The 57,671-nt window shown below is 60.4% G+C and carries 45 protein-coding genes and 2 riboswitches (2 of these 47 only partly in view); of the genes, 24 read left to right on the top strand and 21 right to left on the bottom strand.

All coding sequences use genetic code 11. The features are described from left to right. Together cobN and cobW are read right to left on the bottom strand one after the other, a co-directional pair. On the bottom strand, positions 1–3,701 hold the 5' portion of the coding sequence (cobN, locus tag ACYZTX_RS14820) for a cobaltochelatase subunit CobN (RefSeq protein WP_462034680.1). The gene continues 166 nt to the left of window position 1, outside the view; only the first 3,701 of its 3,867 coding nucleotides appear in the window; the start codon lies at positions 3,699–3,701; its stop codon lies beyond the left edge, outside the window. A 3-nt stretch (positions 3,702–3,704) separates the two neighbouring features. Further along, positions 3,705–4,766 carry a cobalamin biosynthesis protein CobW gene (gene cobW / locus ACYZTX_RS14815; protein ID WP_462034679.1) on the bottom strand — a complete coding sequence of 354 codons (1,062 nt, stop codon included), beginning with the start codon at positions 4,764–4,766 and terminating at the stop codon, positions 3,705–3,707. A gap of 102 nt (positions 4,767–4,868) precedes the next feature. After that, positions 4,869–5,081, bottom strand: a riboswitch (cobalamin riboswitch). A gap of 175 nt (positions 5,082–5,256) precedes the next feature. Next, a riboswitch (cobalamin riboswitch) is annotated at positions 5,257–5,485 on the top strand. A gap of 120 nt (positions 5,486–5,605) precedes the next feature. Here cobW and ACYZTX_RS14810 point away from each other — a divergent pair. From ACYZTX_RS14810 to cobM, 4 genes are all read left to right on the top strand, one after another. Continuing rightward, the gene (locus tag ACYZTX_RS14810; protein WP_462034678.1) at positions 5,606–5,809 is read left to right on the top strand and encodes a CbtB domain-containing protein; all 204 of its coding nucleotides are present in this window, start codon (positions 5,606–5,608) and stop codon (positions 5,807–5,809) included. An 11-nt stretch (positions 5,810–5,820) separates the two neighbouring features. Beyond that, on the top strand, positions 5,821–6,528 hold the full coding sequence (locus ACYZTX_RS14805; protein WP_462034677.1) for a CbtA family protein: 708 nt from the start codon (positions 5,821–5,823) through the stop codon (positions 6,526–6,528). Then, positions 6,525–6,938 (top strand): cobalamin biosynthesis protein, encoded by a 414-nt coding sequence (locus ACYZTX_RS14800; RefSeq protein WP_462034676.1) that lies wholly within the window; start codon positions 6,525–6,527, stop codon positions 6,936–6,938. The genes ACYZTX_RS14805 and ACYZTX_RS14800 overlap by 4 nt, the downstream gene beginning before the upstream one ends. 83 nt (positions 6,939–7,021) lie before the next feature. Beyond that, complete coding sequence (gene cobM, locus ACYZTX_RS14795) at positions 7,022–7,768, top strand: precorrin-4 C(11)-methyltransferase (protein WP_462034675.1); 747 nt, start codon at positions 7,022–7,024, stop codon at positions 7,766–7,768. Positions 7,769–7,915: 147 nt separating this feature from the next. Here the strand turns inward: cobM and nfuA are convergent, their stop codons facing one another. Together nfuA and ACYZTX_RS14785 are read right to left on the bottom strand one after the other, a co-directional pair. Then, positions 7,916–8,500, bottom strand: coding sequence for a Fe-S biogenesis protein NfuA (gene nfuA, locus ACYZTX_RS14790; RefSeq protein WP_046048486.1), 585 nt, complete (start codon positions 8,498–8,500; stop codon positions 7,916–7,918). 108 nt (positions 8,501–8,608) lie between these two features. After that, positions 8,609–10,906, bottom strand: coding sequence for a fatty acid cis/trans isomerase (locus ACYZTX_RS14785; RefSeq protein WP_462034674.1), 2,298 nt, complete (start codon positions 10,904–10,906; stop codon positions 8,609–8,611). A gap of 153 nt (positions 10,907–11,059) precedes the next feature. Here ACYZTX_RS14785 and metH point away from each other — a divergent pair, with 153 nt between their 5' ends. Together metH and ACYZTX_RS14775 are read left to right on the top strand one after the other, a co-directional pair. After that, entirely contained in the window at positions 11,060–14,770 is a 3,711-nt protein-coding gene (metH, locus tag ACYZTX_RS14780) for a methionine synthase (protein ID WP_462034673.1), read from the top strand. A gap of 128 nt (positions 14,771–14,898) precedes the next feature. Further along, entirely contained in the window at positions 14,899–15,117 is a 219-nt protein-coding gene (locus ACYZTX_RS14775) for a DUF2970 domain-containing protein (protein ID WP_462034672.1), read from the top strand. Here the strand turns inward: ACYZTX_RS14775 and ACYZTX_RS14770 are convergent. Continuing rightward, complete coding sequence (locus tag ACYZTX_RS14770) at positions 15,114–16,187, bottom strand: ABC transporter substrate-binding protein (RefSeq protein WP_462034671.1); 1,074 nt, start codon at positions 16,185–16,187, stop codon at positions 15,114–15,116. The two genes, ACYZTX_RS14775 and ACYZTX_RS14770, sit on opposite strands and share 4 nt — an antisense overlap. 523 nt (positions 16,188–16,710) lie before the next feature. On the opposite strand from ACYZTX_RS14770, the gene ACYZTX_RS14765 reads away from it, so the two are divergent. Together ACYZTX_RS14765 and ACYZTX_RS14760 are read left to right on the top strand one after the other, a co-directional pair. Continuing rightward, complete coding sequence (locus tag ACYZTX_RS14765) at positions 16,711–18,369, top strand: nitrite/sulfite reductase (RefSeq protein WP_462034670.1); 1,659 nt, start codon at positions 16,711–16,713, stop codon at positions 18,367–18,369. Then, on the top strand, positions 18,353–18,847 hold the full coding sequence (locus tag ACYZTX_RS14760; protein WP_462034669.1) for a DUF934 domain-containing protein: 495 nt from the start codon (positions 18,353–18,355) through the stop codon (positions 18,845–18,847). Before ACYZTX_RS14765 ends, ACYZTX_RS14760 begins: the two co-directional genes overlap by 17 nt. Before the next feature lie 51 nt (positions 18,848–18,898). Here ACYZTX_RS14760 and ACYZTX_RS14755 read toward each other — a convergent pair whose 3' ends face one another. Continuing rightward, positions 18,899–22,822: a leucine-rich repeat domain-containing protein gene (locus tag ACYZTX_RS14755; protein ID WP_462034668.1), complete on the bottom strand. Its 3,924-nt coding sequence runs from the start codon at positions 22,820–22,822 to the stop codon at positions 18,899–18,901. Positions 22,823–23,011: 189 nt separating this feature from the next. Continuing rightward, positions 23,012–24,034 (bottom strand): protease SohB, encoded by a 1,023-nt coding sequence (gene sohB, locus ACYZTX_RS14750; RefSeq protein WP_462034667.1) that lies wholly within the window; start codon positions 24,032–24,034, stop codon positions 23,012–23,014. A 203-nt stretch (positions 24,035–24,237) separates the two neighbouring features. On the opposite strand from sohB, the gene ACYZTX_RS14745 reads away from it, so the two are divergent. From ACYZTX_RS14745 to ACYZTX_RS14720, 6 genes are all read left to right on the top strand, one after another. Next, positions 24,238–24,948: a histidine phosphatase family protein gene (locus tag ACYZTX_RS14745; RefSeq protein ID WP_462034666.1), complete on the top strand. Its 711-nt coding sequence runs from the start codon at positions 24,238–24,240 to the stop codon at positions 24,946–24,948. 64 nt (positions 24,949–25,012) lie between these two features. After that, positions 25,013–25,327, top strand: a complete 315-nt coding sequence (locus ACYZTX_RS14740) for an SCP2 sterol-binding domain-containing protein (RefSeq protein WP_223545087.1) — start codon at positions 25,013–25,015, stop codon at positions 25,325–25,327. Between the two features lie 308 nt (positions 25,328–25,635). After that, positions 25,636–27,483: an amidohydrolase gene (locus tag ACYZTX_RS14735; RefSeq protein ID WP_462034665.1), complete on the top strand. Its 1,848-nt coding sequence runs from the start codon at positions 25,636–25,638 to the stop codon at positions 27,481–27,483. Positions 27,484–27,656: 173 nt separating this feature from the next. After that, positions 27,657–28,520: a LysR family transcriptional regulator gene (locus tag ACYZTX_RS14730; RefSeq protein ID WP_462034664.1), complete on the top strand. Its 864-nt coding sequence runs from the start codon at positions 27,657–27,659 to the stop codon at positions 28,518–28,520. Between the two features lie 107 nt (positions 28,521–28,627). After that, complete coding sequence (locus tag ACYZTX_RS14725; RefSeq protein ID WP_462034663.1) at positions 28,628–29,773, top strand: SRPBCC family protein; 1,146 nt, start codon at positions 28,628–28,630, stop codon at positions 29,771–29,773. Further along, the gene (locus ACYZTX_RS14720; protein WP_462034662.1) at positions 29,770–30,858 is read left to right on the top strand and encodes an SMP-30/gluconolactonase/LRE family protein; all 1,089 of its coding nucleotides are present in this window, start codon (positions 29,770–29,772) and stop codon (positions 30,856–30,858) included. The genes ACYZTX_RS14725 and ACYZTX_RS14720 overlap by 4 nt, the downstream gene beginning before the upstream one ends. A gap of 18 nt (positions 30,859–30,876) precedes the next feature. On the opposite strand, the gene ACYZTX_RS14715 is transcribed toward ACYZTX_RS14720, so the two are convergent. Together ACYZTX_RS14715 and ACYZTX_RS14710 are read right to left on the bottom strand one after the other, a co-directional pair. Further along, positions 30,877–31,047, bottom strand: a complete 171-nt coding sequence (locus ACYZTX_RS14715; protein WP_462034661.1) for a hypothetical protein — start codon at positions 31,045–31,047, stop codon at positions 30,877–30,879. 110 nt (positions 31,048–31,157) lie between these two features. Then, complete coding sequence (locus tag ACYZTX_RS14710; protein ID WP_076030754.1) at positions 31,158–31,400, bottom strand: DUF465 domain-containing protein; 243 nt, start codon at positions 31,398–31,400, stop codon at positions 31,158–31,160. Between the two features lie 216 nt (positions 31,401–31,616). Between ACYZTX_RS14710 and ACYZTX_RS14705 the strand changes: the two genes are divergently transcribed. Continuing rightward, the gene (locus tag ACYZTX_RS14705) at positions 31,617–32,138 is read left to right on the top strand and encodes a DUF4142 domain-containing protein (protein WP_462034660.1); all 522 of its coding nucleotides are present in this window, start codon (positions 31,617–31,619) and stop codon (positions 32,136–32,138) included. Between the two features lie 52 nt (positions 32,139–32,190). On the opposite strand, the gene ACYZTX_RS14700 is transcribed toward ACYZTX_RS14705, so the two are convergent. Further along, positions 32,191–32,379, bottom strand: a complete 189-nt coding sequence (locus ACYZTX_RS14700) for a hypothetical protein (RefSeq protein WP_462037135.1) — start codon at positions 32,377–32,379, stop codon at positions 32,191–32,193. A gap of 174 nt (positions 32,380–32,553) precedes the next feature. Here ACYZTX_RS14700 and ACYZTX_RS14695 point away from each other — a divergent pair, with 174 nt between their 5' ends. Then, positions 32,554–34,497: a response regulator gene (locus ACYZTX_RS14695; protein WP_462034659.1), complete on the top strand. Its 1,944-nt coding sequence runs from the start codon at positions 32,554–32,556 to the stop codon at positions 34,495–34,497. Positions 34,498–34,606: 109 nt separating this feature from the next. Here ACYZTX_RS14695 and ACYZTX_RS14690 read toward each other — a convergent pair whose 3' ends face one another. The 3 genes from ACYZTX_RS14690 to ACYZTX_RS14680 form a co-directional block, all read right to left on the bottom strand. Continuing rightward, positions 34,607–37,243 carry an excinuclease ABC subunit UvrA gene (locus ACYZTX_RS14690; protein ID WP_462034658.1) on the bottom strand — a complete coding sequence of 879 codons (2,637 nt, stop codon included), beginning with the start codon at positions 37,241–37,243 and terminating at the stop codon, positions 34,607–34,609. Between the two features lie 66 nt (positions 37,244–37,309). Then, positions 37,310–39,421 (bottom strand): hybrid sensor histidine kinase/response regulator, encoded by a 2,112-nt coding sequence (locus tag ACYZTX_RS14685; protein ID WP_462034657.1) that lies wholly within the window; start codon positions 39,419–39,421, stop codon positions 37,310–37,312. A 287-nt stretch (positions 39,422–39,708) separates the two neighbouring features. Beyond that, entirely contained in the window at positions 39,709–40,398 is a 690-nt protein-coding gene (locus ACYZTX_RS14680) for a GntR family transcriptional regulator (RefSeq protein WP_462034656.1), read from the bottom strand. A gap of 140 nt (positions 40,399–40,538) precedes the next feature. Between ACYZTX_RS14680 and ACYZTX_RS14675 the strand changes: the two genes are divergently transcribed. The 7 genes from ACYZTX_RS14675 (at position 40,539) to ACYZTX_RS14645 (ending at position 47,886) form a co-directional block, all read left to right on the top strand. Continuing rightward, on the top strand, positions 40,539–41,624 hold the full coding sequence (locus ACYZTX_RS14675; RefSeq protein WP_462034655.1) for an ABC transporter ATP-binding protein: 1,086 nt from the start codon (positions 40,539–40,541) through the stop codon (positions 41,622–41,624). A gap of 1 nt (position 41,625) precedes the next feature. Then, on the top strand, positions 41,626–42,543 hold the full coding sequence (locus ACYZTX_RS14670) for an ABC transporter permease (protein ID WP_462034654.1): 918 nt from the start codon (positions 41,626–41,628) through the stop codon (positions 42,541–42,543). After that, on the top strand, positions 42,540–43,328 hold the full coding sequence (locus tag ACYZTX_RS14665; RefSeq protein ID WP_046048507.1) for an ABC transporter permease: 789 nt from the start codon (positions 42,540–42,542) through the stop codon (positions 43,326–43,328). Before ACYZTX_RS14670 ends, ACYZTX_RS14665 begins: the two co-directional genes overlap by 4 nt. 19 nt (positions 43,329–43,347) lie before the next feature. Beyond that, positions 43,348–44,400, top strand: coding sequence for an extracellular solute-binding protein (locus ACYZTX_RS14660; protein WP_462034653.1), 1,053 nt, complete (start codon positions 43,348–43,350; stop codon positions 44,398–44,400). A gap of 130 nt (positions 44,401–44,530) precedes the next feature. Continuing rightward, entirely contained in the window at positions 44,531–45,727 is a 1,197-nt protein-coding gene (locus tag ACYZTX_RS14655) for an amidohydrolase family protein (protein ID WP_462034652.1), read from the top strand. After that, on the top strand, positions 45,724–47,211 hold the full coding sequence (locus tag ACYZTX_RS14650) for an amidohydrolase family protein (protein ID WP_462034651.1): 1,488 nt from the start codon (positions 45,724–45,726) through the stop codon (positions 47,209–47,211). The genes ACYZTX_RS14655 and ACYZTX_RS14650 overlap by 4 nt, the downstream gene beginning before the upstream one ends. Before the next feature lie 12 nt (positions 47,212–47,223). Then, positions 47,224–47,886 (top strand): flavin reductase family protein, encoded by a 663-nt coding sequence (locus ACYZTX_RS14645; protein WP_462034650.1) that lies wholly within the window; start codon positions 47,224–47,226, stop codon positions 47,884–47,886. A 137-nt stretch (positions 47,887–48,023) separates the two neighbouring features. On the opposite strand, the gene ACYZTX_RS14640 is transcribed toward ACYZTX_RS14645, so the two are convergent. The 8 genes from ACYZTX_RS14640 to ACYZTX_RS14605 all read right to left on the bottom strand — a co-directional run bounded on the left by ACYZTX_RS14640 (position 48,024) and on the right by ACYZTX_RS14605 (position 56,774). Then, positions 48,024–48,683, bottom strand: a complete 660-nt coding sequence (locus tag ACYZTX_RS14640; protein WP_462034649.1) for a DUF799 domain-containing protein — start codon at positions 48,681–48,683, stop codon at positions 48,024–48,026. Continuing rightward, positions 48,680–49,024 (bottom strand): DUF4810 domain-containing protein, encoded by a 345-nt coding sequence (locus tag ACYZTX_RS14635; RefSeq protein WP_462037046.1) that lies wholly within the window; start codon positions 49,022–49,024, stop codon positions 48,680–48,682. The genes ACYZTX_RS14640 and ACYZTX_RS14635 overlap by 4 nt, the downstream gene beginning before the upstream one ends. A gap of 60 nt (positions 49,025–49,084) precedes the next feature. Then, complete coding sequence (locus ACYZTX_RS14630; protein WP_462034648.1) at positions 49,085–49,759, bottom strand: CsgG/HfaB family protein; 675 nt, start codon at positions 49,757–49,759, stop codon at positions 49,085–49,087. 191 nt (positions 49,760–49,950) lie between these two features. Next, positions 49,951–53,049 carry an error-prone DNA polymerase gene (locus tag ACYZTX_RS14625; RefSeq protein ID WP_462034647.1) on the bottom strand — a complete coding sequence of 1,033 codons (3,099 nt, stop codon included), beginning with the start codon at positions 53,047–53,049 and terminating at the stop codon, positions 49,951–49,953. Then, on the bottom strand, positions 53,025–54,437 hold the full coding sequence (locus ACYZTX_RS14620) for a Y-family DNA polymerase (RefSeq protein ID WP_462034646.1): 1,413 nt from the start codon (positions 54,435–54,437) through the stop codon (positions 53,025–53,027). Before ACYZTX_RS14620 ends, ACYZTX_RS14625 begins: the two co-directional genes overlap by 25 nt. A 7-nt stretch (positions 54,438–54,444) precedes the next feature. Continuing rightward, positions 54,445–55,062, bottom strand: a complete 618-nt coding sequence (gene imuA / locus ACYZTX_RS14615) for a translesion DNA synthesis-associated protein ImuA (protein ID WP_462034645.1) — start codon at positions 55,060–55,062, stop codon at positions 54,445–54,447. Further along, the gene (gene lexA, locus ACYZTX_RS14610; RefSeq protein ID WP_462034644.1) at positions 55,062–55,679 is read right to left on the bottom strand and encodes a transcriptional repressor LexA; all 618 of its coding nucleotides are present in this window, start codon (positions 55,677–55,679) and stop codon (positions 55,062–55,064) included. The genes imuA and lexA overlap by 1 nt, the downstream gene beginning before the upstream one ends. Positions 55,680–55,841: 162 nt before the next feature. Further along, positions 55,842–56,774 (bottom strand): LysR family transcriptional regulator, encoded by a 933-nt coding sequence (locus tag ACYZTX_RS14605; RefSeq protein ID WP_462034643.1) that lies wholly within the window; start codon positions 56,772–56,774, stop codon positions 55,842–55,844. A gap of 103 nt (positions 56,775–56,877) precedes the next feature. Here ACYZTX_RS14605 and ACYZTX_RS14600 point away from each other — a divergent pair, with 103 nt between their 5' ends. Beyond that, a protein-coding gene (locus ACYZTX_RS14600; RefSeq protein ID WP_462034642.1) for an amidohydrolase crosses the window boundary here: on the top strand, positions 56,878–57,671 show its beginning. 949 nt of this gene lie beyond the right edge of the window; the window shows 794 of its 1,743 coding nt (coding positions 1–794); it begins with the start codon at positions 56,878–56,880; its stop codon lies beyond the right edge, outside the window.

The raw sequence follows: 57,671 nt of genomic DNA, 5'->3' as shown, positions 1-57,671 counted from the left end.
AAATACGCATCCGCCAGCAATGCATATTGGTGATCGTCGATCAACTGCGTGGTGGCGTCGAACGCAAACACATTATCAACCGTCGCCGCCAGTTCAAACGCACCTTTATAGCCGTGGCGCTTCACGCCGTCGATCCACTTGGGATTGGCTGCCCGCGAGCGAATCACCCGGTTCAGCTCTTCCTTCAACGTGCGGATCTTCGGCAAGTCCGGCTGACTGTGATCGCCATGGTAACTGGCCGCTGCTTCACCACTGAGGCTTTCCACGGCCGCGAGCATGCCGCCCTGGAACTGGTAATAGTCGTTGGAGTCGAGCAAATCGTGTTCACGGTTGTCCTGGTTTTGCAGCACCGCTTGCACTTGGCTCAGGCGCTGAGCGAACTGCTCTCGCGCCGCGGTGCCTTCGTCAGAACCGCCGTAAGCGTAGCCACCCCAGTTCAGATAAACCTCGGCCAGGTCATCGCGGCTTTGCCACAGACGACCATCGATGGCGCCCTGCACGCCCGCGCCGTAAGCGCCCGGTTTGGCGCCAAAGATGCGCCAACCGGCCTGACGCCTGGCCGCATCTTCATCAAGCCCCGATTGCATCAACGCTTCGCGCTCCGCCCGCACCTTGGCAGCCAGGGGGTTGAGGTCGTCCGGCTCGTCAAGGGCGGCGACCGCTTGCACGGCGGCGTCGAACAGACGGATCAAGTTGGCAAAGGCATCGCGAAAGAATCCGGACACGCGCAAGGTCACGTCCACGCGCGGACGGTCCAGCAGACTCAGCGGCAGAATTTCGAAATCGTCGACCCGATGACTGCCCGTCGCCCAGACCGGGCGCACGCCCATCAACGCCATGGCCTGGGCGATGTCGTCGCCGCCGGTGCGCATGGTCGCGGTGCCCCACACCGACAAGCCGAGTTGGCGCAGATGATCGCCATGGTCTTGCAGGTGTCGTTCAAGAATCAGGTTGGCCGACTGGAAACCGATACGCCACGCGGTGGTGGTCGGCAGGTTACGCACGTCCACCGAGTAGAAATTGCGCCCGGTCGGCAGCACGTCGAGTCGACCGCGACTCGGCGCACCGCTGGGGCCGGCCGGCACGAAGCGACCGCTGAGGGCGTCGAGCAGACCGCGCAGTTCCGCCGGACCGCAAGCATCCAGCCGTGGCGCGACGACGTCACGCAGGCTGTCGATGATCGCGCTTACCTCGGACCAATCCGCCTTTTGTGGGAGCGAGCCTGCTCGCGAAAGCGGTGGGTCAATCGACATCAATGTTGAATGTTCAATCGCTTCGCGAGCAGGCTCGCTACCACAGGGTCCGGGTTTGGCTTGAGGCTGGTTCAAAGCCTGCTCGATCAGTTGAGCGGCGAACAGTTCGAGGCGTTCGCGGGTATCACCGGCAGTGCGCCAGACTTCATCGTTAAGTGATTGCAGCTCAACGGGACGCGGTCCGGCCCACGGCTCGGCCAGCGCGCAATCCAGCGGATCAAACCCCAGCTCAAACGCCTTGGCCAGCGCCCGCAACAGACTCGATTGCGCCCCACGACCATCGCCACGGGGGATCCGCAACAGGGCCAACAACGTATCAATGCGCAAACGCCCGGTCGGCGACTCGCCGAACACATGCAAACCATCGCGGATCTGCGACTCTTTCAAGTCGCACAAATACGTGTCCAGACGCGGCAACCAGATCGCCGCATCGGCATCACTGTCGAGTTTTTCGTCCAGCTGCAGTTCGCGGTCGATGTGCGTCTCGCGCACTAGCTGCAGGATGTCGCGCTGCAATTCCCGGGCACGGCGCGGATCGAGCAATTGTGCTTCGTAATATTCGTCGGCGAGTAATTCGAGGTTGCGCAACGGGCCGTAGGTTTCGGCGCGCGTCAGCGGCGGCATCAGGTGATCGATGATCACGGCCTGGGTGCGGCGCTTGGCCTGGGCACCCTCGCCCGGGTCGTTGACGATAAACGGATAGATGTTCGGCAGCGGCCCGAGCAGCGCATCCGGCCAGCAGCTCTGCGACAGCCCGACGCCCTTGCCCGGCAGCCATTCGAGATTGCCGTGCTTGCCGACATGAATCACGCCGTGGGCGCCGTAGGTGTTACGCAACCAGAAGTAGAACGCCAGATAACCGTGCGGCGGCACCAGGTCCGGGTCGTGATACACCGCGCTCGGATCCACCTGATAACCGCGCGCCGGTTGAATGCCGACGAAGGTCAGGCCAAAGCGCAGCCCGGCGATCATCATTCGCCCGCCCCGGCACATCGGATCGCTTTCGGGCGTGCCCCAACGTTCCAGCACAGCCTGACGGTTGGATTCGGGCAAGGCGTCGAACATCAGCAGGTAGTCATCCATCGCCAGGCTTTGCTGACAGGGACGCTGGTCAAGGGTGTCGAGGTCGTTGCTGACGCCACCGAGCAATTGCTGGATCAACGCGGTGCCCGTGTCCGGCAATTCGGCGGGCAGCGGATAACCTTCTTTATGCAGCGCGCGCAGGATATTCAGCGCGGCGGCCGGGGTATCGAGGCCCACCCCGTTACCGATACGCCCATTACGGGTCGGGTAGTTGGCGAGGATCAGGGCGATGCGCTTCTCGCCATTGGGCACACGCGCCAGATCAATCCAGCGCCGCGCCAGTTCGGCGACAAAATCCATGCGTTCAGGTTGCGGTCGGTAGCAGACCACATCCGACTGGCTGCGCTCGCTGCGCCAGGCCAGGTCCTTGAAGCTGATCGGCCGGCTGATGATCCGCCCGTCCAGTTCCGGCAGCGCGATGTGCATCGCCAAATCACGTGGACCGAGGCCTTGTTCGCTGGCGCGCCAAGCAGGCTCGTTGTCCTGGGCGCAAATCGCCTGGATCACCGGGATGTTGCGGCGAAACGGTCGCAGGTGCGGCGCTTCGGGGCTGGATTGCGCGAAACCGGTGGTGTTGAGAATCACCCCCGCCTCAACTTCGTCCAGCAGGTCCTCGACCACCGTCAGGCAGCCGGGTTCTTTCAAACTGGCCAGCGCAATCGGCAATGGGTTCAGCCCCGCCGCCTGCAAGCGCTGACAGAAAATATCGATGAAACCGGTGTTCGCCGCCTGCAAATGCGAACGGTAAAACAACACCGCCGCCACCGGTTGATCGGCCTGCCAGTCGGCTTGCCAATCGTGAAGGTCTGCGGGGCTTTTTTGCGGATGGTAGATCGCCGTGCGCGGCAGGGTTTGCGGCTCGGCCCAGGCGTAGTCGCGTTCCAGCCAACGATCGGCAAGGCAGCGGAAAAAATCCAGGGCATTGCTCATGCCGCCCTGACGCAAAAACTGCCAAAGCCGATCGCGGTCGCAGGCAGCCACGGTGCTCAGGTCGCTGAGTTCCGGGTCCGGACGGTCATCGCCGGGCACCAGAATCAGCTGCACGCCGCGCTGCGACAACTCCACCAAGCGCTCCACGCCATAACGCCAATAAGCGATGCCGCCATGGAGCGAGATCAGAATCACCTTGGCGTGGCGCAACACTTCGTCGACATACAGATCGACTGAGGCGTGGTTCTGCACCTGCATCGGGTTGGCCAGACGCACGCTCGGGTAATCGTCGGGCAACTGCTGCGCCGCTTCGGCGAGTAGCGCGAGGCTGGAGTCGCCGCTGCACAGGATCACCAGCTCGGCGGGGGTTTGTCCAAGGTCGGCAATGTTGTCATCCGACACGAAACCGCCGGGCTGGGTCCTGAGCAGGTGCATGGCTTAAACGCTGAGCGCAGCGCGCAATTGCGTTTCGATTAGCATTCCGTCCAGCTCCTGGCCGATCAATACCAGGCGCGTGGTGCGCGCTTCATCGGCGCCCCACTGACGGTCGAAATGCTTGTCGAAACGTGTGCCCACGCCCTGGATCAACAGGCGCATCGGTTTGTTCGGAATCGCCGCAAAACCTTTGACGCGCAAGATGCCGTGTTGGACCACCAGTTGAGTCAGCGCGTCCAGCAGCAGGCTTTCGTCTGCCTGAGGCAGTTCGATGGAGATCGAATCGAAAGCATCGTGGTCGTGATCGTCTTCACCTTCATGGTGGTGATCGTGATGGCTGTGACGGCTGTCGATGTGTTCTTCGGAACCGGCGCCGAGGCCGATCAGCACGTCCAGAGGCACGCGACCGCTGCTGGCTTCGATGACTTTTACGGCGGGCGGCAATTCTTCCGCGACTTCCAGGCGTACACGGGCCAGGTCTTCAGGGCTGATCAGGTCGGCCTTGTTGAGGATCACCAGGTCGGCGCTGGCCAGTTGGTCGGCGAACAGTTCGTGCAGCGGCGATTCGTGGTCCAGGTTCGGATCGAGTTTGCGCTGGGCATCGACCTGATCCGGGAAAGCCGCGAAGGTGCCGGCGGCGACCGCTGGGCTGTCGACCACGGTGATGACCGCGTCAACGGTGCAGGCGCTGCGGATTTCTGGCCACTGGAAGGCTTGCACCAACGGTTTTGGCAGGGCCAGACCCGAAGTTTCGATGAGGATGTGGTCGAGGTCGCCGCGACGGGCGACCAATTCGCGCATCACTGGGAAGAACTCTTCCTGGACGGTGCAGCACAGGCAGCCGTTGGCCAGTTCATAGACGCGGCCGTTGGCTTCTTCTTCAGTGCAACCGATGGAGCACTGCTTGAGGATTTCGCCGTCGATGCCCAGCTCGCCGAACTCGTTGACGATCACCGCGATACGGCGGCCCTGAGCATTGTCGAGCATGTGCCGCAGCAACGTGGTTTTGCCCGAGCCGAGGAAGCCGGTAACGATGGTGACGGGGAGTTTGGCCAGTGTTTTCATCGGATGCCCTTTGGCAAGGTGGCGGGCATACGGGACGACGACCGGCAACGCGGACGCGCGTGCCTGAAGAGTTCGCCACCGGATCACCCCGCCCGGTTGAAAGTGAGAATCTGTGTCGAGGCAGGTCTCCTGGCTGACGGCTTGCCAGTCGTTCGACTGACGTTGGCTGCGCCTTCCCGCGGGCCCGATAGACAGGGCTTGCAGTGGCGTGGCAGCCAACAGAACCGTTCACAGTTGCGGGGGCAGCCGCGGCATCGACCGCGTTCCCTTCTTAGCTTCGGCAGACGCCGAAGAACCTCGAAAGCGCAAGGCTACGCATCGTCTTGGAGCGGGTCAATGTCTGTAGGAGCTGCCGAAGGCTGCGATCTTTTGATTTTAAAAAACAAGATCAAAAGATCGCAGCCTTCGGCAGCTCCTACAAAGAGCCAATCATCTTTCGGTTCCAAGTGAGAACCCTTGCCAATTGACGCCCAACCCCCGCCCATGCTCTCCTACGCACTTTGTTACGGGTGCCCTTCACAGGGTGAAACGGGAAACCGGTGAATCATGTGCTTTACTCTAAAGCCATGTCAGTCCGGTGCTGCCCCCGCAACGGTAAGCGAGCGAAGCGTCAGATCCACTGTGCCAGTCGTTCGGCATGGGAAGGTGATGCTTGCAGGTCAAGGCGAAAGCCAGCGCCCCTCGTGAGCCCGGAGACCGGCCCGCAACACAAAGTGACCATTACGATCACTGAATAACAAACCCGCGGTGGGCGGGCGCTGTTTGAACCTCTGCGCGCCCGACTCGCAGGGTCTCCCATGCGCTCTAATTCACCCACTGACAGACCAGAGGGAAGCGCCATGTCGATCATCAGCAGCACCGGCAGCAACACCGATAAGAGCTCCGCCAGCACCACCACGACCCTGACTCAGCGCCTGACCGCCGCTGTGTGTGCGTCGATCCTTGGTGCGTGCCTGGTGTATTTCGCCGGTTTCTCGCACATCGAAGCGGTGCACAATGCCGCGCACGATACCCGCCACAGCTCTGCATTCCCGTGCCATTGAGACCTGTCGACATGATCAAGCGTATTGCGCAAACCGCAGGGTTCACCGGGCTGCTGGCCGCCCTGTTGCTGACCCTGCTGCAAAGTTTCTGGGTGGCGCCGCTGATTCTGCAGGCCGAGACTTACGAAAAATCCGAGCCCGCCGCTGTTGAACTTCACGAACACGCCTCGGGTGCTGTCGCCGCTCACACTCACGATGCCCAAGCCTGGGAGCCGGAAGACGGTTGGCAGCGCGTGCTGTCGACCACGGGTGGCAACCTGGTGGTAGCGGTCGGTTTCGCCCTGATGCTCGCCGGTCTTTACACCTTGCGCGCACCGACTCGCACGTCCCAAGGCCTGCTCTGGGGCCTGGCCGGTTATGCGACGTTCGTGCTGGCACCTACCCTCGGTCTGCCGCCTGAGCTACCAGGCACTGCCGCTGCTGATTTGGCGCAACGGCAGATCTGGTGGATCAGCACTGCCGCCTCCACTGCAGTCGGCATCGCATTGATCGTGTTCAGCCGCCACTGGTTGATGAAAGTGCTCGGCGTGGCCATTCTGGCCGTTCCTCACGTGATCGGCGCACCACAACCGGAAGTCCACTCGATGCTGGCTCCAGAAGCCTTGGAAGCTCAGTTCGAAATCGCTTCGCAGCTGACCAACGTCGCGTTCTGGCTGGCCCTGGGCCTGATCAGTGCCTGGTTGTTCCGCCGCAAAAGCGATGGCCAATACCACGCATGACTGACACCAGCACAGCGCCGACCCTGGTGGTCGGTCTGGGCTGCCAGCGCGGCTGCCCCGTCAGCACGTTGCGGGCGCTGCTCGATCAGGCGTTACAGGCTCATAAAATCGAACTTCACCAGATCAAGGCGCTGGCCAGCATCGACCTGAAGCGCGAAGAACCTGGTTTGATCGAATTGGCCGCACAACTCGCACTGCCACTGAAGTACTTCAGCAGCGAACAACTGGCCGGCTATCAACCGCAGCTCAGCCACCGCTCGGACATCGCGTTCGAACGCACCGGCTGCTACGGCGTCGCGGAAAGTGCCGCCCTGGCCTTGGCCGAACAGTTGGCCCAGGCGCCGGCAAAATTGCTGATCTCACGACAAAAATATGCCCAGGCCACCTTGGCATTGGCCTGCGTCGCCTAAAATCCCCGATAATCCCCGCTTTCGATCATGAGCAATCTTCATCTGAAGCCTTGCCCTGCCCCTTTTTTTCACAGGAACCGACGATGACCGTTTACTTCATTGGCGCAGGTCCCGGCGACCCGGAACTGATCACCGTAAAAGGCCAACGGCTGATTCGCAGCTGCCCGGTGATCATCTACGCCGGCTCCCTGGTGCCTGCCGCCGTGTTGGAAGGCCATCGCGCCGAACACGTGGTCAACAGCGCCGAACTGCATCTGGAACAGATCATCGAGCTGATCAAGACCGCCCATGCCAATGGCCAGGACGTGGCCCGGGTGCATTCCGGCGATCCGAGTCTTTACGGTGCCATTGGCGAGCAGATTCGCTACCTGCGCGAACTCGACATCCCGTTTGAAATCATTCCCGGCGTGACGGCCACGGCGGCCTGCGCGGCACTGTTGGGCGCCGAACTGACATTACCCGATGTGTCGCAAAGCGTGATCCTGACCCGCTACGCCGACAAGACCGCCATGCCCGCGGGCGAAGCGCTGGGCAGCCTGGCGCAGCACGGGGCGACCATGGCGATTCATCTGGGGGTCAATCATCTGGAGAAAATCCTGGTTGAATTGCTGCCGCATTACGGCGCGGACTGCCCGATTGCGGTGATTCACCGGGCGACCTGGCCGGATCAGGATTGGGTAGTGGGGACGCTTGAAGACATTGCCGCGAAGGTTGAAGCCAAGGGGTTTCGGCGCACGGCGTTGATTTTGGTGGGCCGAGTGTTGGGTAGCGATCACTTCAGTGAGTCATCGCTGTACCGCGCGGGGCATGCGCATTTGTATCGCCCATAGGGCCCCTTCGCGAGCAGGCTCGCTCCCACATTGGAATGCGACCAACTGTGGGAGCGAGCCTGCTCGCGAAGGCGTCAGTGAATTTCACGCGAAAAAAAACGGCACTCACGGACGCCGTTTTTTTCGTTTCTGCAGCGAACACCTTACTTAGTAGTAGGCGTTTTCTTTCTGCGTGTGGTCGGTGACGTCACGAACACCCTTGAGCTCGGGAATGCGCTCGAGCAAGGTGCGCTCGATGCCTTCGCGAAGGGTGACGTCAGCCTGGCCGCAGCCTTGGCAACCGCCGCCGAACTTGAGTACGGCGATGCCGTCTTCGACCACATCGATCAGGCTGACCTGACCGCCGTGACTGGCCAGCCCCGGGTTGATCTCGGTTTGCAGGTAGTAGTTGATGCGCTCGTTGATCGGGCTGTCGGCATTGACCATCGGGACTTTGGCGTTTGGCGCCTTGATGGTCAGCTGGCCGCCCATGCGGTCGGTGGCGTAGTCGACTACAGCATCGTCCAGAAAGGCTTCGCTGAACGAGTCGATGTAAGCGGTGAAGCTTTTCAGCCCCAGCGCCGTGTCTTCAGGTTTTTCTTCGCCCGGCTTGCAGTAAGCAATGCAGGTTTCGGCGTACTGAGTGCCAGGCTGGGTGATAAAGACGCGGATGCCAATGCCTGGGGTGTTCTGCTTGGAGAGCAGATCAGCCAGATAATCGTGGGCGGCGTCGGTGATGGTAATAGCGGTCATGGAAACTCCTCGCAGGCTTGGGCGCAGTTTACGCCAATCATCGCGCCGCACAAAGTCCTAGTATTTTTGTCGGGAAAGATTCGACGTTCCTGCAAGGGTCGAGGTGTATCAAAGATTCTCGTACCGGTTCATGTCCAGCACGCCCTCTTCCACCGGATCGGTCTCGTGGACGAACCGGCTCAAGTCATGGAAGTAGAACCAGAACTGCGGATGGCTGCGGCGAATGCCCCAACGCTCGACGATTTTTTCGAAGCGATTGACGTCCTTGGCGTTTTCCATCTCATCCACGAACTCAGGCACTTGCTCCGCCGGGATGTTGAACATGAAGTTCGGATAGCTGCTGAGCACGCCCGGGTAAATAGTCACGGTGTCGAGCCCTGGCTGATACCGCAGCGATTCACCGAGCAGGAACGCCACGTTACTGTGCGCGCGGTTGCGCAGCAGGCTGTAAACCTCGCGTTTGCCGCTCTGGGTTTCGATGCGCAGCAGGGTCGCTTCCGGCAACTGATCAATGACCCTCAACCCAGCCGCCGGACGCGACGTCAGGCGGCTCAAGGCCTGCTCGGCGCTTTGCAATGCCGGATCGATGTTCGGCCGCGAGCAATAAGCGCCATCACACCGGTTGATCGGATCAGGCTTGGCGTTGAGGTCGCCGTAGCGGGCCAGCAACTGCATGGCGAAATCGCGTTTTGGGTCCTTTTCGTCCAGCACCAGCGCCGTCTCTTTGTCGTTATCGATGGACTCGTAGTCCATCCACATCTTGAATTTCCCGCCGCTCTGGTACCAATCGTCGAGGTAATCATCCCGCGATTCGGCGGGCATCAGACGCAGGAAGTTTTGCTCGGCGCCGTTGCGAATCAAGTCGAAGTACAGGCGCGTTTGCGCCTGATGGGAGACGTTGCCGAACACGTCGAAATTGACCGCCAACTGATAATAAGTGCGCTCCAGCAGCGGGAAGTCGAACAGCCACATCGTTTGCGGCACGTCACCGATCAGGCCCTTGTTCACCGAGGCACTGTCGAAATGCCGAAAAATGCTCAGCAGCGCGTTATCGTTGCCCGCCCACAAGGTCGACCAGCTCGGCGCAGGCTGCTCGGCGTATCTGTCACGGCGCAGCGCCTCGTACTCGTTACGCTTGTTGCGGTAGTCATGCCACAGACTCAGGACACTGCCGACGTCATCGTTCTGCCCCGGCATCGCCAGCAGCGGCGTGGCCTGACCGCGGTAGTTCGGATCGATGATGTAGAGGTCGTGCTCAGGCGCCTGGAACATTGCCCAGAAGTTATCGCGGATCACGTCGGTGGCGATCTGACCGCGGCACACCGGGCCGCGAATGAAGGTGCGCACGAAGTATTCGGCGTTATCGAGCATGAACTGATAACGCGCCTGGGCCGGGATCGCCTCGAACGTAGTGAACGGATTAGCCCGACGATCCGGCCCATAGCCCGGCAAGGCATTGACCTGCCATTTGCCGTTATAGAAGAGGCTTTTGGTCCGCGCCATCTTCGCCGCGCTCAACGGGTAGGTGATGTGGGTCTTTTGCACAATCACGCCTTGCACCGGCCACAAGCGGTAATACACCCGAGTACCCGGATCGTCATTCGGGCGGCGTGTGTTGATCAGATCGATCGGCTGGCCGGTCGGCGTGCGTGAACGTACCCACTGAAAGAAATGCCCCGGCTCGCCGTCCTTGAAATAGAGATGAGCGAGAAACCAATGCTCGAACAACCAACGCCCCACCAGGCTCTGTCGCGCGCCCGGTGCGTTGAGCAGGTTTTCCCACTGCACCACCTGCAACGCTTCTTTGGCGCTCGGCACAAGGCCTTGCTCGTCAATCGGCGCGCCGGACTCCAGCCAGCGTTGCAGCGTCTGGTATTGCTGGTCGGTCAGGCCGGTGACCGCCAGCGGCATGCCCTCTTTGGGGTGTGAATGGGCGTAGCCGTCGAACTCGGCCGGCATGGCGCAGAGGTTCTGCCGATTCAGGCCAAGGACGATGTTTTCCGGCAACTTGGCGTTGGGTTGCAATGGGGTTTTGTGGCCCTGCTCCAGCATCCGCGCCATCAGCGACGCTTGGCTGCCTTGAGCGTCGAGCACCGAATAGAAGTCCTTTTGCTGCCAGGCGCGTTTACCGAAAGCGTCATAAAACAGCCGGGTCGGCGCGGCAGCCTGGCTGCGTTCGCCGTCGTAGACCGGGATCTTGGTCGCGCCCCGAGCAGCCCCTTCCCCACTGCCCAGATTGAGCTGACAGGCGGCGTCATAGCAGGCGTGGCAGGCCACACACTTTTCGGTGAAGATCGGCTGGATGTCGCGGCTGTAGGAAATCGCAGAGGAAATCGCCGGACCTTGCGCGATGGCATCCCAGCTTAAAAGCAGCATAAACAGGCTGGTGATGACGCGATTCGACATGTCCCTGGTCCCAATCATGAAAAGCGCGCGATTCTACCGGTCTGTCCCCCACACCAACATGAGCGATATTCATGCAAAACCGGGGCATGCTCTAAAACCACGCAGGTTTGCTATTATCCCGCCCCTTCGTCATGGTCTTTCCGAGTAGTCCAAATGTCCGATCGCAGTGTTCGCCTTCAAGCTCTCAAGCACGCCCTCAAAGAGCGCATCCTGATTCTCGATGGCGGCATGGGCACGATGATCCAGAGCTACAAGCTCGAGGAGCAGGATTACCGGGGCAAACGTTTCGCCGACTGGCCAAGTGACGTCAAGGGCAACAACGACCTGTTGATCCTGACGCGCCCGGACGTGATTGGCGCCATCGAAAAAGCGTACCTGGATGCCGGCGCCGACATTCTGGAAACCAACACCTTCAACGCCACCCAGGTTTCCCTGGCTGACTACGGCATGCAAGGCCTGGCGTACGAGTTAAACGTAGAAGGCGCTCGGCTGGCGCGCAAGGTGGCAGACGCCAAGACCCTGGAAACCCCGGACAAGCCGCGCTTCGTCGCCGGCGTAATCGGGCCGACCAGCCGCACCTGCTCGCTGTCGCCGGACGTGAACAACCCCGGCTACCGCAACGTGACCTTCGATGAACTGGTGGAAAACTACACCGAGGCCACCAAAGGCCTGATCGAAGGCGGCGCCGACCTGATCCTGATCGAAACCATTTTCGACACCTTGAACGCCAAAGCCGCGATCTTCGCCGTGCAAGGGGTGTTCGAGGAGTTGGGCATCGAATTGCCGATCATGATTTCCGGCACCATCACCGACGCCTCCGGCCGTACGCTCTCCGGCCAGACCACCGAAGCCTTCTGGAACTCAGTGGCTCACGCCAAACCGATCTCGGTCGGCCTGAACTGCGCCCTCGGTGCCAGCGAACTGCGCCCTTACCTGGAAGAGCTGTCGAACAAGGCCAGCACCCACGTGTCGGCGCACCCGAACGCCGGCCTGCCGAACGAATTCGGCGAGTACGACGAACTGCCGTCAGAAACGGCCAAGGTCATCGAAGAGTTTGCCCAAAGCGGCTTCCTCAACATCGTCGGCGGCTGCTGTGGCACCACGCCGGGCCACATCGAAGCCATCGCCAAAGCCGTGGCCGGTTACGCACCGCGCGAGATTCCGGACATTCCCAAGGCCTGCCGCCTCTCGGGCCTGGAGCCGTTCACCATCGATCGCAACTCGTTGTTCATCAACGTCGGTGAGCGGACCAACATCACCGGCTCCGCCAAATTTGCCCGTTTGATCCGTGAAGACAACTACACCGAAGCCCTGGAAGTCGCCCTGCAACAGGTCGAAGCCGGCGCCCAGGTGATCGACATCAACATGGACGAAGGGATGCTCGATTCGAAGAAGGCCATGGTGACCTTCCTCAATCTGATTGCCGGCGAACCGGACATCTCCCGCGTCCCGATCATGATCGACTCCTCCAAGTGGGAAGTGATCGAAGCCGGCCTCAAGTGCATTCAGGGCAAAGGCATCGTCAACTCGATCAGCATGAAGGAAGGCGTCGAGCAATTCATTCATCACGCCAAACTGTGCAAACGCTACGGCGCCGCAGTCGTGGTGATGGCCTTTGACGAGGCCGGTCAGGCCGACACTGAAGCGCGCAAGAAAGAAATCTGCAAACGCTCCTACGACATTCTGGTCAACGAAGTCGGCTTCCCGCCGGAAGACATCATCTTCGACCCGAACATTTTCGCCATCGCCACCGGCATCGAAGAACACAACAACTACGCTGTGGACTTCATCAATGCCTGCGCCTACATCCGTGACGAACTGCCGTACGCGCTGACCTCGGGCGGCGTGTCCAATGTGTCGTTCTCGTTCCGCGGCAACAACCCGGTACGCGAGGCGATTCACTCGGTGTTCCTGCTGTATGCGATTCGCAACGGCCTGACCATGGGTATCGTCAACGCCGGCCAACTGGAGATCTACGACCAGATTCCGGCCGAACTGCGTGACGCCGTGGAAGACGTGGTGCTCAACCGCACGCCGGAAGGCACCGACGCCCTCCTCGCCATCGCCGACAAGTACAAGGGCGATGGCAGCGTCAAGGAAGCCGAGACCGAAGAGTGGCGCGGCTGGCCCGTCAACAAGCGTCTGGAGCATGCACTGGTCAAGGGCATCACCACGCATATTGTTGAAGACACCGAAGAATCCCGTCAGTCGTTCACCCGGCCGATCGAAGTGATCGAAGGCCCGCTGATGTCCGGTATGAACATCGTTGGCGACCTGTTCGGTGCCGGCAAAATGTTCCTGCCGCAGGTGGTGAAATCCGCCCGTGTGATGAAGCAGGCCGTGGCCCACTTGATCCCGTTCATCGAACTGGAAAAAGGCGACAAGCCGGAAGCCAAGGGCAAGATCCTCATGGCCACGGTCAAGGGTGACGTGCACGACATCGGCAAGAACATCGTCGGCGTGGTGCTGGGCTGTAACGGCTACGACATCGTGGACCTTGGCGTGATGGTGCCGGCCGAGAAAATCCTGCAAGTGGCCAAGGAGCAGAAGTGCGACATCATCGGCCTGTCCGGCCTGATCACACCCTCGCTGGATGAAATGGTCCACGTGGCCCGTGAGATGCAGCGTCAGGACTTCCATCTGCCACTGATGATCGGTGGCGCGACCACCTCCAAGGCGCACACGGCGGTGAAGATCGAGCCCAAGTACAGCAACGACGCGGTGATCTACGTCACCGACGCCTCGCGCGCCGTGGGCGTGGCGACACAGTTGCTGTCCAAGGAATTGAAGCCGGCCTTCATCGAGAAAACTCGCCTGGAATACATCGAAGTCCGCGAGCGCACCGCCAACCGCAGCGCCCGCACGGAACGCCTGAGCTACCCGGCGGCCATCGCCAAGAAGCCACAGTTCGACTGGAGCACGTATGAGCCGGTCAAGCCGACGTTCACCGGTGCCAAGGTACTAGAGAACATCGACCTGAAGGTTTTGGCCGAATACATCGACTGGACGCCGTTCTTTATCTCCTGGGACCTGGCCGGTAAATTCCCGCGCATCCTCACGGATGAAGTGGTCGGTGAAGCCGCCACCGCGTTGTACGCCGACGCCCAGGAAATGCTGGCCAAACTGATCGACGAGAAACTCATCAGCGCCCGCGCGGTGTTCGGCTTCTGGCCGGCCAACCAGGTGCGTGAAGATGACATTGAAGTCTATGGCGATGACGGCAAGCCGATTGCCAAGCTGCATCACCTGCGTCAGCAGATCATCAAGACCGACGGCAAGCCGAACTTCTCCCTGGCCGATTTCGTGGCCCCGAAGGACAGCGAACTCACCGACTACGTGGGTGGTTTCATCACCACCGCCGGGATCGGTGCAGAAGAAGTGGCCAAGGCTTATCAGGACGCGGGCGACGACTACAACTCGATCATGGTCAAGGCCCTGGCCGACCGTTTGGCCGAGGCGTGCGCCGAGTGGTTGCACCAGCAAGTGCGTAAAGAGCATTGGGGCTACGCGAAGGACGAAACGCTCGACAACGAGGCGTTGATCAAAGAGCAATACACCGGCATCCGCCCTGCCCCGGGCTACCCGGCCTGCCCGGATCACACCGAGAAATCCGCGCTGTTCAAGTTGTTGGACCCTGAAGCCGCGGAAATGAAAGCGGGCCGCAGCGGCGTGTTCCTCACCGAGCACTACGCCATGTTCCCGGCGGCAGCGGTCAGCGGTTGGTACTTCGCTCACCCGCAGGCGCAGTATTTCGCCGTGGGCAAGATCGACAAGGATCAGGTGCAGAGCTACACGTCGCGCAAGGGTCAGGAGTTGAGCGTGACCGAGCGGTGGTTGGCGCCGAACCTCGGTTACGACAACTAAGCAGTCTCCTGGCCACAATACTGTGGCCAACAGAGATCCCCTGTGGGAGCAAGCTCGCTCCCACATTTGGTTTGTGCATGCCGCAAATTGTCTATGCTTAGCTCTCACACATGGGTGACGAGGGGTTTATGGACGATCCAGTCGACAACAAACCGCCGACGTTCTGGCAGATGCTGCACAGCATCATGGCCGCGGCGTTCGGGGTGCAAAGCGGGAAGAACCGGGCCCGGGACTTTGCGCACGGCAAGCCGAGTCATTTCGTGATTCTGGGGATTGTGTTCACCGCGGTGTTCGCCCTGACCCTGTTCGGCATCGTGCAACTGATAGTGCACCTGGCCGGGATTTAGCGCATCAAGGTTTGCAGGCTGAACGGATAGCGATACGACGTCGGCCGGCCCTTGGCTGAAAGACGACGGAAGTTCACACCGTAATCCGGTGATGCCCCCATGGCCAGCAATCGCTTGGCCTGTGCCTTGTCGATCAGCTGCAACAACGGGATCTGCCGGTCACGGCCGCCGTACTGGCGCAGATCCACGCCCTGATCAAGGTCATGCAACTCCACCAGTGCCCAGCCACCCAACGTGAAGTGCCCACCCAACAACACGCTTATGCGTCCGTCGACCGTCGACTGCAACGCTGCTGGCGAGGTGTTGACCGCACTGAACAACGCATCCTTGCCGGGCACCCCACCCGCCTCCGAAAACGCCTGCATGGCGCCAAACGCCATTTCGTCATTGGCTGACCACACCAGCGAGACCTTCGGGTAACGCCGGAACAGCAGCGTCGCCTGTTCATACGCCCGATCCCGGGTCCAGCCGCTATAAACCAATTGGCGCAAGCGCACTTCAGGGTGCTCGGCCAAGGCCCGCATCATGCCTTGCTCGCGCAGTTGCGCCGACGGTGTGATCTTCAGGCCGGAAAACGCCAGCAACTCGATGACCTGACCGGGTGCCGCGGGCCGATGCTGGCGAATAAGTTCCTTGAGCATCAGGTAGCCGCCCTCCTCATCGTTGGGCACCAGGCTGCCCAACCGATCAGAGCGATCCCCCAGCAGACTCAGCTGATTGGCCGTCAACGAAGCGTTGACCATAAACAACTTCACCCCGCTGCCCTCGGCCAGACGCAGGATTTGCGGGGCGACGTACTGTTCGTTGACGAAAACCAGATAGTCCGGACGATTGTCACCCTGCAGCGCCAGGCGGGCTTGCGCCAGCGTGAGCTCAGGCATGCGCCGGGAATAGAGAATTCGCAGGTCTATGCCCAGGTCCGTGGCTGCCGCCTGCATGAATTGCGAATAGCTGACCCAGAACGCTTCGTCAGTGTTCCCGGGATTCAGAAACAGCACCGATTCCGCGCGCGCACCGGGTCCGTAAACCGCGCCGAACATCAGCAGGAATGCGTAGAAAAACTTCAACATTGATCGTCCGGGCCCCTCGGCAATTCGCCGGGCAGTATAGCCAGCGAAGTCCCGGAAAACGGCGTTTATTCGGTGTATTGTCCGGCAATCGTCGGAATCGGGCCCGGGCGGGGTCGGTTATTGATGGTTGACCCAAAATACCGCGGTGCCCACGACCAGAATGATCAGGAACAGAATGGCCCAAGCATCGACCGTGCTATCGGGTTTAGACGTTTTGGTAGGGTTGCTCATTGCATCGCCTCTTGTCGGTTTTATCGGTGATTGCATAAAGACTCGAGCACAGTTAAGACGATGATTGCCCGCACCACAAATGTGGGTTTTACCGTATTGCTCCTCATTAGTCGTTTTGGTTCTTTACATATACTCAAACATCACTTTTGCGCATAACTGCAAACTGGTATCTTGCCCCGGCTCCGTTGGGAGTGCGCGGCCGTGCGCGCAGAATTGCCGAAGCAGTATCGGAGACTTCCAGGCGTCAAACGCAACTGGATCCGACCGGCCCAAGCCTGAGAACAGGACTTATATGTACGTATACGACGAGTACGATCAGCGGATCATCGAGGACCGCGTCAAGCAGTTCCGTGATCAGACCCGACGCTATCTGGCAGGCGAACTGAGCGAAGAAGAATTCCGCCCCCTGCGCCTGCAAAATGGCCTTTATATCCAGCGCTTCGCGCCGATGTTGCGGGTGGCGGTGCCTTACGGCCAACTCACTTCGCGCCAGACGCGAATGATGGCCAGGATTGCCCGTGACTATGACAAGGGCTATGCCCACATCAGCACCCGGCAGAATGTACAGTTCAACTGGCCGGCGCTGGAGGACATTCCGGACATCCTTGCCGAACTGGCTACCGTGCAGATGCACGCGATCCAGACCAGCGGCAACTGCCTGCGCAACGTCACCACCGACCAGTTCGCCGGTGTCGCTGCCGACGAGTTGATCGATCCGCGCCCATGGTGCGAGATCGTCCGCCAGTGGACCACGTTCCACCCGGAATTCGCTTACTTGCCGCGCAAGTTCAAGATCGCCATCAACGGTTCGACTTCCGACCGTGCAGCCATCGAAGTCCATGACATCGGCCTTGAGCCGGTGCACAACGCCGCTGGCGAACTGGGTTTCCGTGTGCTGGTCGGTGGTGGCCTCGGCCGTACACCGGTGGTGGGTGCGTTCATTAATGAATTCCTGCCGTGGCAAGACCTGTTGAGCTACCTCGACGCCATCCTGCGGGTCTACAACCGCTACGGCCGTCGTGACAACAAGTACAAGGCGCGAATCAAGATTCTGGTCAAGGCCCTGACACCTGAAGTCTTCGCGCAAAAAGTCGACGCGGAAATGGAACACCTTCGCGGTGGCCAGACCACGTTGACCGACGCCGAAGTGCATCGCGTCGCCAAACATTTCGTCGACCCGGACTATAAGGCTCTGGACAACCAGACCGCTGAACTGGCCGAACTGGACAAGCAGCATCCTGGTTTCTCGCGCTGGCGCACCCGCAATACCCTGGCCCACAAAAAGCCGGGTTATGTGGCCGTGACCCTGTCCCTGAAACCGACCGGTGTTGCACCGGGCGACATCACCGACAAGCAGCTCGATGGCGTTGCCGACCTGGCCGATCGTTACAGCTTCGGTCAGCTGCGCACCTCTCACGAGCAGAACATCATTCTGGCCGACGTTGAACAAAGCCAGTTGTTCGCGATGTGGGGCGAGTTGCGTGAGCAAGGTTTCGCCACGCCGAACATCGGCTTGCTGACCGACATCATTTGCTGCCCGGGCGGCGACTTCTGCTCCCTGGCCAACGCCAAGTCGATCCCGATTGCCGAATCGATCCAGCGTCGTTTCGAAGACCTGGATTACCTGTTCGATATCGGCGAGCTGGACCTGAATATCTCCGGCTGCATGAACGCCTGTGGTCACCACCACGTCGGCCACATCGGCATCCTCGGGGTGGACAAGAAAGGCGAAGAGTTCTACCAGGTTTCCCTGGGTGGCAGCGGAAGTCGCGACGCCAGCCTGGGTAAAATTCTCGGCCCGTCCTTCGCCCAGGACGTCATGCCTGATGTGATCGAAAAGCTGATCGACGTGTACATCGAACAACGTACCGAAGACGAGCGTTTCATCGACACCTATCAGCGTATTGGTATCGACCTCTTCAAGGAGCGCGTCTATGCAGCGAATAATTAAGAACAACGAGGTCGTCGACGAAACCTGGCACTTGCTGCCCAAGGATTTCAACATCGACGAAATCAGCAACTGCGACGACCTGATCGTCCCGCTGCAGCTGTGGCGCGAACACAGCCGTATGCTCAAGGCCCGCGACGGCGGTTTGGGTGTATGGCTGGATGCTGACGAAGAAGCCGAAGAAATCGGTGAAGACGTGGCAGACTTCAAGGTGATCGCCTTGAATTTCCCTGCCTTCACCGACGGTCGCAACTATTCCAACGCTCGTCTGCTGCGTGACCGTTATGGTTTCAAAGGCGAACTGCGGGCGATCGGCGATGTGCTGCGCGACCAACTGTTTTACCTGCGTCGCTGCGGGTTCGACGCCTTTGCATTGCGCGCCGATAAAGACCCGTATGAAGCCCTGGAAAGTCTCAAGGACTTCTCGGTGACCTATCAGGCCGCCACCGACGAACCGCTGCCGCTGTTCCGTCGCCGTTGATCGTGATGCCTTGAGCCTCCCTCCGGAAGTTCAAGGCGTTCTCCCCTCCTGTCAAGGCACTGGATGCTCCCCTAGCGCAATTGGCCGTCCCATGGCCACCCAGTTGCTGTAAAGGCGCACCCGATCTTCCAGAGCGGTGAACAGCCTGAATGGATTCTCCGCGTCGGCCAGCGTCGTTTCGACACGCTGACGCAGCCAGCCCCACAACTCCTCTGAAACATCCGCTTCACGCAGCAATCGCCATACCCGGGCTTGCAGCAACCAGTAACCAACGCGGAAATCCGCCGTCAGGCTCAATCTGTCCATGACCCGCAGAAACACACCACCCGAGGGTTTTGCCGCCAACCGTTGCCAGATCTCCCGTCGGGTTGTGCGCAATAGCTCATCGCCGTCCTCCAGCCACGGTATCGCGCTGCCATAATCAACGCCCGGCTCGCTCAACCAGAGATTGATGCCGGTGCGCTCCCGATGTTCGACCAGTCGTATCAGCGTCTCCTCATCCGTGAGCGGGTTGCCCCAAAGCCGTACCCGATCCTTGGCGACAGCCTGATTCAGTATCGCGTCGGGAACCCGAGTGATCCGGTTGTCGCGCAAATCCAGCGAAGTCAAATACGGGTCATTGGCAATGCCAACCGGGCATCGGGTAATACCGGTGTTTCTCAGGTTCAGAACGCGCAATTCGTTCAAGCCCAGGACCACAGGCGGGACGGCCAACGGGTTATCACTCAGGTCCAGCGTTTGCAAACTGAGCAGATCGCACAAATGCCCGGCGGTGTCCTCTTTGAACGCTAGAAACGTGGCGTTGAGATTCAGTGTTTCGAGTCGGTTCATTCGCCGAATCGTCGGGGGCAGCTCACCCTCCAGCACGCCAGCGGCGTTGAGGCGGCGCAGGTCGACATTTTTCAGATTCAGAGAATGCAGGTTCGGGAAACTCTCCAGAAACGCATTCAGGCTCTCGCGCTCGATCAGGTGCAATCCGTGCATCGACAGCTCGATGACTTCGTCGAAACGGACATTCATCACCGGCAACCGGTGATAATCCTCAAAATCCAGATCGAGTTTGTAGCCGGCCACCCCCTCGCCGGAAAGGACGCGACCAGTGTGAGCCGAACGCTTTTGCCAGATGGCGATCAATTCGTCGGCCAGTTCATTGCGTGTCTGGCGTTCGTAATTAATCGCATGCTGCAACACTTCAACATTGTGCACCGCCACTTGTTGAGCGTTCATGCCGGCAGCGTCTTCCTCGCCCAGGGCGAGGAAGTCCAAATCCATATCATCGACATCCAGCAACGACTGATCGACCCAGTAGCGCAGATCGATGCGCAATTGCTGCAACTGTAACTTCAGACTGTCCAGAAGCGCCTGAGCCCCGACGCCCGCCGTTCGAAGCACGTCATCGGCTTGGGCGTTGGTGAAATCCGGATAAAGATCCTTGACCTGCAACCGCATCACTTCATGGGTCAGCGCCGCAGCTTGCGGGGTGTGCGGAAATCCGCCGCCGCGCAAACCCCGGGATTCGAAAGGCAATCCGCTATCCATCCGCTCCAACCCAAGCATCAGCTCGGAACGCGGGATTGCCCGCTCACCGAGTCGAAGCCGTAACTCGTAAGCCTGATCCAGCGAGCGCAAAGACAACGCCTCGCGCTCCTCGGCAGACAACGCACCGAGTAGCGCGCAAAACAAATCCGACTCTGCGGTGGTGGTATCCGCCGCTGCAGAATTTCGATAGCGATTGCCAGTCTTGATCAACCGACGGCAGTCCGCGGAGTCGAGCGGACCACAACGATCCAGTACCCGGCCACTGATCGAACCCTCAAGCACTTCGATTCGTACGCGCCAGGGCCAACCGGGTAAACGCCCGAGTGAATGCAGGGCCAGGATGTCAGATTCGGTGTGATCGATCGAGTGCAAATAAAGACTCTCATAGGCGCGATTGAGCCTTACGTGGCCTTGATACTGTCGGGCCTTGCCGTCCATGCGCTTGAACACCTTAAGCGCTTCGACAGCATCGACCGACCGGCCGATTTCGACGCCTGAACGGTCCAGGATCTGCTCCACGACGGTTTTCGGCAAACCGGGATACTCCCGTTGAAACAACCGAACCCATTCGTGCTTCGACTGCTGGAGTGCCTGATAGCGGGTATTGAACAATTGCGCTCGCGCTGCCGGGTCGGCAATCGATTCAAGCTCCTGATCGAGCTTGAATCGGCTGATGGTGTCGACCAGTAGCGGAGTCGGCGCACGCCCGACTTGCATCAGGCGCAACATGTCGTCGTCGACGGTACTGATTCTGGCGATTTGGCTCAGCACCTCATCGCTGAACGTAGCAAACGGGGCGCACACACCACGAATCAGCTCCAACCGTGTCAGCATCGACGTCGGCGCCTGCCCGGGCGGGAGGAGAGACGTTGCGTCGGGCAGAAGCTCGCTGCTTGGTTCGCTGACGGGCTCCGAGGATTCGTGGAGTGTTTCAGCCACGCTGCCCGCGCTTGTGCCTTCGCCCTTGAGAGCCGCGACAGCCCCGGCCAACGGTAGCGCGTTGAGCAAGCCGAACACAGTGCGCGTCACGCCTTCGGAACGTTTTTCGGCGGTTTGGCCGTTGACTGCCTGATTGATGCCATAGCCGGCATCGATGAGCCCGGCCAGCGCCAACAAGCCCTCGCCACCGGGAACAAACAGTGCCAACGGACCAAACTGGTTGATCCACCGCACCAGCGGTTCGACTACCGCACTCAGATTGTCTCGATTGACCTGAGCATCGTCACGGATGGCTTTGACGCTGGCCATGGCCGCCCACTTCATGGTCAACACCAGTTGCGCAAACGGGTCGACTGCGGCAGACGCACGCTCAAAGTCGATGTAGTCCTGCGGCTCCCAATAGCCGTCATCGTTAAAGAAACCGGCGTTCTTTGTCAGCCTGTGCTTTCTCGGGTAGATCACCATGCCCTCCAATGCAGTCAAGACACCCGCATGAAAGGTGCCATCCTCACGGTCCTCCTCGGCAAAGTGTGCGGCCAAGGCTTGTTTGGTGTCGGCCCCCTTGGCTTGCGTAACGACCCATTCATGCAAGTGATGGACGTCGAGGAACTCATGTAACGGCGAGGAATTCGCCGGGACGTACAGCAAAATCCTGGTGCCGGCGCGGTGGCGAAAACACCAGATATCGGACGAGGTGTAGCGATAGATCGTCAGGCGACTGGCCTCGACCTGCACACTGGCGCGGGTCGGGGCTTGCAGATCGGTGGTGGTCAACGCACCCCAGGTTTGATCCGCCGGCAATCCGCCGGCCTGCATCGCCAGCGCCAGGCCTTCCTGGCTCAGACTGCCTTCCTGATATTGCAGGCAGGCACTCATGACAAAAGCTGCCTTGACCGACGTTCTCAGCGGGTACGGTTCGGCCTGCAAGATCCGCTCATCAGCGGGCCAGGCATGATCGAGATAAGCCTGAAAGCGAGTCTGCAGACCCAGTGTCCACACCCACCGCTTGAAATCGGCTGGCCTGAGGGCGATTTGCGTGGTGGGGCCGAAGGCTTGTGGCACAGTCTGACGGTAGATGCCTTCGTAGGTTTCGTGGTTGCCGCTGCCCTGGTAGGCGAACTCATCGACATTGGCCACGATGCGAACGCAAGGGCCGACATCGGGTGGTGTATACAGGCCGAATGCGGTTTCGCCGAAACGACCGTCGCCGACGGTCTGATAGTTGGACAGCAGCGCCTGTAACAGTGTCTGCGAGTTTGCCACCCGACCTTGCTGGCTACCGTCCTGATAGGGATGCCCATGGTAGTTGTAGTCGAGCGTTACCAACAAAGTCGTCTGCGGCTCAATGCCCGGCCCCCACTTTTCCTTGATCAACTGTGCACCGAACTGTTCGGGAGATTGCGGCAGCGCTGTGTTCACTGTCGACTTCAGTTCTTCACGCATCGGCAGGACGGGCGAACTCGGCGCAGTAACATTGTCACGCAAGTGATCATTCATATGCATTCCATTGCAAACATAGGGAATAGCACCATAAACCGCTATTTTTGGATCGGCAGCAGGAAGGATCGTCAGCGCACTTAGGAGAATTCGCTGATGGTTGAGGGCAGTGGGTAATTCGAAGATGACAGGCAAAAAAACCGCGGCGCACGCCACGGTTTCATTTGTTTACGGACGCGAAGTGAAGCTTTACCAGAAGCGTTGTTGAGTCAACCGGCTCCACCAGCTCAGCAATACGCGATCGACCGAGCCGCTGGCCGCCATGCCGATGCGCTCCTGCAGGCTTTTACGCTCGGCGTAATGCAGGTGATAAAGCTCGGATTTTTTCGCCCGTTCGGCGAGATACTCGTCGCTGGTCTTGAGCTCGTCCACCAGTTGCTTGTCCAGCGCCGTGACGCCAAGCCAGATTTCACCGGTGGCCACCTCGTCGATGGCCAGTTGCGGGCGATAGCGCGAGACGAAGTTCTTGAACAACTGGTGAGTGATGTCCAGGTCTTCCTGGAACTTCTCGCGGCCCTTCTCGGTGTTTTCGCCAAACACCGTCAGCGTGCGCTTGTATTCGCCGGCGGTCAGCACTTCGAAGTCGATGTCGTGCTTTTTCAGCAGGCGGTTGACGTTAGGCAACTGCGCCACGACGCCGATCGAGCCGAGAATGGCGAACGGCGCACTGATGATCTTCTCGCCGATGCACGCCATCATGTAGCCGCCGCTGGCCGCGACCTTGTCGATGCACACGGTCAACGGCACACCGGCATCACGGATACGCGCCAGTTGCGAGGACGCCAGACCGTAGCTGTGAACCATGCCGCCGCCGCTTTCCAGACGCAGCACCACTTCATCCTTGGGCGTGGCAAGGGTCAGCAGCGCGGTGATTTCATGGCGCAGGCTTTCAGTGGCCGACGCCTTGATGTCGCCGTCGAAATCCAGCACGAATACCCGAGGTTTGGCTTCAGGTTTTTTCTTTTGCTTTTTCTCGGTTTTAGCCTCGACCTTGCGCAGCGCCTTGAGTTGGTCCTTGTCGAGCAAGGTTTGCTCCAGGCGATCGCGCAGCCCTTTGTAGAAATCATTGAGTTTGCTGACTTGCAACTGGCCGACCGACTTGCGCCGACCTTTGCTGCGCAACGCCGCGAAACTGGCCAGGACCACCAGAATGGCGATCACCAGTGTCACGGTCTTAGCCAGAAAAACTGCGTACTCGGCAAAAAACTCCACAGGGACTCCTTTAATACGATGCGCTGCAAAAACGCGCGCGGGATACCTCCAGCATACCCATGCACCGGCTCGGCGGCCAGCCGTGAAACCTTTGGCAACAGGCCTGCAACAGGCATTTCAAACAAGCGTATGTTTTTTCATTGACAGCACACTGTCATCCCCATAACCTCGCCGAACCTTCAACGTACCGGGATGACGCGGACGTGGGCAGTATCTATTTGATTCGACATGGCCAGGCCTCCTTTGGTGCAGACGACTATGACGTCCTGTCGCCGACCGGTATTCGCCAGGCAGAAATCCTCGGCCAGCACCTCGCTGAGCTGGGTATCAGCTTCGATCGCTGCCTGTCGGGCGACTTGCGCCGCCAGCAGCACACGGCCAACAGCGCACTGGAACAGTTCGCTGCCGCAGGCCTGCCGGTTCCAGCCCTGGAAATCGATTCCGCTTTCAATGAGTTCGACGCCGACGCGGTGATCCGCGCGCTGCTGCCGGCCATGTTACCGGACGAACCCGAAGCGCTGGACATCCTGTGCAACGCCACGCAAAACCGCGGTGAGTTCCAGCGCATCTTCGCCCTGATCATAGAGCGCTGGCTCGCCGGCACCTATGACACGCCGGGCCTGGAAAGCTGGCTGGGCTTTGTCGAACGCGTGCAGGCCGGTCTTCACCGCATCCTCGAAAGCGCCGACAACACCCAGAAAATCGCCGTGTTTACCTCCGGCGGCACCATCACGGCCCTGCTCCACCTCATTACGCAAATGCCTGCCAGGCAGGCGTTTGAACTGAACTGGCAAATCGTCAACACCTCGCTCAACCTCCTGAAGTTTCGTGGTCGCGAGGTGGCTCTGTCTTCTTTCAACAGTCATGCGCACCTGCAACTGTTGAAGACCCCGGAACTCATCACGTTTCGCTGAGTCCGGACTATTGTGACCCTGGCTGTATTCACCCAGCTCTAATTACCCAAGAAAGGATCGAACCATGACCTCCGTAGCTGATGCCGTACAAGCAATGAAAGCCAAGTTCAACCCAGCCGCCGCTGCCGGTCTTGACCTGGTATTCGGTTTCCGCATCGACGACACCAAGAACTTCTCGCTGATCGTCAAGGACAGCACCTGCGAGCTGCAAGAAGGCGAAAACCCTGACGCCCAGGTCACTCTGGTGATGGATGGCGAAACCCTGGAAGGCATCGTCGACGGTTCGACCGACGGCATGCAAGCGTTCATGGGCGGCAAACTGCGCGCTGAAGGCGACATGATGCTGGCCATGAAACTGTCCGAGCTGTTCCCGGCCTAAGCGCGTCGCTCCCGACCTTCGGGAGCACGTCTGGCTGCAAACGAATCCCGCCCTTCGAGGCGGGATTCGTCGTTTTTCGGCATCGGAAAACGGCTACCTGTGGATTTGCCGTCTATATTCTTTTTGGGCCGCATGCGTCAGACATCGGCTGTTTGCCCTCGCTTCTTTTGTGAAGAGCCTTTGCGCGGAGCATTGCCATGAGCCCACCTGACGGCCACGACGGATTCAATCGCCGACGTGTATTGCAAGGCCTTTCGGCAGGTGCCGTCGGTGCCTGGATCAGCCCGCTATTCGCAGGGAGTAAAACAATGCCCGACGCCCCCGCCGACCTCATCCTGTACAACGGACGCCTGCACACCGTCGACCGCAAAAAACCCCAGGCCAGTGCCGTCGCGATCAAGGACGGACGCTTCGTGGTGGTCGGCAGCGATGCTCAGGCCATGGCGCTGCAAGGCCCTGGCACACAGATTATCGACCTCCATGGCCGCACGGTGATTCCCGGTCTCAACGATTCGCACCTGCACCTGATCCGTGGTGGCCTTAACTACAACCTTGAGCTGCGCTGGGAAGGCGTGCCGTCCGTGGTCGACGCGCTGCGCATGCTCAAGGAGCAAGCCGATCGCACACCCACGCCGCAATGGGTGCGGGTGGTCGGTGGCTGGAATGAATTCCAGTTCGCCGAAAAACGCCTGCCGACCCTCGACGAACTGAACAAGGCGGCGCCGGATACCCCGGTGTTCGTCCTGCACCTCTACGACCGTGCCCTGCTCAACCGCGCGGCGTTGAAAGTGGTCGGTTATACCCGCGACACGCCGAACCCAACTGGTGGCGAAATCCAGCACGATGCCAATGGCGAACCGACGGGCATGTTGATCGCCCGCCCTAACGCGATGATTCTCTACTCGACCCTGGCCAAAGGGCCGAAACTGCCGCTGGACTATCAGGTCAACTCGACCCGCCAATTCATGCGTGAACTCAATCGCCTCGGTGTCACCAGCGCCATCGATGCCGGCGGCGGATATCAGAATTATCCGGACGACTATCAAGTCATCCAGCAATTGGCCAAAGACCAACAGCTCACGGTGCGCATTGCCTACAACTTGTTCACGCAGAAACCCAAGGAAGAGCTGACCGACTTCAAGAATTGGACCAGCACCTCCCACTACGGTCAGGGCGATGACTTTCTACGGCACAACGGTGCCGGGGAAATGCTGGTGTTCTCGGCGGCAGACTTCGAGGACTTCCTCGAGCCGCGCCCCGACCTGCCGCAAACCATGGAGCAGGAACTGGAACCGGTGGTCCGCCATCTGGTGGAACAGCGCTGGCCGTTTCGCTTGCACGCCACGTACAACGAATCCATCAGCCGCATGCTCGACGTGTTCGAGAAGGTCAATCGCGACATTCCGTTCGATGGCTTACCGTGGTTCTTCGACCACGCCGAAACCATTACCCCGCAGAACATTGAACGGGTGAAAACCCTCGGCGGCGGCATCGCGATACAGGATCGCATGGCATTTCAGGGCGAATACTTCGTCGACCGTTACGGCGCCAAGGCTGCCGAAGCCACGCCGCCCATCGCCCGAATGCTCGCCGAGGGCATTCCGGTCGGCGCCGGCACCGATGCCACGCGAGTGTCCAGCTACAACCCCTGGACTTCGCTGTACTGGCTGGTCAGCGGTCGCACCGTTGGTGGTCTGGCGCTGTACCCGCAAGGCTTGAGCCGCGATACCGCGCTGGAACTCTTCACCCACGGCAGCGCCTGGTTTTCCTCGGAGCAAGGTAAAAAAGGCCAGATCAAGGTCGGACAACTGGCGGACCTGATTGCGTTGTCGGCGGACTACTTCCACATCGAGGATGAAGCCGTCAAATGGATCGAATCGGTGCTGACCATCGTCGACGGCAAGATCGTCTACGGCAGCGTCGAGTTTGAAAAACTCGGGCCGCCTCCAATCCCGGTGGTGCCTGAATGGTCGCCCGTCGCTAAAGTCCCGGGCCATTGGAAACCCCTGGCGCCGCTGACGGCGCAGGTTCATCAATGCGTCGGGGCTTGCGCGGTGCATGCCCATAGCCATGAACGGGCGCGGTTGTCGTCGGCGCCGGTCAGTGACTTTCAGGGATTCTGGGGAGCGTTTGGCTGTTCGTGTTTTGCGTTTTGAAATGAGCCGCTAAAAGATCGCAGCCTGCGGCAGCTCACAGGGGTATATGCACTATCTCGTGTAGGAGCTGCCGCAGGCTGCGATCTTTTGATCTTTGTTTACCCAACTGGCTGTGAGGTATCAGTTGCCGGCATACGCTCTTACAATGGCGCACCTCCCGCACCGGCTGCCCCATGGACATCGATCTCGCCCGCACCTTTCTGGAAATCGTCCGCCATGGCAGCCTTGCCGCAGCCGCCGAAAAACTCCACGTCACCCAGACCGCGATCACGGCGCGCGTGCAGAAACTCGAGAGTCAACTGGGCAGCACGCTGTTCGTGCGTAATCGCGCCGGTGCCCGTCTTACGCCTAACGGTGAAGCCTTCGTGGTCTACGCCAATCAACTGGTCGAAACCTGGGAAGCGGCGCGACGGGATTTGCCGTTGCCCGAGGGCTACCGCGACGTGTTGCACATCGGTGGTGAGGTCAGTCTGTGCAACCCGCTGATGCTCAGCTGGGCCGGCGAGCTGCGCGAGAAGATTCCCAGCCACGGACTACGGATGGAAATCCGTGACGGTGAAAACCTGCTGCGCCAACTGGAACTGGGGGTTCTGGATGCGGCGCTGGTCTACCAGCCCGAGTATTGGCCACGCCTGCAAGTCGAGCAGGTATTGGAAGAAAAGCTCGTCCTCATCCGCCTGGCCGCAAGTCCCGATCCCTACGTGTACATCGACTGGGGCCCGGACTTCCGCCGCCAGCACGATGCGGCCCTGCCGGAAAAAGCCAAAGCGGCGTTGAGCTTCAACCTCGGCCCACTGGGCTTGCAGTACATTCTGGAAAACGGCGGCAGCGGCTACTTCCGCACCCGGGTGGTCCAGAGTTACCTGGAAAGTGGTGTGCTGGAGCAAGTCCCCAAAGCCCCGGAATTCAGCTACCCGACTTATCTGGTTTACTCCCGCGACCGCGACTCGGCGACCTTGCAACGAGCCTTCGACCTGTTGCGCGAAGTGATCAAATCCGACGATGACTGGTCGCAACGCTGGAACCCGCTGACCTGAATCCGGTTTGCACCGGATCATGGCGTTTGTGACCTCATGGTTCGGCCCGCCAGAATCGTCGGGATCGTCTAATCTGCTGGTTATAACAATAATCACAGGTGAACGCAGTGAGGCAGACGACCGAAGGATTCCGCGCCCGCTACCGCGCTGATATTCATCCGCTCTACAACCCATGGCTGCACGGCGCTTTTGTGCTGTTGTTCGGGTTGCTGGCCATTGGCGGATTCTGGAGCACCGTGCATCAGGTTCAGCCACTGGAATGGCTGGCAATGCCGCTGACCCTGCTGTTCTTCAACTTTGGCGTGTATAGGGTGCATCGGCACCTGGGGCATCACAAAAAAAGTTTCGCGCGAATGTTCTACGCCCGCCATGCCGGCGATCACCACAGTTTTTTCGCCCCCGGCCACATGACCTACGACAGCGCACGAGACTGGCGGGTGATTTTGTTTCCGGCCTGGCTGATCGTGGTGCATACCGTTGTCATCACCCTGCCCATCTGGTGGCTGCTTGCGCAGTTCGATGCCAACGTCGCCGGGATGGTTGGCGGCTGCCTGATCCTCGGTTACCTGACCTATGAAGTGTTCCATGCCTGCGAGCACCTGCCACCCGAGAACCCCGTCACACGTTTGCCGTGGATCCGCCAGATGCGCCGACTGCATGAATTGCATCACCGTCGTGAGCTGATGCAGGAACGCAATTTCAACATCGTTTTCCCGCTAATGGACTATCTGTTCGGCACCCTTTATTGGGAACCGGACCCGACCGACCTGCACCTGACGAGAACGCCCATGACGCGCATGCAGCATCAGATCGACATTGCTGGAAACCCGATTGACGTGCTCGCCTACGCCAGCACCGTGACCCGTTGGCCGGAATGGCATCCATCGTCCCTCAAGGTTGATGGCCAAAACGGTCCGCTGCATGCCGGGAAGCGGTTTGAGGAAGACATCAAGGCTGGCGGGCGCGAGGGACACTTGATCTGGGAGGTTAACGAATACCTGCCAGGACGCCGCTGGAGTGCCTGGGCCCGTGGCGATCACGGGTTGTCTTTAGTGGTGACTTACGAGTGCGAGACCTTGGGCGACAGCACACGTTTTGTCCGCACCCTGGAGTATCAGTTCAGCGGCCTGGCGATGCGCATTGCCAATCGACTGCTGCTCAAGCGGCGCGTCGATCGTGAGTCGGCAGCGTCGATGCTGGCGTTGCGCGAGATGGCGCAAAAACAGTTCGCCCCGGCAGGAGCCAGCGCGTGAGTCGAACCGTCAAGTTTCGCCATGTGGTGTTGCTGGTGATCGTTGCCACCGGCGCCTTTCTGTTGCTGATGCCGACCAAGGTTCAACCGGTGGCCTGGACCCCGCAGCCGGCGCCCTCCCTCACCAGCGGAATCTACGCCGACAATCAGCGCCTCAAAGGTGTGGAGCGCGTCGGCGCCGCGAATATCGACGGGCCGGAAGCGTTGCTGCTGGAGGAAGGCGTCCTCATCACGGGTTTGCATGACGGCCGACTGCTACGTACCAGCCTCGACGGCAAGGTCACCAAGGTCCTGGCCGATACGGGCGGCAGACCCTTGGGCCTGGCCCGTCACCCCAACGGCCTGCTGGTGATTGCTGATGGGGTCAAGGGCTTGCTGTCGCTGGATGCCCAGGGCCGGTTGATTCCATTGACCACGACGGCCAACGGCGTGCCCTTCGGTTTCACTGACGACGTGGCCATCGACAAGTCCGGGCACTACGCCTATTTCAGTGATGCCTCCAGCCGCTTTGGCTATGGCAGGGACGGCGAAGCGATCATCGAGCACGGCGGTGACGGCCGTTTGCTGCGTTATGATTTCCAGACTGGCAAGACGGTGGTTTTGCTGGATAAGCTGGAGTTCGCCAACGGCGTGACCCTGGGTCCGGACGATGCCTTTGTACTGGTCAACGAAACGGGTGCCTATCGCATCAGTCGTTACTGGCTGAGCGGGCCGAAAACCGGCACCCACGATCTGTTCATCGACAACCTGCCAGGGTTGCCGGACAACCTCGCGTTCAATGGCCGTGACCGCTTCTGGGTCGCGCTTTATGCACCACGCAATACGCTGCTCGATGCCACCGCGCCGCATCCATTCGTGCGCAAGATGATCGTGCGGGCAATGACGGTCCTGCCGAAACCGGTGGAGAAACGCGCCTTCGCGTTAGGCCTGGATCTGGACGGTAAAGTGATCGCCAACTTGCAGGACGGTAGCCGCGACAACTACTCGCCGATTACAACCGTTCGCGAGTATGGGGATTGGTTGTATTTCGGGTCGTTGAAGGCGAAAAACATGGCGCGGTTGCCGTTGAGTACCGCGCTGCAGTAAAAATCTTTTGATCCTGGTTTAGCGAGGATCCTCGTCCATCGGAATGGCACCTTCGTTGTTCGGCAGTTCGTCGATACCCGGCTCATCTTCCGGATTGACGGCAGTGCGTCCTGGACTCAGGGGTTCGGGATGTGTCGGGATGGGATCGTAGCCACCCTGCTCTTCGCTGGGGAATTTTTCATCGGTCATGGGGCACCTCGCATGGAGCCGTAAATTCGGACTCTGATCATTCGAGGTGCCGGGATTTATCGCCGTTCCAATTTTTCAGTCACCGATCGTCGGTGACCAGACATGACGCGTCAGGACGGCGTCTGGAGCCGATCAACGATCTTTTGCTTGACCTGCACGCGCTTCTCCTTGAGTTTCTTCAATGCGTCATCGCTGGGTGCATCGGATTTGGCGGTTTCAGCCTTGACCACCTCGGCGTCCGCCTGCGAATACTTGTTGATCAGTGAATCCAGTAACGGATCCTTGGTGCGTTTTTGCTGGATATCTTCCTTTGAAAGTTTGAGATCCTGATAAAGGTCGTGTGGCACCGGCATGGAACACCTCCGTTTGTTGATCGGAGGCAAACGCGATCAATGGCGTTCACCAACTATCAGAATGGCCTTGGTTAGCGGGTTCTGTCGACCGCCTATCAGACCAGCGGTGCCCGTTCGTCGCCCTGCCGCAATCGCAATAAAACCTTTGCCCACTCGTCGGCCTCCACAGATTAACGATCACTCGATCGCTCATGAAACCTGTGTGGAGAATAACCAATGGACGGATTTACCCTGCGCCACCTCACCTTGGCCGTCGCCTTGAGCACCAGCATGGGCACGGCTTTCGCTGCCACTTCCAATGACTTCGTCGACAGCGCGGCCGCGAGCAATATCGCGAAAATCGAAACGAGCCGATTGGCCCTGGAAAAAAGTTCATCGGCGGACATCAAGAAGTTCGCCAACATGATAATCACCGACCATTCCAAGGCCAACGATGAGCTGGCGGCGCTGGCGAAAAAAAATGACATCGAGCTGCCGGACAACACCACGCTGGTCAAGCAGGCGAAAGAGAAAATCCTCGACATGCGCGATGAATCCTTCGATGCGGCGTACGCCAACAATCAGGTGAAAGCTCACGAAGACACCCTCGAGCTATTCAAGAAAGAAGCCAATACGGTGACAGACGACAAAACCAAAGGCGCCACGGAGCTGAAAGGTTTCGCGCAAAAAATGCTGCCGGCGCTGGAGAAGCATCTGAATATGGCGAAAAAGCTCCAGGCTGCTCACCCCAGCAAATAACGCGCCCACAAAAAAAGGCCGCATCGTTTGATGCGGCCTTTTCAATGGCTGACTAGCCGCCATCGGTGTCGATATCGGCATCGGTGTCATCCCCGGATTTTGGCCGATCGGGACTCGGCTTGAAACCCGGACTGAACTCATTATCGTTATCCGTGTGGATATTCTTCTGGTCAACCGCTTTGTCTGCGCTTTCCGGTTCGGCGGTTTTTGCGTCTTCTTCAAGACCACTGTCATCGTTCATAAGTACCTCATTCGTCACTGCAAGAGCGCGGCTGAAACAGTCGCGCTTTGTAGATTCGAAGCCTCCCCGGGGACAGGGTTCCATCGCAAGGGAAATTCAAGGTCAAAAACCGCATCCCTTTGACTATGCTCAAGTGACGGACACTGACTGATCATTCCACCCTGGAGCCCGTCGATGAAGCGTGACATCCGTTTGCTGATCGTCGACGACAACGTTGCCACGCGCTACGCCCTGCGCCGGCGCCTGGAGCGCCACGGCTATGAAGTGCTCGAAGCCGGCACGGGTAGCGAAGGCCTGGAGCTGATCGAAAGCGTAGCGATCGATGCGCTGATCCTCGACGTCAATCTGCCGGACATGAGCGGTTTCGACATCGTACGCAAACTGCGCGCCGAAGCCGCCACCGCCCTGCTGCCGGTGATTCACGTATCGGCGGCCTCGATCCAGACCGGCGACATCATCACCGGCCTGGACGCGGGTGCCGATGCCTACCTGATCCACCCGGTGGATCCGGATGTACTGCTCGCCACTTTGCGCACCTTGCTGCGGGTGCGTGAAACCGAAAATGCCCTGCGTGAAAGCGAGGCGCGGTTTCGAGAAATCTTTGTCAATGTGTCGGCGCCCATCGCGGTGCTGGATGCCGAGTTGAAGGTGCACGAATGCAACCATGCCTTCGCGCAGCTGATTCAGGACAACCGCGACCCGGACGCCCTGCGCGATTGCTTTGCCGAAGACCAGGACGCCGTCATCGAGGAGCTGCGCCTGCGTCTGGCCTATGGCGAGCGCTGGAAAGGCACGCTGAGCATGCAGGTTCACGGCGAGGCTCGCGAAACCGAGTGGCAAATTTCGCCGTATCGCACGCCGGAACTGAGCCTGGTGTTTGTCGAGGATGTCACTGAACACCGTCACCGCGAACGCTCGCACCTGGCCCGGCTTGACGACGCCACCACCCAATTGGCCAAAGAGGTCGCCGAGCGGGCGCGAACCGAAGCTCAGCTGCTGCAAGTGCAGAAAATGGATGCACTGGGCAAGCTGACCGGGGGCATCGCTCACGACTTCAATAACTTGCTGACCGGCATCATCACCAGCCTGGAATTGATTCTGAAACGGATCGCCGCCTCACGCACCGACAAGGTTCAGTTTTACGCCGAAGCCGCCTTGAACTCGGCCATAAGTGCTGCGTCCCTGACCCATCGCCTGCTCGCCTTTGCGCGCCAACAACCACTCGATACCCGGCCCGTGGACATCAACGAGCACGTACGCTCCCTTGAGGAACTGCTGGCGCGCACCATCGGCGAGCGCATTGCCTTGAAACTCGAATTGACCTCTAAAGCCGCCATCGCCCTGGTCGACCCCATTCAGCTGGAAAGCGCGATGCTCAATCTGGTGATCAACGCTCGCGATGCCTTGCCCCAGGGCGGCAACATTTGGGTCAGCACCTATGCCGCCTATTCCCATGGCGACCCCAATCTGGCCGATGGTGCGTATGTCGCGTTGTCGGTGCGCGATGACGGTACCGGCATCGAACACAGCGTGATCAACAAGGTGTTCGACCCGTTTTTCACCACCAAGCCGCTGGGCCAGGGCACCGGGCTGGGGTTGTCGACCATTTATGGTTTCGCCCGGCAATCGGGTGGCGATGCGCACATCCGCAGCGTCGCCCGGCGCGGCACCGAAGTCACCATCATGCTGCCGGCCAATTCCACCCCCACCGCCGGCGAAGCCGAGCCGGCCACCGTCGATCATCAGGGTGACGGCGAACATGTGCTGATCGTCGAGGACATGCCGTCGGTGCGCATGTTTGTGGCCGAAGTGTTGGTGGATGCCGGTTATCGTTGCACTCAAGTGGGCGACATCGAAGGAGCCCTCGAACGCCTGCAAAACGACGAGTCCATCGACCTGTTGCTGACCGACGTCGGATTGCCACGCATGAGCGGCCGCGAGTTGGCCGATGTGGCACGGGGCTGGCGCGAAAAGCTGCCGATCCTGTTCATGACCGGTTATGCCGAAACCGCAATCAACCGTCAGGTGTTCCTAGGCGATGGCATGGAAATGCTGATCAAGCCGTTCCAGATCAATGAACTGCTGGACAAGGTCCGACGCACACTCGACAGCGCCTGACAAATTGCCTTCGCGAGCAGGCTCGCTCCCACACGGGATCGGTGGTGTTCACAAATCCCCTGTGGGAGCGAGCCTGCTCGCGAAGGCGTCAGCAAAAACACCACCCGACTCAAGCCGTACCAAGGGTTCTGGCCAAAAACGGCGCCGTCTGGCTCTTTTTACTCTTGGCAACCTTCTGCGGTGTACCTGCAATAACAATCTTCCCGCCTTGGTCCCCTGCCCCTGGGCCAATATCAATCACCCAGTCACTCTGCGCCACCACGCGCATTTCATGTTCGACGACGATTACCGTATGCCCCACCGCCACCAGCGTATTCAACTGTTCGAGCAAACGATCGACATCCCTTGGGTGCAATCCGGTGGTGGGCTCGTCGAGCACATACAACGTTGCCCCACGCGGGTTGCGTTGCAACTCGGTGGCCAGTTTGATCCGCTGGGCTTCGCCGCCCGACAGCTCTGTCGCCGGCTGACCGAGGCGCAAGTAACCCAGGCCGATATCGCGCAACACCTCCAGCGAACGGCGTATCCCCGGTTGTTCGGCGAATACCGTGACCGCTTCATCCACCGTCAGCTGCAACACCTGGGCGATGTTCAACCCTTGCCAGATGATCGCCAGCGTCTCGGGGTTGTAGCGCGCGCCGTGGCAGGTCGAGCACGGCGCATAGACGCTGGGCATAAACAGCAACTCGACGCTGACAAAGCCCTCACCTTCGCACGTCGAGCAACGGCCCTTGGCAACATTGAAGGAGAACTGACCGGCGTCGTAACCCTCGGCCTGCGCCTCGGGTGTGGCCGCGTACAGTTTGCGCACGTTGTCGAACAGCCCGGTGTAAGTCGCCAGGTTCGAGCGCGGTGTGCGGCCGATGGGTTTCTGATCGACTTGCACCAGACGCTTGATCGATTCCAGCCCCGCCGTGACCTGACCGCCGCTCACTTGCGGTGCGTCGTCCTCAAGGCTCAACTCTTCAGGTTCGCTGGCACTGGCGCCACGCCCCAGATGCGCACCCACCAACTCCAGCAACGCCTGGCTGACCAGGCTCGACTTACCGGAACCCGAGACGCCCGTCACCGCGGTAAAACAACCCAGCGGAAACTCGACGCTGAGGTTGTTCAGGTTGTTGCGGGTGATGCCTTCCAGCCGCAGCCAATCGGTCGCCTGGCGGCTGGCTCGAGGCTGAGTGGCCTGCTCGGCGAACAGATAAGCACGTGTCTGCGAGTTCGTCACATCCGCCAAGCCTGCCGGCGGTCCGCTGTACAGGATCCGGCCGCCATGCTCGCCGGCCGCAGGCCCCACATCGATCAACCAGTCGGCGCGGCGCATGGTTTCCAGGTCATGCTCGACCACGAACAAGGTGTTGCCAGCGGCTTTCAAGCGTTGCAACGCTTCAAACAACGCTTCGCCATCCGCCGGGTGCAGACCGGCCGACGGTTCATCCAGCACATAGATCACCCCAAACAACTGCGAACCCAATTGCGTCGCCAGGCGCAGACGCTGCAACTCACCGGACGACAGCGTCGGCGTGCTGCGGTCCAGCGCCAGGTAACCGAGCCCCAGATCAGTCAACGTACTGACCCGCTCCAGCAAGTCCTGAGCGATCCGCTGCGCGGCCAGGCGTTTCTCCACTGACAGGTTCGGTGTGTGGCGCACATCTGGCGCGTTGGCGTGGCCGCTGGCGCCGTGGGCCACTCGCTGCTCACGGGCCTGGCGAGTCTGACTATGCGTCAACACCTCGCCCGCCTCATCGGCCTGTTCGAGGTAACTGTGGGCCGCCACCGGTTTCAGCACCTGCGCCACTTGCAGCAACGGCATCTGTGACAGTTCGCCGATGTCGTAACCGGCAAACGTCACCAACAACGCCTCGCGCTTGAGCCGTTTGCCGTCGCACAGCGGGCACGGGCTGCCGAGCATGAATTGCGAGACGCGCTTCTTCATCAGTGCGCTTTGGGAATGGCTGAAGGTGTGCAGGATGTAGCGCCGGGCGCCGGTGAACGTGCCCTGGTAACTCGGTTCCATTTTGCGTTTGAGCGCGACCTTGGTTTCTTCGGGGGTGAGCCCGGCGTACACCGGAACCGTCGGTGTTTCTTCGGTGAAAAGAATCCAGTCGCGCTGTTTTTTCGACAGATCGCGCCAGGGTTTGTCGACGTCGTAACCCAGGGTCACCAGGATGTCGCGCAGGTTTTGTCCCTGCCAGGCCGTTGGCCAGGAGGCGACCGCGCGCTGGCGAATGGTCAGGCTCGGGTCCGGGACCATGAGGGCTTCGGTAACTTCATACACCCGCCCCAAGCCATGACATTCGGGGCACGCGCCCTGGGGCGTGTTGGGCGAAAAGTCTTCGGCATACAGCATCGGCTGCCCCGGCGGATAACTGCCGGCCCGGGAGTAAAGCATGCGGATCAGGCTCGACAACGTCGTCACGCTGCCCACCGAAGACCGCGTGCTCGGTGTACCGCGCTGTTGTTGCAGGGCCACCGCCGGCGGCAAGCCTTCGATGGAGTCGACGTCCGGCACGCCGACCTGATCGATCAGGCGCCGCGCATAAGGCGCCACGGATTCGAAATAGCGGCGTTGCGCTTCGGCGTAGAGGGTCGAGAACGCCAGCGACGATTTCCCCGAACCGGACACGCCGGTGAACACCACCAGGGCATCCCGGGGAATGTCGACATCGACGTTTTTGAGGTTGTGTTCCCGGGCGCCGCGCACCCTGACCATGCCGGAAGGAGGGTTGAAGGTGCGTGTGGAATTCATCGTCAAGCCTTGTTTCGAGAGTTCAAAGGAATGATCTATAGCTTGGGGTCTGTACTCAGAGCGGGGTCAGCCATTGAGCACCGTGCGAACCATCTGTGTGAGCGCCTCGGGACCATAGGGTTTGCTCAGCAGCCAGGTGTCGGGGTTGAGTTGGTGATTGCGCGAAATAATGTCACGGGTGTGGCCCGAGGTGAACAGCACGGCCACCGGCGGCGTCTGCACCTTGGCCCAGGCGGCCAGGTCCGAACTTTTGATCAGGCCGGGCATGACCACGTCGGTGAAAATCAGGTCCACCGCCGCGCCCTCCAGCAACACCTGCATGGCGGCGTCACCGTTGGCAGCCGTCAGGACTTGATAACCTTCTTCGCTCAGTAATTCCACCGCAGCACTGCGCACCGCCTCGTTGTCCTCGACCACCAGAATGGTTTCGTGTCCGCCTCGTTGTTGCGGATCATGAAGTGTCGTTTCGCTGAGCATCGGACGCAGGCTGCGAGGAAAATACAGCTGCACCCGAGTGCCCTCCCCGACCACGCTGGAAATCTCGATATGCCCGCCACTCTGCTTGACGAACCCGAACACCATGCTCAGTCCCAGCCCCGTGCCCTGGCCGTCGGCCTTGGTGGTAAAAAACGGTTCGAACGCCTGTGCGAGTACCTGCGGCGACATGCCGACACCGGTGTCAGCCACCGCTACACAGACATAGTCGCCGGCGACGATGCCCTTGCCTGCACAAAACTTGCTATCAAGGGCGATGTTCTCGGCGCTCAGGTCAATGGTCCCCTCGCCTTTCATGGCGTCCCGGGCATTGATCGCCAGATTGAGGATGGCGTTTTCCAGTTGATTGCAGTCCGCGTAGATGTACCAAAGGGCTAGCGCAGTGGTGACATTGATCTGGATGGTTTCCCCCAGCGCTCGCTGCAACAATTCCCCAAGTCCGTCAAAGACCTGCCGCAGATCGCAAACTTTTGGCGACAAGGGCTGGCGACGGGCGAACGCGAGCAATTGCGAAGACAGTTTGGCGCCGCGCTCGACCGCGGCAATCGACGCACTGACCCGGCGCTGCACGTTGGCGTTGTCCGGTTCATGCCGCGCCAGCAAGTGCAGGTTGCCGGCGATCACCTGCAACAGGTTGTTGAAGTCATGGGCCACGCCGCCGGTGAGGCCGCCGATGGCTTCGAGTTTCTGCGATTGACGCAGTTGTTCTTCAGCAGCCAGCCGCGCTTCGACTTCGTCGGCAACGCGCTGCTCCAGGTTGCGGGTGAACTTGAGCAAGGATTCTTCGGCAGTCTTGCGTTCGTGGATGTCGATCAACACCCCGGGAAAACGGAACGGTTCGCCCTGTTCATTGAACTCGCAAGCACCACTCGCTTGCACCCACAGATAACTGCCATCCGGGCGCTGGACCCGATACTCGGCGTTAAAAGGTTCGCCGGTTTCCACTGATTGATTGATCTGTTCCTGCACCCAGCTGCGGTCATCGGGATGGATCTGTGCTTCGGCGATGTCCGTTGGCAGGTCGGCGAGGTTTTGCTCGGGCGGGTAGGAAAAGGTGCGGGCGAAACGCTCATCGCCGGAGAGCACATTGCCCTTGATGTCCCAGACGAACGAGCCGAGCAAAGCCCCGGCATTGAGCGCCAGGCGCACCCGTTCGTTGTCGGCGTGATAGGCGTCCTCGGCGGTCTGACGACGACGTTCGGAAATCACATGCTCGGTGGTCTCGACCACCATCGCCATGACCCCGGCCGGTTTCCCGTCATCATCAGCCACCGGGCTGTAATAGAGGTCCAGCCAGACGTCTTCGGGTATGCCGTCCCTCAAAAGCACAAGCTCTTTATTGCGATAGGACAACGTGCCGCCCGCCAGGCAGGTGTCGACCACATGCCGATTGAATTCGGCGACTTCCGGCCAGCCCAGTTCCACCGGGGAACCCAACAGGTAAGGATGTCGGCCACCGGCAAACGTCGAGTACGCATCGTTATAGATCATGTAACCCGGACGGCCCCACAGCATCACCATCGGCAGTGGGGACGCGAGCATCAACTGCACCGCGCTGCACAGGCTTGCAGGCCAGGTGTCCATGCTCCCCAGCTCGGTCACGCGCCAGTCGAACGCGCGGATGCGCCCGGCCATTTCACCGTTCCAGCCGGCACACCCGTGGCTATCGTCTAGAAACTGCATCGACTGATTGTCTATCCCTGTAGATGAGCTGGCGTGAGGGCTCGCAACGGCATGAGGACGGTGCGTGCCCGTTTGTTTCGAGCATCGCGGTCGCCAATGGTTTCATAGAGGTTAGCTGATTCACATCATCCAGGCTTTTGTGGCAATGGAGCGTACTCCCGCTGGAGTGCGAAGCATTTACCCTGTAGGAGCTGCCGCAGGCTGCGATCTTTTGACTTTGCTTTTTTAAGGCAAGATCAAAAGATCGCAGCCTTCGGCAGCTCCTACAGGGGAATCGGCGCAGTCCACTAAACCTCAATGAGGTGCTTGAGCGGGTGGTAGCCGGTTTTCAGCGTGGCGGCAACGTCGAGAATGGCCTTCTCGATGCCATTCAAATGCATGCAGGTCAGTTCGATCGCGGCGCTCTGATTGCCCGCTTCGATGAACTCGATCAGCCGCAAATGTTCATCGTCGCGGCAGGCTTCGTGACTGTCGTCATCCAGCGCGGCGGCGTACAGCGAGGCGCGGGATATCAGCTTGCGGAACCAGTCCAGCAGCACAGGGTTGTTCAGGCTTTGTGCGAGTTTGATGTGGAACTCGCCGAGCAAATGAATCAGCCGCTCATGGTCGCCACTGCGGTGCGCCTCATCCTCAAGCAACAGGTGATCACGCAAATCCTGGGTCACGGCAGTATCACGCCGGCGGCAGAGTTCGCTGACGATGCCGATCTCGATCAGGCGCCTGGTTTCGAACAGCGAGCGGATCTCTTCGTCACTCGGCAACGACACCGACGCACCTTTGTTGGGCTCGGTGGTGACCAGCCCGTCGGCTTCCAGTTGTTTGAGCGCGGCACGAACCGACGTCCGGCTGACGTTAAAAAGTTCGGCCAGCGACGCCTCGCCGAGCTTCATGCCGGGACGCAATGAACGTTTGCTGATCGCCTCGTAAACCCCTTGGTAGACGCGGTCGACCGTGGTCTCGAGTTTTTTCTCGGTCATCTGGACTCTCCCTTTAGCGCTAAGCAACCAACCCTGCCGACGATCAGCCCTTTCAAAAGGGGGTTGCACGAGCAGATTAATCCGGTTATTTCTATATTGCATCCAGATATTGCATACAATAATTAGAGGAATGCACCATTATGGGTCATCCAACAGCAATCGAAGTGCGTAACGTCTCCAAACGGTATTCCGACGATCCGGGGCTGGCTCCAGCCCTCGACAACGTTTCAGTCGACATTGCCGACAATGAATTCTTCACCCTGCTTGGCCCTTCCGGCTGCGGCAAGACCACGTTGTTGCGGACCATCGCCGGCTTCGAACAGGTCAGCGAGGGCGAGATTCGTCTTGCCGGCGAACCGGTCAACGACCTGCCGCCGTTCAAGCGCCGGGTCAACACTGTCTTCCAGAGCTACGCGTTGTTTCCGCACATGAGCGTCGCGCAGAATATCGCCTTCGGCCTCGAGATGCAGGGTCTTGATCGCAAGCTCATCCCTCAACGTGTCGATGAGATGCTGGCGCTGGTGCAAATGCAACACCTGGCCAAGCGTAAACCCGCTGAATTGTCCGGTGGCCAGCAGCAGCGCGTGGCCCTGGCTCGGGCCCTGGCGCCGAAGCCCAAAGTGCTGTTGCTGGACGAACCGCTGTCGGCGCTGGACTTGAAGCTGCGCAAGGAAATGCAGGTCGAACTCAAGCGCGTCCAGAAGGAAGCCGGGATCACCTTCATTTTCGTCACCCACGATCAGGAAGAAGCCCTGACCCTGTCTGATCGTATTGCCGTGATGTCCGCCGGCAAGATCCTGCAAATCGGCACACCGAACGATATCTACGAACGGCCGCAGCATCGCTTCGTTGCTCAGTTTATCGGCGACATCAACTTCCTCCCCGGCCACATCAAGCGCGGCCAGCAGAACGAAAAGCTCTTCGTGCCGAGCGGCATGCCGGTGGAGATCCCTTGCCCGGCTCAAGGCTTCGACGGCGCCAACGTCCAACTGGCGTTCCGCCCGGAACGTTCGCAATTGGTCGACCCGGCGCAACCGCATCACCTGCGCGGCGTGGTCGAAGCGGTGTTGTATGTCGGCACTGCGACCCTTTACCAGTGTCGGTTGAACAACGACATCAAGGTCATGCTGCGCGAAAACAACGAAGGCCTGAACCGCGGCCGAGTGGTCGGTGATCGCGTCGCGGTCAACCTGCCACCCCACGCCTGCCTGTTGATGGAGGCCTGAGATGAGCGTCAGCAGCACTTCTCCCGCCCTCAACCGTGCGCTGTTACTCAGCCCGGTGGTTCTGACCCTGCTGGCCCTGATCGCCATTCCGCTCGGCATCATGGGCTACATCAGCCTGCTGCCCCGCAACGTTTACGGTGGCGTCGACTGGCAGGCCGACTGGCAATTGCAAAGCTACGTGCAGCTGTTTTTCCAGGAAGGTTTCGACGGTGAACTGGAGCTGAACTGGGTCTACGCCCAGGCGCTGTTGCGCTCGGTGTTCCAGGCCGGCGGCACCACGTTGCTGTGTTTTCTGTTTGGCTTCCCGGTCGCCTTGTGGATGTCGAGCCTGACCCCGCGTCGGCGCAACCTCATGGTGTTGCTGATCACCATTCCGTTCTGGACCAACCTGCTGATCCGTAACTACGCCTGGCTGATCATTTTGCGCGAACAGGGCTGGGCCGCCCAAAGCATTAATGCACTGTTCCCCCAGGCCGGTGGCATCACCCTGCTCTACAACGACTTCGCCGTCAGCGTCGGGCTGGTCTATAGCTTCCTGCCGTTCATGATTTTGCCGATCTACTCGACCCTGGAAAAACTCGACTGGCGTCTGGTGGAAGCGGCCTACGACCTCGGCGCCAATCGCTGGCACGCCTTGCGGCGCATCATTCTGCCGCTATCGATGCCCGGCGTGATTGCCGGTGCGCTGTTGGTGTTTGTGCCGAGCCTCGGCGCCTTCATCACTCCGGCGATTCTCGGCGGCGGCAAGACCCTGATGATCGGCAACCTGATCCAGCAACAGTTCGGCACCGCGCGCAATTGGCCACTGGGCAGTTCGCTGTCGTTCCTGCTGCTGGGGATTCTGCTGCTGTCCTTGGTGCTTTACGCCCTCTATAGCCGCAACGCCGCCAAGACCCTGCGTCGGGGAGCCACCGCATGATCGCCCTGCACCTGAAAAAACTGCCGCTGACCCGCGAAGTCAGCCTGCTGATCCTGGCCTACCTGTACGTGCCGATCTTCGTGCTGATCGCCTACAGCTTCAACGCCAACCGCTCAGCCACGGTGTGGACCGAGTTCTCGTTTGCCTGGTACGGACGGATTCTGGCGAACCCGTCGATCCAGACTGCCGCGCTGAATTCGATCATCGTCGCCGGCATCGCCACGGTCTGTGCCACGGCCATTGCATTGCTTGCTGCATTGGCGACTTACCGGCCGTTCTATGGACAGAAGATGGTCGAGGGCGGGATCAACCTGCCGCTGATCCTGCCGGAGATCGTCACCGCCGTGGCCACCCTGCTGCTGTTCATGGCACTGGGGATCAAGCTCGGTTTGCTGACGGTGATCGTCGCGCACATCGGGTTCTGCATTCCCTTCGCGTACCTGCCGATCCGTGCGCGGCTCAATGACCTGGACAAGAGTTTGCTGGAGGCGGCGAACGATTTGTACGCCAACCCGTGGCAGGTGTTTCGCCGGGTCACGTTGCCGCTGTTGTGGCCGGCAGTGTTGTCCGGTTCGGTGCTGGCATTCGTGGTCAGCCTCGACGATTTCATCATGACCTTCTTCGTTGCCGGCCCCGGTTCGACGACGTTGCCGGTGTACATCTTCTCGGCGATCAAGTCCGGCGTGACACCGGAGATCAACGCGATCTCGACCTTGATGCTGGTGATTTCCATCGTGCTGGTGGTGCTGGCCTTCTGGCTGGGACAGCGCGGCAAAAACCAATAACCCTGGAGCGCACAAAAACATGAAAATGAAAAACATGTGTTTCGCAGTCACCGGTATGGCCCTGAGCTGCTTCACCGCATTCAGCATCCAGGCCGCCGAGCCCAAGCAATTGTTCTTCTACAACTGGACCGACTACTACCCGGTGGAACTGCTGGCCAAGTTCGAAAAGGAGACCGGGATCAAGGTCACCATGGACGGCTACGACAGCAATGAAACCTTGCTGGCCAAGTTACAGGCCGGTGGCGCGGCGTACGACGTGATCGTGCCGTCGCAGTCGATCATGCGCACGTTGATCAACCAGGACCTGCTGCTGAAAATCGACGCGTCGACGTTGCCTAACTTCCAGTACGTCAAACCGGCGTTTCGCGACCCGAGCTTCGACCCGGGCCGCAAATTTTCCGCACCGTACCTGTGGGGCACCACCGGGTTTTCTTATGACAGTGCGCGGGTGCCCGGCGGCAAACTGGACGATTCGTGGAAAGAGTTCTTCGAACCCCGCAAGGAACTCGAAGGCCAACTCGCCGCCCTCGACACCTCCAGCAGTGTGATCAACGCCGCCAGTCATTACCTGAACGTCGACGAATGCAGCGAAAACCCGCAGGACGCCAAGCGTATTCTGGAGCTGCTGAAAAAACAGAAACCGCACTTGAAGATGTACAGCTCGGACAACACCGTCGACCGCATGGCCTCCGGTGAAGTGATCATGATGCAGAACTGGAACGGCTCCACCGCCCGGGCCACGTTGCAAAAAAGCACCATCAAGTACGTATACCCGCGCGAAGGCCTGGCGATGTTCCAGGACAACTTCGCCGTACCGAAAAGCGCCCCGCACCCTGGCAACGCGAAGATTTTTATCGACTGGATGATGAAACCGGAAAACGCCGCCGCCGTGTCCAACGCCATCGCCTACGACAACGGTATCCAGAGCGACAAGCTGATCGACGCCAAATGGCGGGTCATGGACGCCATCAACATGCCCGACGAGTTCGCCTCGCGCCTGCGCCCGGAAAAAGAGTGCAGCAACAAGGCGCGGGAGCTGCAGGATCGGATCTGGTCGAAGCTCAAGGGCTGACGACCGAGTCGCGGCCATCGCGAGCAGGCTCGCTCCCACAGGGTTTTGTGAACACTACAGATCCAATGTGGGAGCGAGCCTGCTCGCGATGAGGCCCGACCGAATACCATCGAACTCACTGAGGTGACTCATGACCCAACCCCGCTGGCTGCGCAACGTGCGGCCCTACGGTTCAACCGCCGAAGACCTGCTGATCGAAGACGGCCTGTTCAAAGATCGACGTCCGGCATCCAACGCACCGTTGGTCACCACCGACATCAACGGCCAACACCAGCTCCTCACCCCGGCCCTGGTTGAAAGCCACGTCCATCTGGACAAAACCCTCTGGGGCCAACCCTGGCGCCCGAACAGCGCCGGGCCGACGCTCAAGGATTACATCGCCAACGAGCGCCGCGTGTTGCGTGAAGTCGACGCCCCCATCGCTCAACGCGCCGGCGCACTGCTGGAAAACTGCATCGCCCGTGGCTCGCTGACGATGCGTTGTCACGTCGATATCGACCCGGACTTCGGCCTGCGCCATGTTGAGGCCATGCAGCAACTGCGCGAACGTTACCGCGACCTGATCGACCTGCAACTGGTGGTGTTCCCGCAAACCGGCCTGATCAGCCGCCCCGGCACCGCCGAACTGATGCGCGAAGCCATGGCCCTGGGCGTGGAAAACGTCGGTGGCCTCGACCCGTGCGGCATCGACAATGACCCGATCGCGCAGCTCGACTTCGTGTTCAAACTGGCCAGCGAATTCGAGCGCGGCGTCGACATTCACCTGCACGACAAGGGAGAACTCGGCCTGTGGCAGATCGCGCGGATCGCCGACTACACCGAGCGCTTCGGGTGTCAGGGTCGGGTGATGATCAGCCACGCCTACTGCCTTGGGATGTTGCCGTGGAGCCAGGTCAAACCCGTGGCCGTGCGTCTGGCGGCGCTGAACATTTCGTTGATGAGTTCGGCGCCGGCCGATTGCGCGGTGCCGCCATTCCTCGCGCTGCGCGAAGCCGGGGTGAATGTCTGCCTGGGTTCGGACGGCATTCGCGATGCCTGGTCGCCCATGGGCAACGGCGACATGCTCGAACGGGCGATGCTGCTGGCCTTTCGTTTCGACTTGAACAAGGACGATGAACTGGCGGCGGCGTTCGAAGCGGCGACGGTGAATGGTGCTCGGGCGTTGGGTTGTGAAGGTTATGGGGTGGAGATCGGCCAGCCAGCGGACTTTTTGCTGATGCCAGTGCAGACGCTGGGTGAGGCGGTGGTGTCGCGGCCGGTGCGCCAGGTGTATCGCGGTGGCGAGTTGATCGCGTCCGGTGGCCAACTGCTGGACAGTCGCTTGTGAAACGGATTGCGTTGAAAGCCAGTTGCGTGGTCGGGTTCGACGGCACACAGCACGTGCTGTGGCGCGACGGCGAAGTAGTGTTCGAAGGCTCGCGCATCGTGTTTGTCGGGCGTGAATATCCGGGCCCGGTGGATCAGTGGATTGATTACGGCAACGCGTTGATCGGTCCGGGCTTCATCGATCTGGATGCGCTCGGGGATCTTGATTCGACGGTACTGACGCTGGACAACGGCGATGAACGCGACATGGGCCGGATGTGGTCAGAGGACTATCTGGCGAGCGGTCCGCGGGAGAGTTACACCGCGGATGAACAAGTCTTCAAGTACCGCTATGCCTTCACTCAGTTGATCCGCAACGGCATCACCACCGCGATGCCGATCACCTCGATGTATTACCGCGAGTGGGCCGAGACTTACGACGAGTTTTCTGCAGTGGCCGGTGTCGCTGCCGAGTTGGGGCTGCGCACTTACCTCGGCCCCTGCTACATGAGCGGCATGAGTTACTGGCGCGCCGATGGAACCCTCGGGCATCACTGGGATGAAGCGCGAGGAATGGCCGGGCTCGATGCGGCTGTGCGGTTTTTCCATGATTTCGACGGTGCACACAAGGGTTTGATTCGCGGCGCGTTGCTGCCGGATCGCATCCAGACCTGCACCCCGGCCCTGCTGCAACGCACCGCCGCGCTGAGCCGGGAACTGAACGCGCCGATGCGTTTGCATTGCTGCCAAGGGCTTGGTGAGGTGGCGATGGTCGAGCAACTGCGCGGTGTGTCTCCCCTGACCTGGTTGCAGCAACTGGACCTGCTGACCCCGCGCAGTCTGCTGCCTCACGGCATTTACACCTCAGGCGATGACGATCTGCAACGAGTGGTAGATGGCGGCGCGAGTCTGGTGCATTGCCCGGTGGTGTTTGCCCGTGACGGCGAGGCGCTGAACTCCTTCGGTCGCTATCGGGCCAAGGGCATCAACTTCGCCTTGGGCACCGACACCTGGCCGGCGGACCTGCTGGAAAACATGCGCCAGGGTCTGAACATCGCGCGATTGATGGAGGGCGATGGTTCTTTGACCCGTACGCTGGACTTCTACAACGCCGCCACGCTCGGTGGCGCCAAAGCCTTGGGTCGAGACGATCTCGGCCGTCTGGCGCCGGGGGCCAAGGCTGACATCACGGTGTTCAACCTTCGCGGTCTGCACCTGGGGCCGCTGTTCGACCCACTGAAAAACCTGGTATTGGCCGGCCGCGGCGACGACTGCATCGCCAGCTACATCGACGGCCGCTGCGTCATGCAAAACGGTCAGGTTCAAGGCGTCGACTACCCGGCCCTGCAACGCCAGGCCCAACAACAATTCGAAAAACTGATGCGCAGCCACAGCGACCGGGCCTTCGGCCAACCGGACTGGAAAGGCCTGTTCAAACCGGCCATCCCATTCGCTGACGACTACAGCGCACACGCGCCGCTGAGCGCAATTGATCCACTTCTTTAGAGAGTTCTGCCCATGCAAAGCTTCGACTTCAGCCAGTTGAGTGCGCGAGACAAATACAAGATTCTGATCGGCAGCGTGGTGCCACGGCCGATTGCCCTGGTCACCACCATCGACGGCGAAGGTCGGATCAACGCCGCGCCCTTCAGCTTCTTCAACGCCCTTTCGGCTGACCCGCCGATCCTCGCGTTGGGCGTGGAAAACTACGGCGACCAAAGTCCCAAGGACACCACTCGCAATATCCAGCTCAACCAGGAATTCACTGTGAACATCGTCAACGATGCCCTGGTGGAAGCCATGAACGTCTGCGCCGTGCCGTTCGCTCCCGGCTTCGACGAACTGACCGCCGCCGGCCTTACCGCGATTCCCGGCACCACGGTCAGATGTCCAAGGATTGGCGAAGCTCCGGTGGCGTTGGAGTGTCGGCGGATGATGGCGTTGTCCATCGGGCAGTCGCGGGAAATCATCTTTGGCGAAGTGCTGATGGCGCATGTGCGAGATGAATTGATCGACCCGAAAACGTTGTACATCGATCAGTTGGGGCTGGATGCGATTGGACGCATGGGTGGGCATGGGTATGCGCGCACGCGGGATTATTTTGATTTGCCGACACGCTCGTTGCAGGCGTGGACAGAGGCGCCGGGGGGTGGGGAGCGGTTTTGGCCAGTAGCCAAATAGAACTCTGCCCACGTACCCAAACCCTGTAGGTGCTGTCGAGTAAAACGAGGCTGCGATCTTTTGACTTTGCTTTTAAAAAACAAGATCAAAAGATCGCAGCCTCGTTTTACTCGACAGCTCCTACAGGATTGCGGACATCAGTCAGTGCCGTATTTCGGCGAACGCGGCCCGTACAGCAACCCTGCCGGTTGGCCGGCCGACAGCAGTCGTGCACTGGTCACGCCGGCAATCGGGTGACCGGCGTCGGTGGAACTGTTGATGATCTGCTTCACCGCTGCGGTGATCAGCATGCCGATCAAACCACCGCCACCGTTGTTGCCGCCCTCTTCGCTCGAAGCCCGCGCCGAGCCGGTCCACAACGTGGTGCCGGTCTTGAGGTCCACCAGTTTTGCACTGGCGGTCACCACGGTTTCGCTGCTGATGATGATGTAGCGCGTCCCGTAGTCAGTCACAGTGATGTAGAGCGCAGCATCGGCACCGAAGATTTCTTGCAGCTTGTTGGCCGGTGCCTGGTGGATATCCGCCGGCGTGGTCAAGCCATTCTGGCGGAACGTCTCATCGACCAGGGCGATCGGCAGCACGTAGTAACCGGCTTCAGCCAACGGGTACGTGACCTGCGACAGCATGCTGTAGGACGCCTTGACGTCGGGCGAGTTGTTCAGCGGCGGCAGCACCAGAATGGTTTTCGGACGACTTTGCTTGTACGCCGAATAGTCCACGGTCTTGGGGCTGACGCAACCGCCGAGCACAGCCAGGGCCAGCAGACCGGCCATCAGTTTCAATGAGCGCGCGATCATTGGGTGTCTCCAGTCTTGGCGTTTTTAAGCAGAAAGTCCATGTACGGTGTCGACTCGGGAAACAGCGTCTTCTCGGTTCTGAATTGCTGCACCATCTGATCGTCCTTGCCCATGCTCAGGTACAACAGACCCAGGTGAGCGTGGTAGCCAGGCGGCGGCGTCTTGCCGGTGGACTTGATCTTCTGCAGGTCGCGCTCCAGCGCTTCGGCCTGAGCTTCCTTGGGTTCTTCACCTTTGAAGTACTCGTAGACCTCAGGCTGGTAGCTTTCCCACTGGTACAGGGTTTTCGGGCCGGTGTTGCAACCGGTCAACAGGCCACTGACCAGCAATGTCGAGGCCATCAGCGCCCATTTCGTATAAGTCTTGAACATGCTTGTACTGCTCCTTGTCATCGACCTTGATCAGTTGCCCGGTTTCCATGCACCCGCATTCATGCCGTCCACCAGACGATTGATCGCCTCGCGCATGGCCAGGTCGAGCACTTTGCCGTTGAGGGTCGAATCGTAGGCAGCGGTGCCGCCGAAGCCGATGACTTCACGGTTGGACAAGGCGTATTCGCCCGCGCCCTGGGTCGAATAAACGACTTCGGAGGTGCTGATGTTGACGATGTTCAAGTTGACCTTGGCGTAGGCCACCTGGGTCTTGCCACGGCCAAGAATGCCGAACAACTGGTGATCGCCGGTCTCTTTGCGGCCGAACTCGGTGACATCACCGGTTACCACAAAGTCAGCCCCCTTGAGGCGCTGCGACTGGCCCTTGATCGCGGCCTCCTGCTGGATCTCGCCCATGTTGTCGCGGTCCAGCACGCTGAAGCGATTGGTTTGCTGCAAGTGAGTGATCAGGATGGTCTTGGCCTGACCGCCGAGGCGATCCACACCGTCGGAGAAGATCCCGCGCATGTAACTCGAACGGTTGTCGAACTTGCCGACTGCCATGGGTACGCGAACACCGGCATAAGCGAGGCTGGCGCTTTCAACCTTTTCTACCGGCAAGGCGCGCGAGCTTTCGGTCGCACACCCAGCCATCGCGCCCAAGACGGCAATCGCTGCCGCCGATACCAACATTCGAGAGATCATTCTCACTGTGCATTCCTTTTGAAAAACGGTTTATCCCGGCACGGCAATAGCCAGCCACTGCGGGTTGCAGCGGCGAAAAAGCGAGGGAGAATCAAATTGACAATCGACGTGCGGGACGTCGGCGGCCGGCATTATGCCAAAGTGCCATCACTGAAGACAGTGTTTAATGTTTTATTGCCGCCAGTGATTTGTCAGCGGAAATCCCGGCTGCGCACACTGATGCCGTCGAGCAATGGGCTCAAATCGCTCAACCGTCCGGCAATCAAATGCCGCACCTCGCCTTCCCTCTCCCAGCGCCCATCAACCTTGAGCAATTGCGAGCCGACCAATACCTGGCGCTGCCGGTCGGCCAGGTCGCGCCAGACAATGACGTTAACGTTGCCGAACTCATCTTCAAGGGTGACGAAGGTCACGCCACTGGCGGTACCCGGCCGTTGTCGACCGGTCACCAGCCCGGCGACGCTGACCGGTCGGCCATGCTCGATATCCAGCAGTTCCTTCGAGCTACGGCAGCGCCGGGCTTTCAATTCACCCCGTAACAACGCCAGCGGATGCGGACCGAGCGTGGTACCGACACTGTTGTAATCGGCTAGCAGGTCCTCGCCCACGGTGGGTTTGGGCAACGACACCGCGTCCTCCTCCTGACTCGGCAGACCGGCAAACAAGCCGAGCTGTTTCTGCACACCCGCCACTTCCCAGCGCGCCCGATGACGGTCGCCGGCCAGTCCACGCAGCGCACCGGCATCGGCCAGTTGCTCCTGGGCGCGGGCATCGAGTCGTGCCCGCTCGCCGAGGTCGGCAATGTCGATAAACGTCCCCTTCGACCTCGCCGTTTCGATGCGCCGGGCATCGTCCTCGCGAAAGCCCTTGATCATCCGCAACCCCATGCGAATCGCCGGCTGGGCACCGGTGATCGGTTCGAGGCTGCAATCCCAGTCACTGGCGCGCACGTCCACCGGGCGAATCTGCAAATGATGCCGACGGGCGTCTTGCAGAATCTGGTCCGGGCTGTAAAAACCCATGGGCCAGCTGTTGATCAGCGCACAGGCGAAGGCCGCTGGCTCGTGGCATTTCAACCAGCAACTGGCGTAGGTCAGCAAGGCGAAACTGGCGGCGTGTGACTCGGGAAACCCGTAACTGCCGAAGCCTTTGATCTGTTCGAAAATCTGCGCGGCGAACTCGGCCGTGTAACCGTTTTTCTTCATCCCGGCGGCCAGGCGATCCTTGTGCGGTTCGAGCCCGCCGTGGCGTTTCCAGGCAGCCATGGAACGGCGCAACTGATCAGCCTCGCCGGGGCTGTAGTCGGCGGCGACAATCGCAATCTGCATCACCTGTTCCTGAAACAGTGGCACGCCCAGCGTGCGCTTGAGCACGACTTCCAGTGCCGGGGACGGATAGACCTCGGGTTCTTCCTTGTTTCGGCGTCGCAGGTACGGATGCACCATCCCGCCCTGGATCGGCCCCGGACGGACGATCGCCACCTCGATCACCAGGTCATAGAAGGTCCGGGGTTTGAGCCTCGGCAGCATCGACATCTGCGCCCGGGACTCGATCTGGAACACGCCGATGGTGTCGGCACGGCCGATCATGTCGTAGGTCTGCGAGTCTTCGGACGGGATCGTCGCCAGGCTCAGGTCCCGGTTGCGATGACGGCGCAACAGATCGAAACAACGGCGGATCGCACTGAGCATGCCCAGCGCCAGAATATCCACCTTGAGCAGCCCGACCGCGTCGAGGTCATCCTTGTCCCACTGAATGATGGTGCGCTCGGCCATGGCGGCGTTTTCCACCGGGACCAGGCTGTCCAGAGGCTGCTCGGAAATCACGAAACCGCCGGGGTGCTGGGACAGGTGTCGGGGGAAACCGATCAGTTGCCCCGTCAGGCTCAGCACCCGGCGCAGTACCGGGCTCTCGGGGTCGAACCCGCCTTCAAGCAGGCGCTCCACGGGCGGTGTTTCATCACTCCAGTGGCCACAGCAATCGGCCAGGGCGTTGATCTGATCCGGCGGCAACCCCAAGGCCTTGGCCACATCACGCACCGCGCCGGCCGCGTGATACGTGCTGACCACTGCCGTCAGCGCCGCACGGGTCCGGCCATAACGCTGGAACACGTACTGCAAGACTTCTTCGCGACGCTCATGCTCGAAATCCACGTCGATGTCCGGTGGTTCATTGCGCTCCTTGGAAAGAAAGCGCTCGAACAACAGCGTGGTGCGATCCGGATCGATTTCCGTGATGCCCAAGGCAAAACACACCGCCGAGTTGGCCGCCGAACCACGGCCCTGACAGAGGATTTTCTGTTCACGGGCGAATCGCACAATGTCGTGGACCGTCAGGAAATAGCTTTCGTAGCCCAGCTCGGCGATCAGCGCCAACTCTTTGTCGATCTGCGTCAGCACCTTGGCCTGCGGGCCTTTTGGCCAGCGCCACGCGATGCCCTCCTCGGTCAAATGACGCAGCCAGGACGTGGCTGTCTGGCCTTGCGGTACCAACTCCCGGGGATATTGATAACGCAACTGACCGAGGTCGAAGGTGCAGCGCCGGGCGATGCTCAGCGTTTCGTCGAGCAATGCTTGCGGATAGATCGATTGCAGCGCATCGAGACTGCGCACATGCCGCTCGCCATTGGGATGAAGACGCAACCCGGCCGCTGCCACGGGCAGGTGATGACGGATCGCGGTCATGGTGTCCTGCAAGGCGCGTCGACCACGAGCGTGCATGTGCACATCGCCGCTGGCCACTGCCGGGATTCGCAGTTCGCCCGCCAGGGTCAACAGCGCAGCCAGCCGTCTTGTATCGTCCTGGCCGCGATGTAACTGGACGGCCAGCCACAGGCGTTCGGCGAAGGTCTGCTTCAGCCAGTGGCCCTGTTCAAAGTCATCGACAGCGTCCGGCACCCACAACGCCAACAGCCCCGACAAGGGTTCGCTGAAGTCTTCCCGCAGCACTTGATACTGGCCCTTCTTCGTTCGGCGTCTGGCTCGGGTAATCAGTTGGCACAGGTTCTGGTAACCCTCGAGGTTTTCCACCAGCAGCACCAGTTTCGGGCCGTTCTCGATCCGCACTTCGCTGCCGATGATCAGCGGCAGCGCCACGGATTTGGCCGCTTGCCAGGCGCGGACGATACCGGCCAGGGTGCATTCATCGGTGATTGCCAAGGCCTGATAGCCGTGTTTTTTCGCCCGCTGAAACAGTTCGAGGGCACTGGAAGCACCACGCTGGAAACTGAAGTTCGACAGGCAGTGCAGTTCGGCATAGTCGATGCTCATGCGAACCACCCTTGCAGCCACAACGGGCCATCCTCTCCGACCGCACGATAGGCCCAGCCTTGCTGGCCGGAGCGGGTTTCGATCAGGAAGTAATCGCGGCGCACATCGTCACCGTCCCACCAACCGGACTCGATGCGTTCCGGCCCCATCAGGATGCGCGTCGAACCTTCATGCACCGCCAGCGGTTCAGTCAGCAGCCAGCCCGGTCGTTGCACGACAGGCAGCCCGCCACAGCGCTGACTGTCGACACTGGCCTGCCACGCGCATTCCGGCCGGTGATCGGCCTGGAACCGCAAACCCTGCACCGCGTCATCTCCCAACCGCGCCCGCAAGCGTTCGCGCAGTTGCTCCCAGGGCAAGGACTGCTGCGGGCGGTCGTCGAACAGCTCCTGATACTGCGGAACGAAGGCCGGCAAGTCTTCGGCGCGCAGGCGAAAACCGCGCACCGGAGCCTCGACCTGGACGTGCTCCAACCGGCCCCGGGCCAGTTCAAAGAGCATCGCCGGATCACGTTCGGCGCTGAGCAGGCCGACCTTGATGAGGGTGTCCGGCAACCCGGCATGCTCCAGGTACAAATCGAAACGCTGCACGCCGCTGTCCCGCCCGCAAAGAAACGCCGACAGGTCACCGGTCAATCGGCGTAACGGAAACAGCAGCGCCTGATGGGACTGCACGTCGAAGTTGAGCTCGATGCGCACATCGAAGCGGTCCGGCGGCAGGTAGAACGTCAGCGCCAGCCGCCGTAATCCGAGCAAGGTGTCCAGATGCTTGAGCACCTGAGCCTCGAAACGCCGGGCCAGACTATGGCGAGGCAACGCCTGAACCTGACTCAAAGTGCGCAGCCCCATGCGCGACAACGCCGTGGCGACGCTGGTCTCCAGCCCGATCCGGATGGGCAATTGCCCAAGATGATGGTGCAAGGCTTGATCGTCGGGCACCACCAGACCGTCATACGCGTTGGCCAGCACCCGTGCGGCCACCGGGTTGGGCGCGGCAACAATCCGATGGCGAAACCCCAGTTCGCCGAGCTCGGTCCGTAACCGCGCCTCGAATTGCGGCCAGGCGCCGAACAATCCCAGGCTGGACTCGATTTCAAACACCACTGCACGTGGGTAATGCACGCTGACTTGTGAACTGAATCGATAAGCCCATGCAGCCAGAAACTGCTGCCAGTATTCGATCTCGGCAGCGTCGTATTCGGCCGTGGCAAAACCTTTGCTCAGAGCCTGCGCGGCGGTCATCGACTGACCGGGACGCAAGCCCAGCGCCCGCGCCGAAGCGTTGACCGCCTGCAACACCCGACGCTGGGCCGGGCCGGTCAGCAGCGCCAGCGGCGCATCGGGATCGGAGCGCTGACGCAGTACCGCGTCCAGCGCCAATTGCGGGAAAAGAATGCAGACCCAGCGCATGGCAACCTCAATGCCCCACGGGAAAGGCAATCGGCGCCGAGCGCGCCAACCCGCCCCGGCACTTGAGCACGCGCAATTGCGCCGGCCTGGCGTCGATGGCGATGCGCAAAGCGGCTGGCGAAGGGTTGATGGCTTCATTGATCGAACGATAGGCAAACGCCAGGGTCGAGCCGGTTTCCGCGGCCACCTGCAAGCGGCGCAACGCCCGGTCATCAGCCTTGTGCGGCCAGCACAACACCGCACCGCAACTGCCCGAGCGCAAGCATTGTTCGGCCGCCCACAGCGCATCGCGCTGGCTGGCCTGGATGATCGACAGCTGGCGCAGGTCGACCCCGGCGTTCTGCCAGGCCTGGGGATACGGCACGTAAGGCGGTGCCACCAGCACGATGCGCTCGCCAGCGGCCGACAACCGCGCCAGCGCCGGCCACACCAGTTGCAATTCACCGACGCCCTGCCCGGCCAAAAGGATTTCGGTCAGCGCTGCTTCCGGCCAACCGCCAGCAGGCAATGCCGCATCCAGCGCGGCATGTCCGGTGGGTTGCGGGCTGACGGCCGGTGGCGCAGGCCGGCCCTTCCAGACCTGGCCGCCATTGAACAGCGTATCCAGCGCAACGACGGCGCCCATCACCCTTGCCTCACCAGACCACAGAACACCCCTTCGATGGCCAGGTCCTGAGTGGCTTCGACGATGATCGGCTTGTAGGCCGGATTACGTGGCAGCAATCGGACAACGTCGCCGACTCGCTCGAAACGTTTGATGGTGACTTCGCCGTCAAGTCGCGCGACGACAATCTGGCCGTTGACCGCCTCGGGATTGCGGTGCACGCCCACCAGATCGCCGTCGAGAATGCCGTCCTCGATCATCGAGTCGCCCTGGACCCGCAGCATGTAATCCGGCACCCGCGAGAAGATCGACGGGTCGAGCAGCAAGCGGCTGTGAACCTCGGCATCGGCACCGATTGGCGCACCCGCCGCCACCCGGCCGAGTACCGGAATGTCCAGCAACTCGGGCCGCGCCGGTTGCCCGAGCAAACGAATGCCCCGGGCCTGATGCGCATTGACCTCGATGAAACCAGCCTCGGTCAGCGCCAGCACATGCTTGCGCGCCACGCTGCGGGAGGCGAAACCGAACGCCTCGCTGATTTCAGCGAGGCTCGGGGACTGACCGTGCTCGGCGATTCGATCGCGGATAAAAGTCAGGATGGCGGTACGGCGGGGAGTTAAAGTCGTCATGGAGTACATTTGTACTCTTTTGGTTCTTTCCTGACAAGGACTTGTAGGAGCTGTGTAGGAGCTGTCGAGTGAAACGAGGCTGCGATCTCTTGATCTTGCTCTTTATAAAAACAACATCAAAAGATCGCAGCCTCGTTTCACTCGACAGCTCCTACAGGGGAAACGCCAGCGTCATCGGCCGCAGTCATCATTCAACCCACGAGACGCCAGAAACCCTGCGATGTAATCGATGAAAGCCAGCACTTTGGCGGTCGCCCGCCGATGGCTCGGGTACACCGCCAGAATGTGCGCGCCGAAACTGTCCGGATCGATGTCGTAGTCGGCCATCACCCGCACCAGTCGACCGTCGGCCAGATACGGCGCGGCACTCCACAGCGGCGTGTGCAGCAACCCGCGCCCCGCCAGCGCATTGGCCAGCAGCAGGTCGTAATTGTCGCTGCGCAAACGCGGCGCCTGCGGTTGCGGCAGGCTCAAACGCTGGCCGTCGCGCTCGGCCCACCAGAATTCACGGCTGAGCAACGGATGGCGATACAGCAGCCATTCGTGGTCATCGAGGGTTTTCGGAGTAACGGGCAACGCCTTGCGCGCCAGGTAATCGGGGCTGGCACACAACGCCAGACGGTTACTGCCGACGACGCGAGCAATCAGCCCCGGCAAGTCGTCATGCCCCTCGCGCAACGCCAGGTCGTAGCCGCTTTCCAGCAGATTGACGAACGCATCGCACAGGTCCACTTGCAGATTGATCTGCGGGTACTGCTCCAGAAAACCGCCGCACACCTGATCGAGAAAAGCCTGCCCGTACGCCAGCGGTGCGGTGATTTTCAGGTTGCCGCGCAGGCCATGCTGCAACTGTTCGATTTCCTCGCCGGCCTCCTCCAGCCGCTGCAATACCTGGCGCGCGGTTTCAAGGTAGAGGCGCCCCACTTCCGTCAGCAGAATCCGTCGGGTACTGCGCTCGAACAACCGGGCGCCGAGCTCGGCTTCCAGGTGATTAACCGCTTTGGTCAGGGCCGAAGGCGTCTTCCCCAGTTGTTCGGCGGCACGACTGAAACTGCCCAGTTGCGCCGTGACCACGAACATTTTCAATGCACTCAGCTTGTCCATTCTTTTTCCATTCAGGCAAAAACGTTTTTCGTGAGTGAGGCATTCTGCTTGCCATGACAAGCCACTAATCTGGCCATCAGACGCAATAACAAGGAAATATTCAATGAAAAGATTCATCCCGAATCTATTGATGGTGGCAGTGAGTTTTGCCTCGTTGGAAGCCATGGCTGCGACCGATCTGGTGTTGCTGAACGGCAAGATTTTCACCGCCGACCGCAGCCAGCCCAAGGTTCAAGCGTTGGCGGTGCAGGACGGCAAAGTGTTGAAGGTCGGCAGCGATGCGCAGATCAAAGCCTTGATCGAGTCGGGAACCCAAGTCATCGATCTGGGCGGCAAGACCCTGATGCCCGGCCTGATCGACAGCCATTCCCACGCGATTTTCGGCGGTCTGGAAATGGCCTCGGCCAACATGGAAGACGAGGTGGTCGACCTCGTTGAGCTGGAAAAACGTCTGCGCGCCTGGCGTGACGACGGCAAGGCGAAACAGGGCGATGTGCTGAGCGTGGCCGGCATGAGTTCCGCTTACTGGGCTCAGTCCGAGGCCTTCGGCAAGACATTCAACACAGGGGAATGGGCCGAAGTGCCGGTGGTGTTCACCGGCAGTGACCACCACACCGCGTGGGCCAACGACGTCATGCTCAAGCGCGCGGGCATTGATGCGGCACTGCTCAAGTCATTGCCGGATGCCGAAAAAGACACCATCGGCAAGCGCGCCGATGGCCGCCCCAACGGTTTCCTGGTCGACGCCGGTTGGGATCGCGTCGCGTCAAAAATGCCGGTGCCGAGCGCCGCCGACATGCTGAAGGCCGCGCAAGCCGCCGTGCGCTACAACAACAGCCTGGGCATCACCGCCTGGATGGACCCCGCCGCTAACGCCGCCCCCGGCGAGCCCGTGTT

Source organism: Pseudomonas sp. MDT1-17 (assembly GCF_054898105.1).
This window is presented reverse-complemented; position numbering and strand designations above follow the sequence as displayed.

What these genes read in the sequence shown, in the direction of transcription:
- cobW (WP_462034679.1), bottom strand. Translation starts at nt 4,766, where the DNA reads ATGAAAACACTGGCCAAACTCCCCGTCACCATCGTTACCGGCTTCCTC.
- ACYZTX_RS14810 (WP_462034678.1), top strand. Translation starts at nt 5,606, where the DNA reads ATGTCGATCATCAGCAGCACCGGCAGCAACACCGATAAGAGCTCCGCC.
- ACYZTX_RS14805 (WP_462034677.1), top strand. Translation starts at nt 5,821, where the DNA reads ATGATCAAGCGTATTGCGCAAACCGCAGGGTTCACCGGGCTGCTGGCC.
- ACYZTX_RS14800 (WP_462034676.1), top strand. Translation starts at nt 6,525, where the DNA reads ATGACTGACACCAGCACAGCGCCGACCCTGGTGGTCGGTCTGGGCTGC.
- cobM (WP_462034675.1), top strand. Translation starts at nt 7,022, where the DNA reads ATGACCGTTTACTTCATTGGCGCAGGTCCCGGCGACCCGGAACTGATC.
- nfuA (WP_046048486.1), bottom strand. Translation starts at nt 8,500, where the DNA reads ATGACCGCTATTACCATCACCGACGCCGCCCACGATTATCTGGCTGAT.
- ACYZTX_RS14785 (WP_462034674.1), bottom strand. Translation starts at nt 10,906, where the DNA reads ATGTCGAATCGCGTCATCACCAGCCTGTTTATGCTGCTTTTAAGCTGG.
- metH (WP_462034673.1), top strand. Translation starts at nt 11,060, where the DNA reads ATGTCCGATCGCAGTGTTCGCCTTCAAGCTCTCAAGCACGCCCTCAAA.
- ACYZTX_RS14775 (WP_462034672.1), top strand. Translation starts at nt 14,899, where the DNA reads ATGGACGATCCAGTCGACAACAAACCGCCGACGTTCTGGCAGATGCTG.
- ACYZTX_RS14770 (WP_462034671.1), bottom strand. Translation starts at nt 16,187, where the DNA reads ATGTTGAAGTTTTTCTACGCATTCCTGCTGATGTTCGGCGCGGTTTAC.
- ACYZTX_RS14765 (WP_462034670.1), top strand. Translation starts at nt 16,711, where the DNA reads ATGTACGTATACGACGAGTACGATCAGCGGATCATCGAGGACCGCGTC.
- ACYZTX_RS14760 (WP_462034669.1), top strand. Translation starts at nt 18,353, where the DNA reads ATGCAGCGAATAATTAAGAACAACGAGGTCGTCGACGAAACCTGGCAC.
- ACYZTX_RS14755 (WP_462034668.1), bottom strand. Translation starts at nt 22,822, where the DNA reads ATGAATGATCACTTGCGTGACAATGTTACTGCGCCGAGTTCGCCCGTC.
- ACYZTX_RS14740 (WP_223545087.1), top strand. Translation starts at nt 25,013, where the DNA reads ATGACCTCCGTAGCTGATGCCGTACAAGCAATGAAAGCCAAGTTCAAC.
- ACYZTX_RS14735 (WP_462034665.1), top strand. Translation starts at nt 25,636, where the DNA reads ATGCCCGACGCCCCCGCCGACCTCATCCTGTACAACGGACGCCTGCAC.
- ACYZTX_RS14730 (WP_462034664.1), top strand. Translation starts at nt 27,657, where the DNA reads ATGGACATCGATCTCGCCCGCACCTTTCTGGAAATCGTCCGCCATGGC.
- ACYZTX_RS14715 (WP_462034661.1), bottom strand. Translation starts at nt 31,047, where the DNA reads ATGACCGATGAAAAATTCCCCAGCGAAGAGCAGGGTGGCTACGATCCC.
- ACYZTX_RS14710 (WP_076030754.1), bottom strand. Translation starts at nt 31,400, where the DNA reads ATGCCGGTGCCACACGACCTTTATCAGGATCTCAAACTTTCAAAGGAA.
- ACYZTX_RS14705 (WP_462034660.1), top strand. Translation starts at nt 31,617, where the DNA reads ATGGACGGATTTACCCTGCGCCACCTCACCTTGGCCGTCGCCTTGAGC.
- ACYZTX_RS14700 (WP_462037135.1), bottom strand. Translation starts at nt 32,379, where the DNA reads ATGAACGATGACAGTGGTCTTGAAGAAGACGCAAAAACCGCCGAACCG.
- ACYZTX_RS14695 (WP_462034659.1), top strand. Translation starts at nt 32,554, where the DNA reads ATGAAGCGTGACATCCGTTTGCTGATCGTCGACGACAACGTTGCCACG.
- ACYZTX_RS14690 (WP_462034658.1), bottom strand. Translation starts at nt 37,243, where the DNA reads ATGAATTCCACACGCACCTTCAACCCTCCTTCCGGCATGGTCAGGGTG.
- ACYZTX_RS14685 (WP_462034657.1), bottom strand. Translation starts at nt 39,421, where the DNA reads ATGCAGTTTCTAGACGATAGCCACGGGTGTGCCGGCTGGAACGGTGAA.
- ACYZTX_RS14680 (WP_462034656.1), bottom strand. Translation starts at nt 40,398, where the DNA reads ATGACCGAGAAAAAACTCGAGACCACGGTCGACCGCGTCTACCAAGGG.
- ACYZTX_RS14675 (WP_462034655.1), top strand. Translation starts at nt 40,539, where the DNA reads ATGGGTCATCCAACAGCAATCGAAGTGCGTAACGTCTCCAAACGGTAT.
- ACYZTX_RS14670 (WP_462034654.1), top strand. Translation starts at nt 41,626, where the DNA reads ATGAGCGTCAGCAGCACTTCTCCCGCCCTCAACCGTGCGCTGTTACTC.
- ACYZTX_RS14665 (WP_046048507.1), top strand. Translation starts at nt 42,540, where the DNA reads ATGATCGCCCTGCACCTGAAAAAACTGCCGCTGACCCGCGAAGTCAGC.
- ACYZTX_RS14660 (WP_462034653.1), top strand. Translation starts at nt 43,348, where the DNA reads ATGAAAATGAAAAACATGTGTTTCGCAGTCACCGGTATGGCCCTGAGC.
- ACYZTX_RS14655 (WP_462034652.1), top strand. Translation starts at nt 44,531, where the DNA reads ATGACCCAACCCCGCTGGCTGCGCAACGTGCGGCCCTACGGTTCAACC.
- ACYZTX_RS14645 (WP_462034650.1), top strand. Translation starts at nt 47,224, where the DNA reads ATGCAAAGCTTCGACTTCAGCCAGTTGAGTGCGCGAGACAAATACAAG.
- ACYZTX_RS14640 (WP_462034649.1), bottom strand. Translation starts at nt 48,683, where the DNA reads ATGATCGCGCGCTCATTGAAACTGATGGCCGGTCTGCTGGCCCTGGCT.
- ACYZTX_RS14635 (WP_462037046.1), bottom strand. Translation starts at nt 49,024, where the DNA reads ATGGCCTCGACATTGCTGGTCAGTGGCCTGTTGACCGGTTGCAACACC.
- ACYZTX_RS14630 (WP_462034648.1), bottom strand. Translation starts at nt 49,759, where the DNA reads ATGATCTCTCGAATGTTGGTATCGGCGGCAGCGATTGCCGTCTTGGGC.
- ACYZTX_RS14620 (WP_462034646.1), bottom strand. Translation starts at nt 54,437, where the DNA reads ATGCGCTGGGTCTGCATTCTTTTCCCGCAATTGGCGCTGGACGCGGTA.
- imuA (WP_462034645.1), bottom strand. Translation starts at nt 55,062, where the DNA reads ATGGGCGCCGTCGTTGCGCTGGATACGCTGTTCAATGGCGGCCAGGTC.
- lexA (WP_462034644.1), bottom strand. Translation starts at nt 55,679, where the DNA reads ATGTACTCCATGACGACTTTAACTCCCCGCCGTACCGCCATCCTGACT.
- ACYZTX_RS14605 (WP_462034643.1), bottom strand. Translation starts at nt 56,774, where the DNA reads ATGGACAAGCTGAGTGCATTGAAAATGTTCGTGGTCACGGCGCAACTG.